Source organism: Thalassospira sp. HF15 (genome assembly GCF_011806525.1).
Taxonomy (GTDB): domain Bacteria; phylum Pseudomonadota; class Alphaproteobacteria; order Rhodospirillales; family Thalassospiraceae; genus Thalassospira.
Genome location: NZ_JAAVKI010000006.1, coordinates 230687 through 287919 on the forward strand (window position 1 = coordinate 230687; position 57233 = coordinate 287919).

The following is a 57233-nucleotide window of genomic DNA, read 5'->3' on the forward strand; positions in this document are numbered from 1 at the left end:
TCGGCTTTGTTCCGGCCAGCATCAATTCCAGTTCGCGGTCATTATGCGGGCCAATGCCCGGCGGCAGGTTGATTTCATCATCCATGTCCCAAGTTTGCCATGAAAGCCGGATGAAGCACAGGGGTAGGTTTCAGCGGGCGAAGGGGCTAACTTGCCCGCAGAAACGTTGGTGTCGGCTGCTGATTAAAGAACAACCTCAAGGTTCTTCATCACCTTGCCTTTGCCGCCGGCCATGAGGCCGGTGATGCGGTCGTCTTTGAGGTTTAGGGTGACCTTGATCTGGCTGGGCGACGGTTCTGCCATGAATGCGCCCTGGGCGATCAGGAAGCTGTCCTTTTTGATTTCAAGCACGTCATGGAGCACGCAGGCCAACGGGCCGGCGGCCATGCCGGTGGCGGCTTCTTCTTCGATGCCATAGCGCGGGGCGAACATGCGGGTGGTGGCGTCGATGCCGGTGTCGCCTGCGCCACCGGTTTCGGTTGTGAAGAGGTAATAGCCGATCAGATCAAGCTTCTCGCTGATCGCGTTGATGGCGTCCTGATCGGGTGTGATGTTTCTAAGGATCTCGGCGTTTTTCACCGCAATGACGATAAAGTTATTGCCGGTATTGACCAGAACCGGGCGGGCACGGTCATCAAGGTCATCCTCGGTGATCGACAGTGAATTCAGGACATCCTCAAGCGTGACACCGTGATCAACCCAATCGGTCGCCGGGGTGTAGGTCGGGGCCAGTTGCTCCATATAGGCCATGCCGTTTTCAAGAATGATCTTGCGCGGGCCATCGACGGTTTCCTTCGACGTCACGCCATCGCCAAAGCGGCCCAGTTCGGCGAGATAGGAAAAGGTTGCGATGGTCGCGTGGCCGCAATGGGCGATGCGTTTGGTGGGCGTAAAGAAATCAAGCTTGATGCCACAGGTCTCGGATTTCGAGACAAAGGCGGTTTCCGACAGGCCAACTTTCTGGGCGATCAAAAGCTTTTGCGCATCGCTGTAATGGTCAGCATCCAGCACCACACCGGCCGGGTTGCCGCCCGTTTCGTTTTTCACAAACGCATTGACGATCTGGACCGGAATGGTGTGAGTTTTTTCTTGAGATGTACTCATATCTATATTCCTGCTAAAATCTGTGTTTCAGCGAATATATTGCGTATATCAGGGATTCTGGACTCATATATAAATGAATAAAGCTCATGAAATGTCGCGGGCGGATTTGATGGCGCGGGTGATCCCTCTGGCCCCGGTGCTGGCCGCCATTGCGCGTGAAAACAGTTTCAGCAAGGCGGCCGAAAAGCTTGGCGTGCATCAGTCGGCGGTCAGTCACCGCATCACCCAGCTTGAAGAGGCGCTTGGCTTTGCGCTTTTTGCCCGCACCACGCGCCAGATCACGACAACCGAATATGGCAAAGTGCTGTGTGCGGCGGCCCTTGAAACAGTCGATGTCTGGGACGCCGCGTTTGATCGGTTGGAAAAATTCCGGACAGAGGGCACGGTGCGCCTGTCGGTGGCATCTGCCCTTGCGATGAAATGGGTGTTGCCCAATTTGGCGGCTGCCCAGCAGGCGGGGCTTGAGATCGCCCTTGATGTCAATGACCGGCCGGTGGATTTCACGCGGGGCACCGTTGATGCCGCCATCCGGTTTGGCGTGGGACCCTATCCCGGTTTGCATTCCAGCTTGCTTAAAAAGGCCGAGATCACGCCGGTCGCAAGCCCCGGTTATGTCGCGGGGGATCGGACATTTGAAGAAATGATCGGGTCATCTGACATCACTTTGCTCAAGGATGCGGTGGGCGCGCGTGATGGCACGGATTTCAGTTGGGATTATTACGCCGGGCAGGCGGGGGTGACGCTTGATCCACAAATCAATGCACTGGCCTTTGATCGCGCTGATCTGGTGTTGCAGGCGGCAATCAACGGCATGGGCATCGGGCTTGGCCGCACCCTTCTGATCGAAGGCGATATTGCCCAAGGGTTTTTAAAGCCGGTTGGCCCCGCCATCGCGATGAAATCAGCCTATTGGCTGGTCTGCAGCCCAGAGTTTGCGGGGACGGAGCGATATGAGTTACTTCTGCGTTGGCTTAGCGATCAGATGAAATAGGCTTGCCGTTTTGGGTCCGGCTGCCTAAATTCCCGCCATGACAAATACAACAGATGAAACGATCTACCGCGTATTGGGTTCGGATGAATGGGCAGAGGCGCTCAGTGCCGGACAATATGACGGTGCGCCCCATGATATTGCCGATGGCTTTATCCATTTCTCGACCCAGGATACCTTGGCGGCAACGCTTGCGCTGCATTATGCCGGGCGCGATCACTTGAAACTTTTGCGCGTTCCGATCGCCCCGATTGCGGCCAAGCTGAAATGGGAACCGGCGCGCGGCGGGACCCTGTTCCCGCATCTTTATGATGTTCTGTCGGTGGAGCACGTGACCAAGGTTGATGAAATTCGCCTTGATGAAAACGGTGTTCACATCCTGCCCAAAGATCTGCGCTAAGCCCCGCGCGGTTTCCACAGATACAATCGCCCGCCGCCTTTCTTGGTGCCGGTATCGATCACGCCGGGGAGTTTTCCGGCGCGCACGGCATTCAGAAACGCGTGGCCGAGTTTGACCTTGTCGCCGATATAAAGCCGATCCCAGTCCGGGCCATAGATTTCATGGAAATGAAACGGGCCGGGGGTTCGGGCGGCAAGCGTTTCTTTCAGTTTATCAAGATCAAGCTGTGTCATCTGGTGATCTGATCACGATGGCAGCTTCGGTGCATTGTTCTGGCGCAAATTGGTTGGAAACATCCGGGGCGATCAGGCGTTTCTTGGGTATGCATATTATTCATATCCATCGCCGAAAGTGTCGTTCATGACCGATCCCAAAAATGCATCGGTAGAGGCTATTGTTGCGCGCATCGGTGATCGCGCGGCCGAAGACAAGCGCGTTTCGGTCGGCGATATTGTCGCTGAGCTTGGTCAACGCAGTCAGGGACCGTTCCTGTTGGTGCCCGCCCTGATCGGGATGTCGCCGGTTGGTGCTATTCCGTTTGCGCCGACCTTCCTGGCCGCACTCGTTGCCGTGTTTTCCCTGCAGATCATCATCGGACGCACGCATTTATGGTTGCCCGATTTCCTGGCCGAGCGAGAGATTTCTGGCGACAAGGTTTGCAAGGGGCTTGATAAGATTGATCCGGTGGCCAAGCGAATGGATCGCTGGTTTGGCGGGCGGTTTGAAAGCCTGATCAGTGGGGTGGCGGTGCGAATTGCGGCCCTGATGTGCCTTCTGCTGTCACTGGCCATGCCGATGTTCGAACTTGTGCCCTTTGCCGCCATCGCCCCGATGAGCGCAATTGCCGCCTTTGGTCTGGCAGTTCTGGTCAGCGACGGGCTTTTGATGCTGGCCGCCCTTGGCATCACCGCCGGGACTTTGATTTTCCTGCTTGAGATTATCTAGGGTCAGGACCCAAGGGCCAGACCCGAAGGCCCCAAAGCCAAACAGCCCGCCGGGGAAGTGGCGGGCTGTTCTTTGCGTGGCACAACAGGGGGGGGATTGGTGCAGCAGACCTACACCAGTTCTGCCAACGCAGAGGCGCTGAAATCTTCAAGCTGATCGAACGCGCCGTTTTTGACCTTGTTGGCCCACTGGGCATCGCTCAGCAGGGCGCGGCCAACCGCGATCAGGTCAAACTCACCCTTGTCCATGCGCGCCACCAGCTCATCAAGGCCGGCCTTTTCCGAGGCTTCGCCGGAAAACGCGCCGATAAAGTCCGATGACAGACCAACAGAGCCAACCGAAATGGTGGCAGCCCCGGTCAGCTTTTTCGCCCAACCGGCAAAATTAAGGCCCTTTTCGCCGTCAATTTCGGGGAATTCCGGTTCCCAGAAACGACGCTGCGATGCGTGAATAATGTCCACCCCGGCCTCGACCAGCGGGGCCAGCCAATCGGTCATTTCATCAGGCGTGGTGGCAAGGCGGGCGGTGAAGTCCTGCTGTTTCCATTGGCTGACGCGCAGGATGATCGGGAAGTCCGGGCCGACGGCCGCGCGCATGGCGCTCACCACTTCGCGGGCAAAGGTCGAACGTTCCTTGATCGTCTTGCCGCCAAAGCGATCGGTGCGCAGATTGGTGCCCGACCAGAAGAATTGATCGATCAGATAGCCGTGCGCACCATGAATTTCAAAGGTATCAAACCCGGCATTCTTGGCATCAAGGGCGGCCTTGGCAAAGGCGGAAATGGTGTCGGCAATATCAGATTCCGTCATGGTGTTGCCACGCGGATCATCCGGACCGACAAGGCCAGACGGGCTTTCAACCGGCGCATCCGGTTCCCAGCTATCGGGTGTGCGGGTCGATCCGGTATGCCAGATCTGCGGGCCCATTTTGCCACCGGCGGCATGCACGGCATCGGCAACGGCCTTCCAGCCGGCGATTGCTTCATCGCCGTGGAAGAACGGAATGTGCGGCAGATTGCGCGACGCCGGGCGATCAACAACCGTGCCCTCGGACAGGATCAGGCCAACGCCGCCTTCGGCGCGCTTGCTGTAATATGCGGCATTGGCCGCCCCCGGAATGCCGTCCGGTGCCTTGTTGCGCGTCATCGGGGCCATGACAATGCGGTTGGCAAGCTTAAGCGTTTTCAGCTCAAACGGCTGAAACAGAATGTCGGTGTTGGTCATTACGGAAGTCTCCGGTTCATGAAAGTCTATGATGGTGACTAGATATATGTTATATACTTGGTGTCAATCAGGCACCTTGAGGTAACCAGGTATACTCAAGGAAACTGCACACCTTTGGTTGAGGCCATGAAACCGCGCATTGGAAGGGATCTGTCATGGAAATGAAGGAATGCTCGATCAAGGAATTCCGGCAGGATTGTCCGTGCCGGGGGCTGTTTGATCAGATTGCGGATAAATGGTCGATGATGATCCTTGCGGTGCTGGCCGATGGCCCGCTGCGCTTTAACGCAATCAAGCGCGGCCTTGAAGGCATCACGCAAAAGGCCCTGACCCAGACTTTGCGCAAGCTTGAACGCAACGGCATTGTCGCGCGCAATGTGATCGCAACATCGCCGGTGGCGGTGGAATACGAAATCACCCCGCTGGGCCGCACATTGATTGGTCCTTTCAAGGCGCTTTACTACTGGACCAAGGAAAACATGCCCGAAGTCGAAGCTGCCCGCGCAGCGTTTGACAAACGCATGGAAGAAACGGTCTGAGCGTCATCTGATTTCCCGGTGAAATCGGGATTGATCCTTGCTCAAAAGCTGCCAGCCGCGTAAGAAAAGGACATGTCCTTTCAAGCACGGAGAGTCTCGCGTGGGGTGGTATAAGTCACTGGTTTTGCCGATTGTCCGCTGGATTGATGCCGAGACCGCCCATGGTCTGGCGATCTGGGCGCTGAAAAACAATCTGGTGCCGCGCGATGATGACGCGACGGATGGAACCCCGATGCTCGAGACCGAGGTGTTCGGGCGCAAATTTGCCAATCCGGTCGGGCTTGCTGCGGGCTTTGATAAAAATGCCGAAGTCCCCAACCGGATGCTGTCACATGGCTTTGGCTTTGTTGAAATCGGATCGGTGACACCGCTTCCGCAACCGGGCAACCCGAAACCCCGCCTTTTCCGACTTTATTCCGACCGTGCGGTGATCAACCGCATGGGCTTTAATAATGACGGTGCCGAAGTTGTGGCCAGCCGCCTTCGCAAACGTGCACGGCGCGGTGTTCTGGGCGCCAACCTTGGCAAAAACAAATATTCCGAAGATGCGGCAAGCGATTACGCCAAGGGGGTCGAGGCGCTTGGTCCCTATGCGGATTATCTTGTGGTCAATGTCTCCTCACCCAATACGCCGGGCCTGCGCGCGCTTCAGGGCCGGGCACCACTTGAAAAGCTTTTGAAGGCCGTGATCAAGGCGCGGAATTCCTTTGCCAAGGGGGTCCCGGTGTTGCTCAAGGTCGCACCCGATTTGACCGAGGAAGACAAATCCGACATCGCGGCTGTGGTGACCAAGGTCAAGCTGGATGGCATGATCGTTTCAAACACCACGATTGATCGCCCGGTGGGGCTCAATAGCTACGATCAGGATGAAAAGGGTGGGCTTTCGGGGCCGCCGCTGATGGCGCCCTCGACCAAGGTTCTGGCTGATTTTTACCGTTTGACCGAGGGCAAGGTGCCGCTGATTGGGGTCGGTGGTATTGCATCGGGCAAAGATGCCTATGAGAAAATCCTCAATGGCGCGTCGCTGGTGCAGCTTTATTCTTCGCTGGTGTATCACGGCATGGAACTGGTCACCGAGATCAAGGAAGACCTCTCGCGGCGGCTGCGCAAGGATGGCTTTGCCAATGTGAGTGATGCGGTTGGTGCGGCCTTCCCGGAAATTTCGGGCAAGGGCATTCCGGTCGATGAGGCGCGGGCCGCGCGCGAAGCGCAGGCTGCCAAGGCGGCTGTGGCGGACAAATCCAGCGACAAAGACAAAAACGATAAATAAGACAAGGACCCGGACGGCATGAGCAAGACCGCCTCCTACGAAATGATCAATGGCCTGTCCGAGGTGATTGGCAAATATGATGCCGTGATCCTTGATCTTTGGGGCGTGGTGCATGACGGGGTCACACCCTATCCAAGCTCGATTGCGGCGATGACCGCCCTTAAGGAAGCCGGTATTCCGGTCGCCCTTTTGTCCAACGCACCGCGTCGTTCCTCGGTCGTGGTCAGCCGGATGGAGGATATGGGCATTTCGCGCGATCTTTATGGTCCGGCCGTCGCATCGGGCGAAGTTGCCTATGCTCAGCTCGTGGCGCGCTCTGATCCCTGGTATGCCAAACTGGGCCGCAAGGTCCTGATGGTGGGGCCGGTGCGCGATATGTCGATGTTTGAACAGCAGGATGTCGAGATTGTCACCGAGGTCGATGACGCCGACTGGGTGCTGATCACCGGCCCGAACGAGGATCATGATCCGGTTTCGAAATACGAAGACTTGCTCCATGCGCTTAAGGCGCGTGATTTGCCGGTGCTGTGCCCGAACCCCGACCGCGAAGTCATCCGCGGCGGCAAGCGTATCATCTGTGCCGGGGCAATTGCCGGGCGTTATGAAGAACTCGGCGGCAATGTCCGCTGGGAAGGCAAGCCATTGGCAAGCGCCTATGACTTCTGCCTGCAGGCGTTTGACAAAGGCCCGGATGCCAAATTGCTGGTGGTCGGCGACAGCATTTCGACCGATATTGCCGGGTCAAACAATGCCGGTCTTGATGTCGTGCTTGTCACCGGCGGCATTCATGCTGATGAACTGGGCGCGCCGCGCGGCACCTTGCCGGAACGCGAAAAGCTTGATGCCCTGCTGGCCGCCACAGGCCGTCACATCACCTATGCGATGGGGGATTTCTGCTGGTAGCAGTTAGGTTGCTCTTGGCATAATCAAGCTTGTTTTTGGCTGCCAATTTATCTTGGAACTCGAATGGTTACGTTGGCTAACGTGTACGAGAAGTTCGGTGAAGTTTCTGAGGCCGCCCAGCTTCTGGAAACTGAACTCGGAACAATGCTGCTTACGCATGAATGTTTGGATGCCGACCTAATTCGAAACCCTGATTCAGCCAAAGCCAGTGACATTGTTCAAAAGGTGAACAAACACACGCTTGGTCGTTTGATTTCCGCTTTAAATGCAAAGCAGAAAGATTCTGCGGTTTCTGCGGAAATGCTTGAGACTGCTTTGCGTGCACGAAATTTTTTAAGCCATTCCTTCTATCGGCATCACAACTTTCGGCGAAACTCTTCTGAGGGTCGTGAGCTGATGCTGAATGATTTAGAGCGGCTCCATAATGAAATCCTTGCCGCATATTTGGCTCTATTATCTGCCTCTGGTATAGATATAGATGGGCAAATTTCATCAGGCGGAAACTCGCAGCTTCCGACGCGATGGGTGAAAATTTAGCATGTCATATAGGTGTGGGGCAGTCGTCCTATGTATTCGGAAGGGAAACGGGCATGCTAACCGATGACATCCGCGACTATGCCAATCGTTCGGTTCTGTGCTGGCTGGCGACAAGCTCGGATGCCGGGCCGTCCGTCAGCCCCAAGGAAATCTTTGCCTGCTTTGGGGATAATCGCATCATCATTGCCAATATCGCTTCCCCGCAATCGGTGCAAAGTATCGCGCGTGATCCGCGCGTTTGCGTCAGTTTCGTCGATGTGTTTTCACAGCGCGGCTGGCAGCTTTACGGCGACGCGACACTGATGCGCAAAGGTGATTCTGGTTTTGAAGATCGCCAAGTCATCTTGCAGGAGATGGCAGGCGATGCCTTTCGGGTTGCGACCCTGTTTGATGTCACGGTCACCAAGGCCAATGAAATCCTGGCACCCAGTTACCGGTTCAAAAAGGACGTGAATGAGGCCGACATGCGCGAAAGTGCAATGCGGACCTATGGCGTCAAACCGCGTGACTAGCTTTCTGCGGCGACCTTGCTTTCGCGGAAGATGACGAACAGTCCGCTGGCGGTAATGATCGCGGCCCCGACAAAGGTCAGAACATCCGGCGTTTCACCCCAGAACAGCCAGCCGAGCGCTGTGGCCCAGATGAGGGCTGTGTAGTCAAACGGGGCAACTGTCGGCGCCTCGGCAAAGCGGAAGGCCTGGGTAATCATGGTGATGCCGGCTGTACCAAAAAGCGCAATTGCCAGAAACAGCCAGATGTCTTCTGCGCGTACCGGGCTCCAGACAAACATCACCGGAATGCTGGTCAGGATCGCGCTGGTCAGGCTGAGATAAAGCAGCAGCGTCCACATGCTTTCACGGGCATCAACAAAGCGCGCACTTAACATCAACAGCGCATAGGTAAAGGCTGTTGCCACCGGCAGAAGCGAGATCAGCTCAAACGTTGCCGCCCCCGGCCGGACAATCACCAATACGCCAACAAAGCCGACACTGACCGCAAGCCAGCGCCGCCAGCCGACCCGGGCAATGAAAATCGCCGACAGGGCGGTAATAAACAGCGGTGCGACAAAGGCGAGTGCGGTGGCCTCGGCCAGGCCAAGGTGATGGATGCTGGTAAAGAACATCACGGTGGCGGCAATCCAGATGACGCCGCGCATGAAATGCACCCCCACCCGGGTGGAGCGCAAGCTGCGATACCCGCCCATCTTGATTGCCAGCAGAAAGGCAAAGGGGAGCGCGATAATGTTGCGCAGGAAGATGATCTGGATCGGGGAATAATGATCCATCAGGCTTTTGGCCAGACCGTCATTGATGCAAAGAGCCGCCACCCCGCCACACATCGTCATTATGCCGGCAAGGTTGTTCTGGCGTGAAGGTGTTTGCGTGGTCAATGGGGCTTCCTGATAACGGTGGCGCGAATTTCCAGCTTTACGGTAATTGCCTCTAACAGGCCAGCAGATAAACAAAACGCCACCCGATATCGGGCGGCGTTTTGCGTTTTGATCGACATTGAGGAGACGATCATACGGATGGTTTGAAGCCGATCAGATCGCCATCTTGCGATTGGCTTCGATATAGATTTCGCGCAGGCGCTTGGCGACCGGGCCGGGCACACCATCGCCAATCGGCTTGTCATCAATCTCGACGACCGGGCAGACAAAGGCCGAGGCCGAGGTCGAAAATGCTTCTGCCGCGTTCTGGGCTTCTTCAACCGTGAACTGGCGCTCTTCGACCTTGAGCTGCAGCTCCTCGGCGCATTTCAGGACCGATGCACGAGTGATGCCGTGCAGGATGTCGGTCGACAGTTCGCGGGTGACGATCGTGCCGTCCTTGGTGACGATATAGGCGTTGTTGCTTGATCCTTCGGTGATGAAACCATCCAGCACCATCCATGCATCATCCTTGCCCTGTGCGGCGACGTCGGTTTTGAGAAGCGACGCATAGAGCAACTGCACGGTTTTGATGTCAGACCGGCGCCAGCGGATATCCGGGAAGGTCATGATCTTCTGGCCGCGTTCGGCCAGCGGCGAATTGATCAGCGATTTGCTTTGCGTGAACATCACGATGGTCGGCGGGGTGGTTTTGGAAATCGCAAAATCACGGTCGCCTGCCGAACCGCGCGAAACCTGCAGGTAGATCAGGCCTTCGGTGATGTCGTTAAGCTTCACCAGTTCGCGGTGGGCTTCAAGAAGCTGGTCGATATCGGGTTTGAAATCGAATTTCAGTTCCTTGAGCGAGCGTTCGAGGCGCTTCATATGACCCATAAAGTCAATCAGCTTGCCATCAAGGACCGAGGTAACCTCATACACGCCATCGGCGAACAGGAAGGATCGGTCAAAAATCGAAATCTTGGCTTCGGTTTCCGGCAAAAACTCGCCGTTCACATAAACAGTGCGCATCATAACTTTCCTGTTTAGCAAGCGGACCTTTTGCGATCCGTCTTGGATGGATGGAGCGACGTTTCCCAAAGACCTGCTCGCGCAAGCGCAGCCATCGCGATCATTGGTTCTTCCGCTATTTAGACTCTCAGATATCACAGGCGCACGCAATCTGTCGCGCAAAAGCTCTATATCGTGCGTGTAAAAGGTGAATTGTTGTCTTTGTCGGGGGTTGATAAGGATCTTGTTGAAATATTAAACGTATAATAGTTAGTTTTGTTGAAATTTAATTCAATTATCTTCCGTTGGCAAAACAGGTTGTTTGCTGCGAATGGGCGGTCTATTTTTATGTGCGATTTCTATTGTTAGTTCATGCTTTGGGGAGTGCTTGATATGGGGGGAGATGTTTACGATGATTTGATGGCAAAGATTAAAAGGCAAATCAATGGATTCGAAGGTCGAAGGAAGAAGTGCGGCAGAATGGCAAAGTACTTCGGTGTTTTTCAGATTCTTGGCGGGATCGTAGGCTCTACATTGGTTGCAATTAATATTGATTATAAGGAAGATGTTCTCTCTATTCTGGCGATAGTGGCAATTTCAATGGGGACTATCGCTCTGAATTTTATGCAGTTTTTTAAATTCCATGAGCGATTGCATATAGCTATTTCGACGGTGGCAAGACTTAAAGCCTTGGAAGAGGAACTGTCATACAGATGTTTAGAGGCTTTGGCCTCTGGAGGCGTGTCAACCGAGGAATATCGCGAGTATTTTGAGAAGTATCAGGGGATATTAAATGATGCGAATGCCAGTTGGTCTGGCCAGTTTATGGAGACGGTTAACAAGATAAAGAAAGAAAAAGGCAATTGATAATCTCTAAAGTATTCAATTTGAGGCATCTTCCACAGATGTTTGGTGTTTCTTCTGAAGAAGTATACTTCAACGAAAGTATTTTTTTTCAAATAGGTTTGCCAGAGTTAGCCCCTCCGAGGATACGAGGGTCAATGATGGTTGTGATTAACAAAGAGTTTCTCACACGAAACTCAGAAGGCTTTCTTTGGGGGAGTGCTTTTGATACAGGAGCTTGCCAAGCTGGATATTTAGGAAGTGACTTAGTTAAATACGCGGAGAAACTTCGTTTTTCATTCGGAGAAATGCTTAGCATTGTATCTCGTATAAATGAAAAGTGTGGAGGAGGTGACGGTAAAAGCTTCAGCCAATTGAATTACTCTGAGGTGTCGGAGGTCCTAGAAGAGGTTTTTCCAGAGAATTTTATTAAAAAGCTGATTCAGGTTAGGGGCAACAGCCCTTTATTTTTTGAGCTTTGCTTTAACTCCAAGGCTAAAGTGCGTCAGTCCGACATAATCGCATTATATTGCCCCAATAACTATGTACGAGAAATCCGAAAGTATCTATCCAGGGGAAATGAAAAGATAAAATTTGTCGGATATAATCCTCGGTTTGGTTTGGAGTCACTGGCGCTTGATGAAGATATACTCAGTCGGAATATTTGAACACCCGACGCCAGATACTGTCCCAACTCATGTTATGCCGATCATCGTGATCCGTGAAAATGAACAGTGGGAAAGAGTAAATTACATTATCGAGCGACCCTACCAGATAAAGATCCTAGAACGAGTTGGCGTGCCGAGTGCGAGCATAGACGGACTTTTCCCTTATCCATCTTACATACTTCATGACCCTGTCGAAATCACTTGCGACACGCAGGCACTATATCTGATCGGTGGTAGAGTTCTGTATGCAAGAAGCTTTGCAGAAATTGGCAAAGTCCTAGCTCAATCATTTTTTGCAAACTTCACATTTTTACATCTGCGGAACACCTTCATAACGTTGGCTCGCTGTCTTTAATTTCGGTCTGTTGCTTTTAGGAAAATCTTGGAACAGATGTGAATAGCTATGAGCAAGTAAGGTTAACACACCCAGTAACGGGTATCTTTATCCTCCTAAAATTTTTCATTTTTTGCGTTTGACCCTAACATAAGTTGAGGTTCTATCGTCCTGCTCCATGAGATGAAAAAGATGATGAAAAAACATTGCCAAAGAAATGGAGCCTTGTGATGAATAGCCACCAGCCCGTCACTGTAAATAACCCGGTCGAACATGACCGTGACACGCTGCAAAGCCGGATCAATGCCAGCTGGGCCGCCCCGCTTAAACGCCCAAGGCAGGAAGTTGATCTGGATGCCTATTTCGCCCGGATCGGCTATGACGGCCCGCGTGAAGCAACGCTGGAAGTATTGCAGGCCCTGCATGCAATGCATCCGGCAACGATCCCGTTCGAAGCCATTGATGTCTTCAATGACAAACCGATCAGTATTGATCCCGAAAAGGTCGATCAGAAGCTGATCCATGACGGGCGGGGCGGGTATTGTTTTGAACAGAACGGCTTGTTTTGCAGGGTATTGCGCAGCCTTGGATTTGAGGTCGAAGGTCTGGCCGGGCGGGTTTTATGGGGCTATGGGCCAAACGATTTGCCCCGTCCGCGCTGCCATATGGCCAACCGGGTGATGATTGATGGTGAAGCGTGGCTTGCCGATGTTGGTCTTGGTGGCTGTGTGCCGACAGCACCCCTGATGCTTGATATCGAAACACCGCAAGCCACCCCGCATGATACGTACCGCGTGATCAAGGGCGAACATAGCTATGTGACCGAAATGGAGCGTGATGGCGTCTGGAAGGCGGTGCACGAGGTGGATATCGCCCCCGTGGCTGACATCGATTACGAGGTCATGAACTGGTACGCATCCGATCATCCCGAAAGCGGGTTTTGCAAAACCCTGATGGTTGCGCGTTCGGCCCCGTTTGCCCGCTTCATGCTGCTGAATAACCGCCTGACCATCCGGCTGGTCACCGGCGAGGAAGAGCACCATACGCTGAGCGTCGGCGACATTCCGCAAACCCTGAGAGATATCTTTGGCATCGAGCCGGACCCGGCCTGGCGCGGGGCCTTTGCAAGTTTGGTCACGCACAGTTACGGATAAACGATTGTGCGGTGTTTATGCCGCCTGTGAATGATCAAGGGCGGGGAGCTTTGGCTTCCCGCCAATTGTTTTCAACCGAACTGCGAGTATTCCCGGCAGTTTGGGACAGGTCGTAGACCAAAAGCATCCGGATCGCACACGGGCTTATTTGCCAGCTTTTGCGTTGGCCTCGTTTGTCAGGCTTTCCATATAGCTCAGCAGATCGGCGATGCTTTGCGGGGTAAAGGAAAATTCCGGCATGGTCATGTTGTCATGCGATACCGTGATGCCCTCTGCCAGCGCTTCCTCAAGGTTTTCAAGCGGCCAGCGTTGCCCGAAACTGGCAAGGGCAGGGGCGGTTGTCACGTTCGGATCGGGGAGCGGATCGCCTTCGAATTTGGTATGACAGCGCAAACAGGTCTGCTCGGCAATGGATTGCCCGCGGGTGACGTCACCGTATTCCTCGCCCTTGTGCGCCATGTAATCACCAATGCCCCACATGCCCAAGGCAACAACGCCGGTCAGAAGGATGACAAGGCTGGTTTTCTGCATGGTGCGCTCCCAAAGGCGGTAGTGGTTGTCCGATGAGGGCCTGTATAGCAAGGCAAGGTAACGAATTTCCTAAGGCTATGGTCGTACCTTTGCTGCTGTTTTGGTTATCCATGCATGGCATGGGGCTATTGGCCGGGGGAAACGTCGACCGATATGCTGTCAGACATGATCCAAAACTAAAAAGGGTGGCTTTTGCGCCACCCCCTTCGTTGTCTGCACTAGTTTAGTGGAATATCCAGTCCCACGCGAAAGGTGCTCGCCTGGGTTGAGCTGACTGATTGGTTAAAGGATGACTTGAATTTGCTGTCATCGGGAAGGAAACCAAATGTCACCGGGGTATTGGCCACCACTTCAATGCTATGAGATTCATAATTAGCCAAGCCTATACCATCATAGGCATATTTGGCATAGATACTGCCGCCATCTTCAAACGTGATGTCACCACCTAACTCGGCTTTGGCACGTAGTTTTTCGGTATTTACCTGGCTTCCGTTATTGTGGTCAATCGGCGGAGCTCTGAAATCCCAGATGCCCTTCAAGGCAACGAAGGGACGGTACGTCAGGCCATCGTCAACCCGAAAAACGCGAACAATCTCGGGGCCGAAGGTAAGGTTTCCGAAGTCAATCGTTTGGGCTTCGATCCGTTCGCCCCCAAAGTTTTTGTAAGATTTTTGTTCTTCACGGAAATAGTTGAGACCGATCTGGGGATAAAACTCCCAGTCGTCGGTGCGGATGTCGCCGGTCAGATTGGTTTCCAGCTGCCAGCGTTCGCCGTCATATTTGTCCCAACCCCTGCCGAGCGGGTTGATCTTGTTTTTTGATTTTCCCCAGGCAACGCGCCCGTCCCAGATAAGGTTTTCATCCAGTCGGGAAACCATATATGGGCCAATCATCCAGCCTTTTCCTTTGCCTTGGCTGTCCTGGCCGGTAGCGGTCGTTTTATACAGGTCATATTGGCCCAGAATGCCAATCTTGGTGTCCTTGTCCAAGCGATAGTCGACGCCGGTCATGAACAGGCCGAAATCGCTATCCCCATCCGTGCCGCCGCGGCTGTCGCTGATGCCTTCCCATCTGCCTTTGACCCACGCGTTGACCGGGCTTTCAAAATTGGAAAACTCGCCGGGTGGCAGGCCATCGATGTTTTGCTGTCCGGCTGCCAGTTCTCCGGTCCAGTTCATGACGCTGTTGAGGTTGGCGGCAAAGCTGCCCTTACCTTCGTTCATCTCAAATGCGACAGGCAATGTCAGGCCGGTTGCTTCGCCGAGCGCATTTCCAAACGCAGCATTGCCATCAAACAACCCACCAAGGCTACCGCCACCGCGCCCAAAACCGCGCCCTGTCATCAAGCCGGAAAGGCCGACACTTTGCGATGTCATGTTTCTGATATGGGTTGAAACGACGTTTTTGATTGCGGACTGGGATTCTGCGAGGCTGCCAGCGGGCGGAAGAATGTTGTCAAACAGCTTCAGGCTCGCTGTTCCTTTGAGTGTGCCGCCTGAATCTCGTAAGGTGAACGTGATGAAAATATCACGTCCGGCAATCTGGGGAAGATTGAACGTTGTGGACTGTCCAGAAATGGTGCTGCCACTGACAATAAGGCCTTCGAGGGCGGCGAATGATGCTGGGGTCGTTCCTTGCTGTATGGTGAAGGTGATCGAAGATTGACCTTGTGGCGATCCTGAAATGGTTGCCCATGTTAGGTCAGTGGTGCCGGACCCGCCCTGTGACGCTTCAAGGGAGATGTTGGCGTCGGCAAAAGTCGCCCCGCCACTCAGCGAAATTTGCAGCGTATCGCCTGCGGCCAGAGCGGTGGTTGGGCTGCCGCTTCTAAAGAACGTCAAATCGTCGCCGTCAGCTGTTTCGCGGGCTTGGTTGGTAATCGTCTTTGTCGTTGTCGCCGCACTGCCACCGGCGTTTGTTACGCCGTAAGCATGGGCGCTATTGGGCGCGACAAGCAAAAATAGTGCAGCAATGCAGAGCCGCGCGAAGTTGGTTTTCATCTGCATTGTCGATTTTGTTTTTTTGTACCGTGTTGTGTCACGTTTTATATTTATTTTCAGTGCGTTGTTGGTAAAACCAGTTATAAGAAGCAATACCCGCCACAATATGTGGCCAGACTTAAAACAGCTTTCCATAGCTCAATCCTTCACCCAACCAATGCGTTTTACGCACTTTTGTCTTCTGGCTGCTCTCACAGCAAACAGGGTCATCGTGTTCATGCCATAAGGTTTGCCTTATGAGCTGCATCGGGGATGAGAAGAACTCTGAAAGTCTGCTCGGCTTGCGCCTGATCACATCATCGGATTGCAAAACGCCAAGTTTTTTACCCGGGTCAATGCTTCAACGGTTATCCGCCAGACAGGTTTTTGTCCGATGCATGAATTTCCATCACGCAAAGACACCTCAAGATCGGCTAAATTTTCAAGTGAACAAGAAGCGCTTCAATCCCCGCGCAAAGAATTAAGCTGCATTTCCGATAAAGAAACATGCAATTTGGTGCGGGCATACGTTTTGTGCGCTTTGGGGATATTCGGGACGCTTTCTGGATATCGCACCCGGTTTCTAGTGTCGGATCGACCATTTGAATGAGTCTGGACCCTAGAACGATAGACGTCGAACGTGCGTTAGAGGCAGGCGAGTGCGCGGCTTGAGATGGAAACCGAATTCTTCGCCGGATCCTTGAGGTTTGCAAACTGATAATTGTCTGCCTGATGGATCGGGCCGACATCAATCCCGGCTTCGATCAAGGCGTTTCGGGCGCTTTCAACATCTTCGACGTCAAAGACCAGCTTGATCAATGACTGTCCTGCTTTCTGGCCCTTGCCTGCGGGATGGAGCATCAGGATCAGCCCACCATCCGGGCGACGGAGTTCAACAATGCGATCACCGTCAATGACAAAGGCCTGATAGCCGAAATGCTTGCTGTAAAATGCCACCATGGCGTCAATGTCATGGCAATAAAGCACTATTCGGCTGCATAGGCCTGTGGTTGCAGCCGCCATTGCCTAGCTGCCATCCGCCGTGCGAAATACCGTCAAGCCATTGACGACAATCCGGCCATCGGGCAGCAACTGCCCGTCATATTCGGTGGTGCCTTGCGGGCCGGGGCGCCCGGCGGCAAGGCCGTTGACCGCAAAGGGCACAAGGGCGCCCAAAAGGGTCGGGCTATCGGGTGTGCCCAGAAGATCAACCAGCTTGTCCTGACCCAAAAGTCGGAAATCAAAGTCACCAGTGAAGCCATAACGCGCGGCGGCCTGTGCGATGAATTCGCCAGACCCAAGGGCCTCGAGGCCGCGCGATTCAACATAGAATTCATCAACCTTGACCGGGGCGCCGTTCTGGGCGGCTTTTTTCCACAGGGCATCGCCGATCTGGCGTCGCGCAAAGCGCGGGGCGGTGCCCGTCAGGATATCGTGGAAACCCTTTTCAATGATCGGCTGGGCTTCGGACCATGGCAGACCGGCACTGCTGGTTTTGACCCGGACTGTACGCGGCTGCAAAAGGCTTGGCAGCCACAGGCCGTCATGGGCGTAGTCAAGATGGGTCGCGCCATCCTTCCCGGGATAGATCGTGAAATTGGCCGATTTGATCGAGACGCGCTTTTCGCGGTTCGGGCCCGTCCATTCGGCGGCCTGCCAGCCAATGCGTGCCATTTCCGGCAGCCATTGCATGATCAGGCCGTTCATCATCCAGTGTTTGCGCGACACCGGTTCTTCGCCAACAAGGAAATCGGCAAATCCGTCAAAGGTCACCGGCACATTGCGTGCGGTATCCCAGCGCAGATATCCCCCGGCATTGCGGAGCGTCAGTTCGCGTTGATCGCTGGTGGCTTCGGCCAGCATTTGCGCCCGTTCGGGCAGCTTGACATCCAGATCGACCTGACCGGTGGCATCCGTGTCACGCACAGTCACAAGCACATCTTCCATCACCAGTTGGCGCGGGGTGGAATAGCCGTGCAAATCCAGGGAAACATCATCATAGACCAGTTCGACCGCGTCGCCATCAACGGTACGCGCGTCAACCTCGGTTGCGGCAATACCCGATTGCATCAGGATGGCGTCAACGGCCGTGCGGGCGTCTTCGACCGAAATGGCTTCGGCGCGCGTGGTCAGGCCTGCAATGGAAACTGCAAGAATACCAAAGCCGGTAAGAGCCTTTCGGAAATGCATGACGCGGTCCTTTTGCTTGCCGTTGTGCGCGTAAAATCACGCGGTCGGTTACGCTGACAACAGTTTACCGCAATTTTGGTTATGTTAGGGCAAAGTAAATCAGATGTGATCAAGGTCACCCGCCGCAAAACGTCTGCGCATCCCTTCACAACTGACAGGATGCTGTCAGGAGGGCGGTGTTAGGCATGTCTGAGATCAAACAGATAGCAGGGGGTTATTTACTGCAGCCGAACGTTTCGCGCGTTTCCGGCGTTGCAATGCCACACAGGAAAGTCTCAACAGCGCGCGACACACGTTCACTGATCTGCTGATCGGTCATGGGCGGGCGCGGATTGTGTTTCATGATGCGCGATTGCCAGTCACCGATGATCATCGATTCGAACATTTCTGCCGAATGGTCCGGGTTTTCGATCTTGATGCGACCGAGTTTTTCCTGTCGTGACAGATAGTCCGCAAGGTGTTTGCGGGTGCTGTCAGGACCAACTTCAAAGAACTTCTCAATCAGGGGGAGAAAGTGCTGGCCTTCCGAATACAGAATTTGAGTGAAGCGTGCGACTTCCTCGGTTACAATCTTTTTGGCCAGTTTCGTGCCGAAGTCCGTAAGGGCATCACGGGGAGGGAGGTCGGTTTCCAGCGAGATATGCAGTTCGGCGGAGAATTCCTTGCAGCGCTCGGTCATGACCGCAGCCAGCAAGCCATCCTTTCCGCCGAATGCTTCGTAAAGGGTGGTACGCGATCCGCCTGATTGTGAAATAACGTCGTTCAGGGTCACTCCGGAGAAGCCACGTTCAAGCAATAACGCCCATGCGGCATCCATCATTGCACGACGTCGTGCAGTTCCGCGAGCGTGTTGTTTTTCAAGCTTTTCTGGCGTTTCACTCATCTTTATTGGCTTCGCTCTCTTTGGGCCTTGATCGTGCAGTGCACAAAGTGTACTGTACCGTACAGTATCTATAAAAGCAATGGCAAAGCGCCCACCACACTGCTTTGCACGGACTTAGAAGGAATAAGCATTTTGTCCATGCGATCTTGTTTGAAATTCGCCGGTATGGCAGCGCTTGTCGTTCTCGTTGCAGCTTGCAGCGAAGAAAATAACGGCGGCGGTCAGCAGGCCAATGCCCAGCAGCAGCCCCAGGCAACCCCGGTCGGAACGGTCACGCTCAGTGCGCAGACCGTTGGCCTTGTTGAAGAGATGCCCGGTCGCACTGTTGCCTATCGTCAGGCCGATATCCGCCCACAGGTCGATGGCATTATCAAGGAACGCAACTTCACCGAGGGCGCGTTTGTTGAAGCAGGTCAGCAGCTTTACATGATTGACCAGGAAGTTTATCTGGCGCGCGTTGATGCTGCCCAGGCTGAATTGACCCGGCAGCGCGCCACCCTTGATCAGACGACCAAGACGCGCACACGCTATGATCCGCTGATCAAATCCCAGGCCGTAAGCCAGCAAACCTATGACGATGCCGTTGCCGCCGAGGCACAAGCCAAGGCGTCGGTTGCTGCGGCCCGCGCCGAGCTTGAACAGGCACGTATTGATCTGGCCTACACCACGGTCACGGCACCGATTGCCGGTCAGATCGGATCATCCGATTATTCCGAAGGTGCGCTTGTGACGGCCAATCAGAGTGCCAAACTGACCACGATCACCCAGCTTGATCCGATCTATGTCGACGTGACGCAGGCCGGTGGCCGCTTGCTGAAGATCAAGGAAGCCATCCGCAATGGTCGCATCCAGGGTGTTGAGGACGGGAAGATCGAGGTTGCCCTGATCATTGATGCAACCGGTGCTGAATATCCGCACAAGGGGACCTTGCAGTTCTCGGACGTGACGGTGAATGAAACCACCGGCACGGTCCGCCTGCGCGCGGTCTTCCCGAACCCGGACGGGACCCTTCTGCCGGGCATGTTTGTCCGTGGTCAGGTCCGTCAGGGACGTCTTGAGGGCGCCTTCCTTGTGCCTCAGAAAGCGGTCATGCGCCGCCCGGATGGCTCGGCTTATGCCTATGTCGTCGAGGATGGCAAGGTTGCCTCAAAGGATCTGACAATCGAGCAGTCTCAGGGACAGGATTGGCTGGTTACGGCCGGTATCGAAGATGGTGCGCAGGTAATTGTTGATGGCCTGCAGCGCATCGGACCGGGTGCGCCTGTTGCGCCACAGCCTGTTGAATCCGCCAAAGCCGCCGAATAAGGACTTATTCAATGGCAAAATTCTTTATTGATCGCCCGGTTTTCGCCTGGGTTATTGCCCTGGTGATTATGCTGGCGGGGGGCTTGTCGCTTTGGCAGTTGCCCATCGAACAATATCCGTCGATCGCGCCGCCTTCTGTTGAAATCGGGGCAACCTATCCCGGTGCCTCGGCGCAAACTGTTGAAAACACGGTCACCCAGGTGATCGAACAACAGATGAACGGTCTTGATTATCTGCGTTATATGTCTTCGACCTCGTCGGGGAACGGGCAGGCGTCGATTACGCTGACCTTTGAACCCGAAGCCGATCCGGACATTGCCCAGGTTCAGGTGCAGAACAAGCTGCAAGCGGCCATGTCATCGCTTCCGACCGAAGTGCAGCAGCAGGGTGTTACCGTCAGCAAGTCATCGGGCTCGTTCCTGATGGTTGTCGGCTTTGTTTCTGCCGACGGGTCAATGGATGCCGAAGACCTTTCTGACTTCGTTGTGTCGTCGGTCGAAGATCCGATTGCGCGTGTGAACGGTGTTGGTTCGGTCCAGGTGTTTGGCGCCCAGCATGCCATGCGCATCTGGCTCGATCCGAACAAGATGCTGTCCTACAACCTGACGGTGATGGATGTTAATGCGGCCATCGAGGCGCAAAACACCGAAGTCACCGCCGGTCAGATTGGCGGCGCGCCGTCCGTTGAAGGTCAGCAGATCAACGCAACCATCACCGCCCAAAGCAAACTGCAGACGGTTGACGAGTTTTCCAACATTCTTTTGAAGGTCGAAACCGACGGCGCACAGGTGCGCCTTGGCGATGTCGCCCGGATCGAGATTGGCGGCGAAAGTTATGACATTGTCGGGCGCTATAACGCTCAGTCTGCAACCGGTATCGGGATCAACCTTGCGACCGGTGCTAATGCGCTTGATACGGCCGAGGCGGTTAAATCCCGTCTGGCAGAACTGAAGCCATTCTTCCCGCAAGGGGTAGAGATTGTCTACCCCTATGATACGACACCGTTCGTCGAAGTATCGATTGAGGAAGTGGTTTGGACGCTTGGTGAAGCCATTATTCTTGTCTTCCTAGTGATGTTCCTGTTCCTGCAGAACTGGCGGGCAACGCTTATTCCGACGATTGCGGTTCCCGTTGTTTTGCTGGGGACCTTCGGGATTCTTGCGGCCTTCGGGTATTCGATCAACACGCTCACCATGTTTGCCATGGTTCTGGCCATCGGTCTTCTGGTCGATGACGCGATTGTTGTGGTCGAAAACGTTGAACGTGTGATGCACGAAGACGGACTTCCGCCGCGCGAAGCAACGCGAAAATCCATGGGACAAATCACAGGTGCGTTGATTGGTATTGCACTTGTGCTTTCTGCGGTGTTTGTGCCGATGGCCTTCTTTGCCGGGTCGACCGGTGCGATTTATCGCCAGTTCTCGGTCACGATCGTCTCCGCCATGGCGCTTTCGGTTGTTGTCGCGATCGTTCTGACACCGGCGCTGTGTGCGACCATGCTCAAACCCGGCCACACCGATCCGACCAAGAAAAAAGGCCCGTTTGGCTGGTTTAACCGCGGCTTTGAGCGGACCAACAACTTCTATCAAGGCAGCGTTGGCCATGTTGTGAACCGCAAATGGCGCTATCTGTTTGTCTACGGCATCTTGGTTGCTGCACTTGCGGCTCTGATTGTTCGTCTGCCGGGTTCGTTCCTGCCCGAAGAAGATCAGGGCATCATGTTTGCCATGGTGCAGTTGCCTGCCGGGGCGTCACAGGAACGTACCGTTGAGGTTCTCAAGAAGTTGGAAAAACACTTCATGGAGAACGAGGCGGAAAACATCGACGGCATGTTCACCGTTGCCGGCTTCTCGTTTGCCGGTAATGGCCAGAATGCGGGTATTGCGTTCGTGAACCTCAAGGATTGGTCGCAACGTACGCGCCCGGATCAGTCGGTCGATGCGGTGATTGGGCGTGCCTATGGCGCGTTTGCCGGTATCCGAGAAGCCATGGTGTTTGCCTTTGCGCCGCCGGCCATTATCGAACTGGGTACGGCGAACGGCTTTGACCTTCAGCTTGTTGATCGGGGTGGTAATGGGCACGATGCTTTGGTTGCTGCCCGTAACCAGCTTTTGGGCATGGCATCACAGGACCCGCGTCTTGTCGGTGTACGTCCGAATGGTCTCAATGATACGCCGCAATTCAACGTCAATATTGATCAGGAAAAGGCCAGTGCCCTTGGTGTAAGCCTTGCCGATATCAACCGGACGCTGGCGGCGGCCTGGGGGTCAAGCTATGTCAACGACTTCATTGAAAATGGCCGTGTGAAGCGGGTTTACATGCAGGCCGATGCCAAATACCGCATGATGCCCGAAGACATGAATTACTGGTATGTCCGTAACAAGTCGGGCGAAATGGTGCCGATTTCGGCTGTCGCCTCGACCAACTGGACTTACGGTTCTCCGCGTCTGGAACGTTTCAACGGTTTGTCCTCGCTTAACATTCAGGGTTCGGCCGCACCGGGTGTGGCATCGGGCGATGCGATGGCGGCGATGGAGCAAATGGTTGCCAAGCTTCCGGGTGATATCGGTCTGGAATGGCAAGGGCTGTCTTACGAAGAACGCGAAGCGGGCGAACAGGGACCGGCATTGTATGCACTGTCCATGATTGTCGTCTTCCTGTGTCTCGCAGCTTTGTATGAAAGCTGGGCCATTCCGATTTCGGTGATGATGGTCGTGCCGCTTGGCGTCCTTGGAGCCGTGATCGCAGCCATTCTGCGTGGTCTGCCCGATGACGTCTATTTCCAGGTCGCCATCCTGACCACAATTGGTTTGTCGGCCAAGAACGCCATCCTGATTGTCGAGTTCGCCCGCGAACTTTATGACCAGGGCATGGGGCTGCTTGAAGCAACGGTCGAAGCTGCGCGTCAGCGTCTGCGTCCGATCATCATGACGTCGATGGCCTTTACCCTTGGTGTCGTGCCGCTGGCAATTTCGACCGGTGCCGGGGCCGGGGCCCGTGTGGCGGTTGGTACTGGTGTGATGGGCGGGATGATTGCCGCAACGGTGCTGGCGATCTTCTTCGTGCCGCTGTTCTTTGTTCTGATTGTTGGCGCATTCGCCAAGAACCGGAAGAAAAAGGGCGAAGTCCAGGCCACCCACGAACATCCGGCTGAATAAAATTTAAGGCCAGCCCTAATCAAAAGGCTGGCCTTAAACAGCATCGCGCCGTGACGGTGCAGAATTTAAATTTCTGCATGATCCCCCGACCCCGCCGTTGCGCGTGCGAAAGAAAGGGCCGATGCGTTTGCATCGGCCCTTTTGTTTTGACCTTAACCCAAAGTGACGTCAAGCGCCTTTTGGATAGGGGAAACTATGCCAAACCCTCATCAAGCCCATAAATATCGCACTTCTGGCCGGATAAAGATCAGGCTTTGCTCATGCGATCAAGGGTCTGGCGATGGGCATGCATCTGATGGAAAATGGCATAACGGCGATCATGATCGGCCTTGGCCGATGGATCTGGCGCATGGGCGGTTTCCTTGCCAGCCATCTTGCGGGCTGCGGCGGCAAGGCCACCTTCGGCGTCAAGCGCACCGGCAGCGAGCATGGCAGAACCCAGAAGAACCGGCTCTTCGCAATCGGACATCACAACCGTACAGCCGGTGACATCGGCATAGAGTTTGACCAGCACCCGACTTGCGGTATGGCCGCCGCTCAGATGAATGTGGGTGATGTCATAACCGGTATCATTCATGGCATCGATGATGTGGCGGGTGCCATAGGCAATCGCGCAGGCTGTCGCCCAATAAAGCTTGAGGAAGCTTTCCTCGCTCTGATCCAGTGTCAGGCCCGAAATAACGCCAAGCGCCTCGGAATCAGCCAGCGGGGAGCGGTTGCCATGGAAATCCGGCAAGACATGCAGGCGCGGCGCAAGGTCGGTTTTTTCCGCCATCATCGGCATCAGTTTTTCACCCGCCAACTTATGGGCATCCCGGCCCATGGCATGGGAAAACGGATGCATGGCAACGATATGATCCAGCAATGCACCGGTCGCTGACTGCCCACCTTCATTCAGCCAAAGGTTCGGGGCAATCGCGCCGAAATAGGGGCCCCACACGCCTTTGATAAAGCGCGGTTCCGTTGACAGTGCCATATGGCAGGTCGATGTGCCCGCGATCATGGCAAAATGCTGATCAAGATTACCGTCCAGATATTCACCAAGGGTGCCCAGCGCACCGGCATGGGCATCAATCAAACCGGCCCCGACCACACAATCCGTCGTCAGGCCAAGGTCAGCTGCCCCCTGTTCGGACAGCGATCCGATCAGGTCGCCAACCGCAAGGGCGGCCTCGTGCATGTTGATCTTGTCGTTCAGGTCTTCCATGTCGATCGCTTTCAGGAAATCGCGATCCCATGGTTCATCCTGATGGGCAAGATAGGTCCATTTGCAGGTGACCGTGCAGCAGGACCGGTCATTGCTGCCGGTGGCGCGGAAGGACAGAAAATCGGCCAGATCATAGGCCGCGCCCATTTTCTGCCAGGTGGCATTGTGATGGCGTTTCAGCCACATCAATTTGGGGATTTCCATTTCGGGCGACATGGTGCCGCCGATATAATCCAGAACCTTGGCACCCGTGGCGGTGCATTCCTCGGCCTCGCGGACTGCACGGTGGTCCATCCAGACAATCACATCCCAATTATCCGCCCCGTTGGGGGTGACACCCAGTGGTCGGTTATCCTGATCGCGGATCACCAGTGAGCATGTCGCATCAAATCCGATGGCCGCAATTTTGTCGGCCGCGACCCCGGATTGCGCCAGCGCATCACGCACCGACTGACAGACCGACTGCCAGATATTTTCAGAATCCTGTTCGACGAAATCGGGCTTTGGCCGGTTCATCGCAATCGCGTGCGCAGCGCTGCCAAGCAATTTGCCATTGGCGTCAAACACGCCGGCACGCGCGCTTCCGGTGCCGACATCGACACCGACGAAGCAAGGGGAACTGGGACTCATGATGGGGTACTCCTCCGCGTATTCCCCGACTTTTCCGGAATTCTCCGATGCCGGGTGATCTTTTGTTTGGTCTGTGTGACTTCAATTTGGCCTGAGTTGATCAAAAGTTCACTAATTGGTCAAATGTTCATTTTTGTTGACGCTGAACTTCCTCGTTGGTTACGCTGTCGGAATAACACAAATGAAACAAGCCAGGTTCAACATGGCCCGAGGAAACGAAGTCCAAGGCGCGACCAATGCTGTCGGCGCCAAGATCGTAACGTCAGCATCAGACATTCAAGCTCTGTTTGACGCCTGTCGTGTTGTCCTGTTTGACTGTGACGGCGTTCTGGTCAATAGCGAGCCGATCTCGCTCGCGACACTTGTCGATGTGCTTGATCACTTCAACGCACCGTTAAGCCTGCGCGAGGTATCTGACCGATTTACCGGTCGATCAAGTTCTGCTCCGATTGAATATATCAAAACCCAAACGGGCCGCGATGTCAGTGCTGAATTCAAACCGTATTATTATAAAATGCTGTTTGATCGCTATGACCGCGACCTGACCAAGATTAACGGGATCGATGCCGTCCTGGAAGCCTTGCGTCAACGTGATATTGCCTTTTGCATTTCATCAAGCAGCTCGGTCGAACGCCTTGAAAAGACCATGCAGGTCACGGGCCTTGGCCCGTGGTTCGAAGGCCGGGTTTACAGTGCTGATTTTGTTCAAAACGGCAAACCGGCCCCGGATCTTTTTCTTTATGCCGCAAATGGCATGGGATACGCCCCGACCGAGGCCATCGTGATCGAGGATTCCGTGGCCGGGGTGACAGCGGCGCGGGCCGCGGGCATGAAATGTATCGGCTTTGTCGGGGGCGGGCATTATGCCGACGATCGGCAAACCGCAAGCAGGCGTCTTTATGATGCGGGTGCAGATATCGTCATCAAGGATATGGCGATCCTTGCCGAGGCCGTCATCTGAATGGGGCCTGACCCCAAAGCGTTTTGCGTTTAATCTGCCCCATTCTGCCGAAGATGACCTTCTGTCCGGCGAGGAAAGGTCCGCAGGACGTAGCGGGGCTACGTTCAAGGGGCTTGACGCTGCGGGGCGGAAGGTTATCCCAGCCCGAAGGGTTTGATTTTGGCGGCGTTTGACTGCGTTACACCGTTTGACCGATGCGTCGCATCGCTCTGCACGCTGTGCCTTGCCAAACGGCACGCCAAAAACAAACATAATGGAGCAGATTAAACGCAAAACGCTTTAGCGCTGGGTCAGAAGTTTCTGATAACGGGTCTGGCTTTGGCTGAGATGATCACGCATGGCTTTGCGCGCACTTTCTTCATCGCGCGCGGCAATGGCATCATAAATACGGCGATGTTCGCCGGTAATCATCTGCATATAGGCCTTTTGGTCTTCGGCCTCTGGTGGGCGGCGGCGCAACTGCGCGCGCGGGATGGTTTTATCGCCCAGATGTTCAAGGAATTCGGCAAAGCGGCGATTGTTGGTTGCGGCTGCGATCGCGCTGTGGAATTCGAAATCGGCCTGTTCGGTCGGTTCACCCTTTTCAAGGGCTTGTTCCATCTTGGCCATCGCCTCAAAAATCTTGGTTTGCTGCGCCACCGAGCTTCGCGTGCAGGCAAGACCGGCGGCTTCGATCTCGACTGCCATACGCAGTTCAAGGATTTCCAGAACATCAGACACTTGCGCATAATCAACTGCGAAAATCGATGTTTCGCTGGTGCGTGCTTGCGGGGGCAGAACAAACACCCCGGCCCCCTGACGCGGTTCAAGCAACCCGTCTGCCTTTAACGCCGCAATGGCTTCGCGTATGACAGTGCGGCTGACCCCGAACTGTTCGGTCAGGACCGGCTCGGTCGGCAGCTTGGTGCCGGGTTCGCGTTGCCCGCTTTCAATCTCTTGGCGCAGGCTGGCGATGACTTTTTCGGTCAGCGAGACTTTGCGCGGTGCTGCCGATACACGGGGCTTGTTCATTTTGCGTATCCGATAAATCCGGTGTAAAACGACGAGGGTCCTGACCCTAGATATAAAAATGGCGATTGGCGTTAAGGTTTGGTTGGCGCCATGGGAATTATCATCTTCACATAATCGAACGATAGTGGTTCTGTAAAGTCATCATATGATTTTGGTTGGATGTGAGGCGCGCAGGCATGGCCAAAAAAGGCGAACCTGAATACCGTTGGAACAGTGGTCCTTTCCAGATCGGGATTGTCCCGCAGGGCGGGTCGATATCGCGGATCGACTGGATCCGCCCGGATGGCAAGGGCATCATCAATCTTTTGCGTCCCGTAACGCCCGAGGCGATTGCATCTGCCAATCCATCAAGCCTTGGCTGTTTTCCGATGGTGCCATTTGCCAATCGGCTGGCCTTTGCCGAGTTCGAATTTGACGGGCGCATCGTCAAGGTCCCGGCCAACCGCCCGCCCAGCCCGCATGCCATTCATGGGTTCGGGCGGTCGGCAGAATGGACGATTGAACGCCCGACGGTCGACACCCTGCGCTTCAATCACAAACATGATGATCCGCAAAGCGGCTTTGTCTATGTCGCCTGGCAGGAATTCAAGGTCACCGAACAGGACGTCACCCTTGAAATCGGCGTGCGCCATCTTGGCCGTACGCCCATGCCCTATGGTATTGGCCTGCATCCATGGTTCCCCGGCGGTGATGATGTGTCGGTTGCCTTTATCGCAGCCGACAGTTTTGCCACCGATGATGAGATGTTGCCAACAGCACGCACGGTGATTGATCTTGGGCGTGATTTTTCGGATGGCAAGATGATCCGCCATAACCGCGCGCTGGATGCCCATTATGCCGGTTGGCATCTTGAGGCCGATATGGTCTGGCAGGACGCAGGCTACAGTCTGAAAATGGTTGCAAGCGATACGTTGCCAAACGTTCAGTTCTATATCCCCGAAGACGGCAAGACGTTTTGTGTCGAACCGGTTTCCCACGTGCCCAACGTTCATAACCGTCCGGAATTCAAGGAACTTGGCGATCTTAAGGTGCTGGACAAGAACCAGACACTGACCGGGACAATGACACTGATTCCAAGCTTGCTGGAACAGCCTGACAGCGGACTGGTCGAAGATGCCGAGCTCGAACTGCCGGGTAATCGCGACTATTCGCTGGTTGACTGATCGGGTTTGGTTGGCGCTGGTGCAAGGGCTTTACCGACAGGTCGTTTATCGATAAAAACTTACAAGTAAGTTTTACAAGATAACAAGTCCGGGGGACGGATGTCGGAATTGCTTTTAAGGGTTCAGAAGCGCGAAAAGCTTGCGGATCAGCTCTATGGTCAGATTCTCGAACAAATCATTTCTGGCAATCTCGCCGAAGGAACCAAACTGCCCTCGGAAAACGAGATCTGCGCATCGTTTGGTGTGTCACGCCCGGTCGTTCGCGAGGCGCTTCGTAAACTGCAATCAGATGGTTTGGTTTATGCCCGGCAGGGGGTTGGGTCGTTCGTTAAAAAGCGCCCGCCACAGGGCCTGATCGAATTTGGCGGTGTCAGTGATGTCGCCGGACTTTTGCGCTGTTTTGAGGCACGCTCCGCGATTGAGGGCACAACAGCGCGCATGGCGGCCGAACGGGCCAGCCCGCGCCACCATCGCGAAATTGAAAATGCGCTCAAGATGCTCGAAGACGGGGTTGCCGCAGGCGATATCGCCGACAAAGCCGATCTCGCTTTTCACATGGCGATTGCGCGTGCCGGCGGGAATGAAATTTTCGTCACCATTCTCAATTCCCTGGATGAAGTAATGTCGAAATCCATGCGTGTGGCCCTAAATATCACACGCGGTGGATCGGCGGAACGCGCCCAAAAGGTCCTGTCCGAACATCGCCAGATCTATGACGCAATCATTGGCCGCGATGGCAACAGCGCCGAACTTATGATGCGCTATCACCTGCATCAGGCCCGTCAGCGTGTCACCGACCACGCCCGCGACAAATAAGCCCCCTGCGTTCCTGACGGGCATCGCCCTGTTGACAAGCAGGGGGCGGTTACGGCACACCAGAACACAACAATAATTAATCATATGAATTTCGGAGTGTGTATGATGACGGGCGGTTCGATGTATCAGCCGGAACTTCTTTCTGACGAGACCTTTACATTGGCGGAATGCCCCAACTGGGATGCGGCCAATAACCGGCTTTACTGGACCGATATCCTGAATGGCAAACTGCATGCGCATGACATCGAAACAGGTGTGCGTACGACATGGACATTTGACAGCGAGCTTGGCTGCTTTGGCCTGACAGATCAGGGGCGCATTATCGTGGCCCTGCGCAAGGACATCATTTTCCTTGATCCTGAAACCGACGAGCGCACGCCACTGTGCCGGATCGAAGACGGTATTAACAGCCGCACCAACGATGGCAAGATCGGCCCGGATGACGCGTTCTGGGTTGGCACCATGGATGACAATCCCGAAAAAATGCCGATTGCCTCACTTTATCGCATCACGGCTGATGGCAAGGTCGAGGAAAAGGCAACCGGGTTCAAGATTTCCAACGGCATTGCCTGGTCGGGCGACGGGACGAAAATGTATCATTCGGACTCCCGCGGGCCGTGGGTCAATCGTTGGGATTTCGATGTGGCAACGGGCAATATTTCCAACTGCACGCGCTATCTTGATCTGGATGATACGCTTGGCCGCCCGGATGGCGGGGCGGTGGATGCGGAAGGGTGCTATTGGTCGGCTGGGGTATCGGCTGGCAACCTCAATCGCTTTGCGCCGGATGGAACGCTTTTGAAATCAATCGCAATGCCCATGCCCAATCCGACCATGCCGTGCTTTGGCGGGCCGGATATGAAAACGCTGTATGTTACCAGCCATCAGGAAGGGTACAGCCCTGAAAAGCGCGCTGAATTCCCCCATGCCGGGAAGCTCGTAAAGCTGCGCGTTGAAGTGCCCGGTGTGCCGGTCAACAAGTTCCGCGAAAACGGCTAAAACCCGGCCGCACCTTAAAACAAAAGCCATGCGATGGGATGTCGCATGGCTTTTTTTATTGGCGATTTGTCGCCCGAATTCAGACTTGTCAGATCGGGTCAGACCTTTTTGATCTCGGCGGTCACGGTGCCAAGCCCCTCAAAGATGGCTTCGATTTTGCCAAACGAGGTGATGGTCGGGGTGGCACAGGCACCCGTCGTGATCACGTCACCGGCCTTCAGGCTTTTGCCGCGCTTGGCAAGGAAGCCGACCAGATATTCAAGCCCGCCAAATATCTCCGGCCAGGCATCGGGATCGTCATTGCTGGCAAGAACTTCACCGTTGCTTTTGGTGGTGACTTTGCCACCGATAAAGCCAAGATCACGCCAACCCTCGATTTCCTGGCCTAGGATGAAGTGGCTGGTCGAATTAAGGTCGGCCAGTGTTTGAACCGGGTCCTGCTTTTCGTGATAGCGTCGATCAGCAATCTCGATTGCCAGATGCATGCTTTTGATATGATCAAGGATATCGCTTGATGTCGCATCCGGGGCAGGGGTGCTTGCCATGACGACAGCAATTTCGGCCTCGATATTCGGGAAATGGATGTCCTTGGTGGTCAGTGTCGCACCATCGCCAAGTATGCGTCCCTCCAGCAACGGTCCAACCAGCGGGCCATCCGCGCCGATTTTTTCCTGTGCCGCACGGGTGGCAACCGCAAGCTTCCAGCCAGCTTGTGCAATCCCGACCTGCTTTAACGTTGCGTCCTGAACGGCATAGGCCTCGTCAAAACTCTTGGGGGCAATGTCATCAGGCAGGGGATCGATCAGGGTGTGCTGGGTAAAGGCGTCGGCAAGGATGCGGCTGGCGGCAGTAATATCAGTCATTCCCGGTCTTCTTGTTTGTGGTGTGTGATTTGGTGTCTGAGCCTAGCGGGCTTTGGGCGCAAAGTCATCATACCAATCACCTCGATTCGTTAAAATCAGCCCAAACTTGTCAGTTCGCACCAAAGTCGAAAAAGGCGTGTGGGGGCTGTGATCCCCGGTTTTCCGGCATTCTCAGTGCGTTAAGTGCGTCTGAGTATTATGTTTGACAAAGTGATATGATGAATTTATAGAATCGTCATAGTTATTTTGACGCTTTCAGACTTTAAGGACGCTTGATGCACTATCTAGAGATGAAAAAGGCGATTGGTGCCGGCTTGCTTTCTTTTCCGGTCACGCCTTTTGATGCCGAGGGCAAGCTTGATCTTGCGGCCTATCGCACGCATGTCGGCTGGTTGTCGCAATATCCGGCAACCGCCCTGTTTGCAGCAGGCGGCACCGGCGAATTCTTTTCCCTGACCCCGGCAGAGGTTGTCGAAACCGTACGCGCGGCCAAGGAAGTTGCGGGGGATACCCCGATTATTGCCGGCTGCGGCTATGGCACGGCCATGGCGGTTGAACTTGCCAAGGCCTGCGAGGCTGCCGGTGCGGATGGCCTGTTGCTTTTGCCGCAATATCTGGTCGGGGCAGAGCAGGAAGGCCTGTTTGCCCGCGTCAAGGCGGTGTGTGATGCAGTCGATATCGGCGTGATTGTCTATAACCGCGATAATTCGATCATCACGGCGGAAACGCTGGGCAAGCTGTGCGATGTCTGCCCGAACCTTGTCGGGTTCAAGGATGGTCATGGCAATATCGAAATGGTGACAAAGGTTTGCACCATGATCGGTGATCGCCTGTCCTATATCGGCGGCATGCCCACGGCTGAAGTTTTCGCCAAGGCCTATAAGGCGGCCGGTGTGACAACCTATTCATCGGCGGTCTTCAACTTCCTGCCGCAACAGGCGCTTGATTTCTATGATGCCCTGACGCGCGATGATGATGACGCGATGAGCCGTGCGCTTCTCGAATTTTTCTATCCCTATCTTGATATCCGCAACCGCGGAAAGGGATATGCCGTTTCCATCGTCAAGGCGGGCATGCGCGTGATCGGCCGCGATACCGGCCCGGTGCGCAGTCCGCTGACCGATTTGACAGACCAGGAACATGACATGCTGGCCGAGGTGATCCGCAAGGCCTATGGCGAGGGCGCGCTGCGCGCTGCCTGAGCTATGCCTTCATGGCCGCATGAACCTGCCTTTCCCCCGGCAGGTCACACTTGCCGGGGGATATGATTGCGACGCCAAAAAATAACAATTGGCGCGCAGAAAAAGAAGCAGCTATTAGACTAGTTGTTAACAAATCTTACAGTTGTGTTTACAAGTTGGCGATTGTAGGATTATATGAGAAATAATGATCCCAAAAGGGGCATCAAGGCTTTAACGCAAGTGACATATCGTCTCGGGAGGAACCCAAATGAACTCGTTTATCAAGACCACGACACTGACGATTGCGGCTGCAGCCGTCTCGGTTGCGCTGGCATCCGGTGCACAGGCCCGCGAATGGCGCGGTTGGAACATCCATCCGCCGGAATACCCGGTTTCGACCGGCATGGAAGAATTCGCCAAGCTGATCAATGAAAAGTCCGGCGGCGATCTGGAAGCCAAGGTTTATCACGGTGGCGTACTGGGTGATCAGCCCGATGCGATCCAGCAGGTCCGCCTTGGTGGTCTGGACTGGGCCGTTTTCAACCTCGGCCCGCTGGGTGAAGTCGCACCCGAAGCCAACGTCGTGTCGCTGCCTTTCATCTTTAAAAACGTCGATGCCATGCATGACGTCATGGACGGCCCGGCCGGTCAGCAGATTGCTGATGGCCTGATCGAAGCCGGCCTGCAGCCGCTTGGCTGGTATGATTCCGGTGCGCGTTCTTTCTATAACTCCAAGCACCCGATCAACACCCCGGCTGACCTTGACGGTTTGAAATTCCGCGTCATGAGCAACGATCTTTATGTTCAGATGGTTGATGCGCTTGGCGGCAACGCGACCCCGATGGCCTATAGCTCGGTCTATCAGTCGCTGAAAACCGGTGTGATTGACGGTGCGGAAAACAACTATCCGTCTTATGACAGCTCCGGCCACTTTGAGGCGGCGAAATACTATTCCGTCACCCAGCACCTGATCCTGCCGGAATGCCTGTGCATGAACAAGGCGCTGTATGACAGCCTGTCGGACGACGAAAAGAAAACCGTCCAGGAAGCAGCTGATGCGTCGGTTAAGGTACAGCGTGCCGCATGGGCCGAGCGTGCTGAGAAGTCCAAGGAAAAAGTCATTGCTTCGGGCATCGAAGTCAACGAAATCGCTGACAAGCAGGCCTTCCAGGATGCAATGCAGCCGGTCTACGACAACTTTCTGAAAGCCAACCCGGATCTGGCTGATCTCGTTAAAGCCATCCAGGACGCACAGATGTAAGCCACATATTACAAGGCGGGCGGCGATTTAATCGTCGCCCTTCTTTGTTTGTAGGGTTACGTTCTTCGCGGTTGTATTGCCGATTAATCAATTTCTGGCGGCGCATAGATGTTTTCCAGTTTTACCAAATTGCTTGACCGTTTGGGCGGCGGCATTGCCGGCGTTCTCAATCTGATTGGCGGTCTGGCGCTTGTCGCGCTTATTCCGAGTTTTGCGTGGCTTGTTTTTGGCCGCTATGTCCTTAATGAAACGCCGACATGGGTCGAACAGGTTTCACTTATTCTGATTGTGCTGATTACCTTTCCGGTCGCAGCAGCGGGCATGCGCGACAACAGCCATCTTTCCGTTTCATTCTTCCGCGATGCCCTGCCGCCCAAGATCGCCGCCGTTGTTGCTGCGATCAGCTATGCCGCCATGGCCTGGTTCGGATACTGGATGCTGATTGGCGGGATCGATCTTGTTGCCTTTAACTGGGTCAAGACCATGCCGATCATTCATATTTCCGATGGCTTGCGGTCTGTGCCGATGGCGGTTTGCGGCGCCGGGATCATGTTTTACAGCGTGGTTCATATCCTCAAGATCGTGGCGAACTGGAAAACCATTTCCCAAGCCACCCATTACCATGAAGACATTCTGAACGAGGACGCGAAATAACATGGGCATGACCATTCTTCTGGGCGTGTTTGCCATTGGTATCCTGATTGGTATGCCCGTTGCCATCGCACTTGGCATCGCTGCCCTTGGGGCGTTTTTTGTTGAAGGGCTCCCGACCCTGATTGCGTTTCAGCGCATCGGATCGGGGATTTCGGCCTTTTCGCTTTTGGCCATTCCGTTCTTTATTTTTGCCGGGGAGCTGATGCTTCATGGCGGGATCGCAACGCGGCTGGTGCAATTTGCGACCGCCCTTGTCGGCAGTCGTCGCGGCGGCCTTGGCATTGTGAACGTGTTTTCATCGATGCTGTTTGGCGGTATTTCCGGTTCTGCGGTGGCCGATACATCGGCCCTTGGATCGATCCTGATCCCGGTGATGAAAAAGGAAGGCTACCGCGCGGACTATGCCGTCAACGTGACAGTGACATCATCAATTGCCGGGATCATGATCCCGCCCAGCCATAACATGATCCTGTATGCGGTCGCGGCCGGCGGCGGCATTTCGATTTCCAAGCTGTTCATGGCCGGGGTTGTTCCGGGCATCATCATGTGTGTGTTGCTTGGCCTTGCCACCTGGCTTGTTGCGATCAAGCATGGCTATCCGGCTGAACCATTCCCGGGCTGGGCGGTGGTCTGGCGCACTGCGGTCCGCGCACTTCCGGGCTTCTTTACCGCCGTCATCATTGTCGGGGGTGTCCTGAGCGGTGTGTTCACCGTTACGGAATCAGGTGCGATTGGTGTCGCCTATGCGCTGATCATTACCGGACTTGTGTATCGTGAACTTAATTGGGCGGGCTTTGTTGCCGCGGTCAAACAATCGGCCAAAACGACGGCCCTTGTGATGCTGCTGGTCGGCTGTGCGTCGGCTTATGGCTATATGCTGGCGTTTTATCAGGTGCCGGATGCACTGGCCGAGGCGATTACCGGGATCACCGATAATCCAATCATGGTGTTGTTGTTGATCAATGTCATGTTGCTGGTTGCGGGCATGATCATGGATATGGCGGCCCTGATCCTGATTTGTACGCCGATCTTCCTGCCGCTTGCCATGCAGTTCGGTATGGACCCGATCCAGTTTGGTATGGTCCTGATGATGAATTTGGGACTTGGCCTGTGTACGCCGCCCGTGGGATCTTGCCTGTTTGTCGGGTGCGCCATTGGCGGGGTGAAAATCGAAAAAGCCGTGCAGTCGATCTGGCCGTTTTATCTGGCGATCCTGACCGCGCTTTTGCTGACAACTTATATCCCTGCGGTTTCGTTGACGCTTCCGAACCTTGTGTTCGGCGGGTAATGGATCGCAGACCAAGATTAGGACCAAAGAGGATAATTATGAAACGTTTGCTGATCACCGGTGCCGGTGGAAACCTTGGCAAGATCTGCCGCGAAGGGCTTAAGGGCTATGCCGATGTCATTCGCCTGTCTGACATTTCACCGATGGACCCGGCAGGCCCGAACGAGGAAGTCGTGCAATGCGATCTGTCTGACCGGGCAGCGGTGATTGAGCTGACCAAGGATGTTGACGGCATCATTCATCTCGGCGGCATTTCGATTGAGGCGGCCTTTGATGATCTGCTGCAGGCCAATCTGGCAGGCACCTATAACCTGTATGAAGGTGCCCGTCAGAACGGGGTCGGACGGATCATGTTTGCCAGCTCCAACCACGCGATTGGTTTCCACAAGCGCACCACCAGACTTGACGATACGTCCGAACAGCGCCCAGACAGCCTGTATGGCGTGACCAAATGTTACGGCGAAGCGATGGCAAGCTACTATTTCGACAAGTTCGATGTTGAAACCGTTTCGCTGCGCATCGGCTCGTGCTTTGAAAAGCCAAAGGATCGCCGCATGCTGTCCACCTGGATGAGCCCGCGTGATTTCATCTCCCTGATGAAGGCGATTTTTGATGCCCCGATGACGGGGCACCTTGTTATGTACGGGGTTTCGGACAACAAGTCCAAATGGTGGAGCAACGATCACGCCGACTTCCTCGGCTGGAAACCGAAAGACAGTTCCGAACAATTCCGTGCCGAGATCGAGGCTGCTTTCCCGCCCGAAGATCGCCATGACCCGGCTGTGATCTATCAGGGCGGTGGCTTTGCCGCCAAGGGGCATTTCGAAGACTGATTACCGTTCCAAGTATCAGAAACATATACTTACAAGGGCCTGCTGTTGCAGGCCCTTTTGCTTTTTGCATTGAAGAATGATCGGGGTCGTTTATCCGCATAAACGATCTTGAGATCGATCTTCATCGACCGGTACACCTGATAATGTTGATGGATTTTATTCCGGTAATGCGATGGCATTCGTGATTTCAGAATGTCTAAATTGCGGATGTTTGTCACAATCATCATATTAAATGACTTTTCAAAAAGCCTCTTTCCGGCTAGCTATAAAAGTTCATGAAAGTGATCGCGTCGGGCGGTTTGCCGCGATAAGAATGGTCATACAATTACAAGGCGGTAAACAGCCGCACCGTGATCAGGGAGAAACCATGTCGAACGTCAAAACTGTTTTGCCAAACCTGCGATGCACATTGGGCGAAGGTCCGCATTGGGATGCCGAAGATGGTGTCTTGTACTGGGTCGATATCGTCGGCAAGACGGCTTATGCGCTGCGTCCTGATCAGGGCGGCTCGCGCAGTTGGATGTTTGATCAGCCGGTGGCGGCCATTGTGCCGCGCCAAAAGGGCGGGCTTTTGGTTGCCCTTGCTGACGGGCTGGCCTTCCTTGATCCGGAAAGTGGCAAAACCACCCCGTTTGTCGCACCTGATGCTGATCATCCCGGCAACAGATCGAACGAAAGCCGTGTCGACCCGATGGGGCGTTTCTGGCATGGCACCATGCAAAACAATATCGGGCCAAACGGCGAAGATCTGCCGGTCACCGTTTCAACCGGGACGCTGAATTGTGTCGGTGCGGATGGCGAGGCCACCCGGTTTGGCGAGAACATCGGGATTTCCAATACGTTGTTGTGGTCGGCAGATGGCACAAAAATGTTCTTTGGCGATACCATCAAGAATACGCTTGATGTCTATGACTTCGACATGGAAACCGGCGTGCCATCCAACCCGAAGGTATTCTTTGGCCCGCAGGATCGCGGCAATATGGATGGTTCGGCGATGGATGCCGATGGCTATATCTGGAATGCGCGCTGGGGTGGGGGATGTTTGATGCGCTTTGCACCGGATGGCAGCGTTGATCGGGTGATTGAATTGCCCGTGACCCAGCCGACCAGCTGCGTGTTTGGTGGGCCGGATCTTAAAACCCTTTATATCACCTCGGCCGCGGTCGGGTTGGAAGACAATGGCAATGACCTTGAAGGCGCACTTCTGTCAATTCAGACAGACGTTGCCGGCCAGCCGTGCCACCGTTTTGCCGGCTAAAGCGACTTTAGCTTGTCAATAATCGGGCAGGACGGCTGATTTGCCCATTTTTGGCCTTGGTTTTCAGTATGTTTGGCGTCACCATTATCGGGTTACCAAAAAAATACGAGCAAACCGGGGTTAAAATGAAACCTGCAACCGCCACAACCATGTGGGCAAGGGCAATGATTGTCCTGGGCATGGTCGGGATATTGTCGGGCTGTGCCGCCCTGCAGCCGCCTGGCGAAAGTGTCACCGGATCGGTCAGTTATCGCGAACGCATCGCCCTTTCGCCCGACAATACGTTTTTGGTCGTGCGACTGCTTGATGTGTCGCGCGCCGATGCACCGTCCGTTGAAATTGCCGCCTTGCGTCAACCGGTCGCCAATCCGCCGATGGTTTTTATCCTGCCCTACGATCCGGCTGACATTGACCCGCGCCACAGCTATGCGGTGGAAGCGAAAATCGTCACGGCCAAGGGCGATCTTCTGTTTCGCAATGATCAAAGCTACCCGGTTCTGACTCGCGATGCGCCAAGCGATGTCGACATCATTGTTCGCAAAATTGCCCGCACGCAGGGAGACAGTGCCAACAAGAAGAACACTTCGGGGATTGCCAATGATATTGCCGCCATCGATGCCAAGCTGACCGGCATGCGTGTCATCCCCGGCCAATATTCCGCATCCGATCATACCGTAACCTACAAGGCCTATGTCACGTCGGACGGGCAACCGGTTCTGGTCGATGAGCATCGCGATCTTGGCGATTACGGATCAAGCGACGTCAAATTCTATTACCGAAATGGAAAGCTGCTGCGCTTTGCCGAGGAAGCAAAACGCATCAATTACGGTGGCGCGGATGATGACACGCCATTGCAATACACGCTGATCCTTGATTTTGAAAAAGGTCGTTTTTCATCGGGCAGCAAAATTGTCAACGGTACCGCCAGCCAACCTGATGAACATGAAATCAGCGGCGCACAGTCGCAAAGCAAGGTGGCGCTCAGCCGGATCGATGCAATGTTAAGCCAGCTTGGCAGCAGCCCGGAACCACGGCGAGGACCGGAATTGTTTGTCTGTGATGATCAAAGCCGCTTTGCCGTGACCTTTGATCAGCATACCAAGCGCGCCATTGTCGAATTTCGCGGTCGCGAACCGATCAGTCTGGCGCAAATGCCGACCGGATCGGGATATGGCTATGGCAATGAAATGTATGAATTGCGTGGCAAGGGCGCAGACGCGGTCTGGTCGACCCCGTCGGGGGATTTCCATTGCGCGGTTTCGCCCATGCCAGCCGAGGCAGCCGGTCTTGCCCTTGCGCCCGGGGAATTCCCGGTGGTCTCGGTTGCAGAACTCAAGGCCGAGGGCGGCGGGGTCTGGACGCAATACTTCGATGACTTGATGCCGGCCATCACGGCCTGCCTTGCCAAGAACCCCGGTGATCTGGTTTCTGTGCTGAAAGCCTGGCCGATGAACCATGGCATGATCGGGGTAAGGACCATCAACGGCAACGGTGGGCGCTATGATTGTCTTGTGCCATCCGATGGCATGGGAACGGCCCATACCGAACTGGTTGAAACCACCACCAACATTCTGCCCGGTGAGGACATTGTACGCTTTACCCCCGCCAGTGGAGCCTATCCGGCAGGGGACTGTTTTTCCCATGAACGCCTTGAGCAAAAGGGCGTATTTATTGGCTGGTTATCTGAAAAAAACTGCTGATCTTTTGAGCAAAACATGCAGAAACAAAATCCCGGCCAGGGTAACCTGGCCGGGATTTTTCTTGGTTGTTTTAATGTCCTAGTGGATCATGGCCCCGGTGGCACTCAGCATGCCGGTTGATCCGCTAAGCACATCGCCATTGCCAAGATGGATCGCCTGGAACCGGTGGCGATCAAAATGACCGGGCATCAAAAGCCCGCTTGCAGGTTCGCTGTGAAAGCCAAAGCGTGCGTAGTAATCCGGATCGCCGACCAGAAGAACCGACCGGTGACCTGCCGCCTGTGCTGCATTGAGTGCGGCATAAACCAAACCCGCCCCGACACCGGACCCGTTATAGATCTTGTCGACCGCAAGCGGTCCAAGCAGCAACGCATCGCCAGCATTGCCCGCGTTGACGTTCCACAACCGGACGGTGCCGATCATGTGTTTGCCTTCAAAGGCGACAAACGCAAGACCATCCGCTGGAAGCCGATTGCGGCGCAGGATTTCAGACGATTTCTGAAAGCGCGCCTGTCCCATGACGCGATCAAGCAGCTGTTCGCGCTCAAAGTGGTCAAACTGCCTTTCGCGATCAATCGTGATCATTGGCCTGTCTTTCCCGAACGGGGTCAGATGACATAGGCGGCAAGCGGCGAGAAGCCGTTGAACGCCACGGATGCATAAGTGGTGGTGTAGGCACCGGTTGCCTCGATCAGAACCTCGTCGCCGATGGTCAAAGAGATCGGCAGGTCATACGGGGTCTTTTCATAAAGTACATCGGCTGAATCACAGGTCGGACCGGCCAGAACGCACGGGGCAACGTCGCCGCCATCATGGATGGTCGTGATCGGATAGCGGATGGCTTCGTCCATGGTTTCGGCAAGGCCACCGAATTTACCGATATCAAGGTAAACCCAGCGCACCGGATCATCGGCATGCTTGCGCGAAATCAGGACAACCTCGGCTTTGATCACGCCTGCATCACCGACCATGCCACGGCCGGGTTCGATGATGGTTTCGGGCATGTGGTTGCCAAAGTGGTTGTGAAGCGCGTCAACAATCGCCGCACCGTATGCTTCGGTTGCCGGAATGTCGCGCAGGTAACGGGTCGGGAAGCCCCCACCCATATTGACCATGCGAAGATGAATGCCTTTTTCCGCCAGGGTGCGGAAGATCGAGGATGCCTCGGAAAGGGCGGTATCCCATGCGTCAAGGTTGCACTGCTGCGACCCAACGTGGAACGACACGCCATAGGCATCCAGACCCATGTGATGGGCATGCTCAAGAACTTCAAGCGCCATGGACGGCGCGCAGCCGAATTTGCGCGACAGCGGCCATTCTGCGCCAACGCCGTCGGTCAGGATGCGGCAGAAAACCTGCGCACCCGGTGCGACACGGGCGATTTTTTCGACTTCTTCGACGCAATCAACCGCATAAAGGCGCACACCAAGTTCAAAGGCGCGTGCAATGTCGCGTTCTTTTTTAATCGTGTTGCCAAATGAAATACGGTCCGGGCTTGCGCCGGCTGCCATCGCCATTTCGATTTCCGGGACGGATGCGGTGTCAAAGTTGCTGCCAAGATCGGCCAGCAGGCTCAGAACTTCCGGTGCCGGGTTTGCCTTGACGGCATAGAAAATGCGCGAGCTCGGCAGTGCACGGGTAAAGGTCTCGTAGTTGCGCTGAACAACGTCGAGGTCAACAACAAGGCACGGGCCTTCCGGGCGGTTCTGTGCCAGAAAATCAATAATACGCTGAGTTGCCATTGGGGCGTTCTCCCATTCCACGATATGGCAGCGTGCATGTACCTGATGCGCGCGCGCGGTGGAGGCGCGATGACGCGGACTACCTGCATGCTGTTTAGCCCCGGGGCCAACCGGAACTTGCGAAGTCTGCCTCGCTATGGAATGGGATTTCCCGTTCCGCACGTGGGCAATGATGGTGTGCCTCTTTAGTGTCGGTGGATTTGGACGCCACCTGAGACCAAAAAAGCCCTACACCGTCGTTGCTTTAAGTGTATCCCCCAGAGAACCGAAAGGGTTCCAGATTGGGACCACCACAGGCACGTGCGACTTTGGGCAAGCCGGGATTTACGCCCATTGCTTTTCGCGCGCAAGTAAAATTTTCATGCGTTTTGTCGTGAAACAATCGCAGGATCGTCGAAGAAGTCATGCCGCGACGCAAAAAATGGCGCGAATGGCCGCGTTCAGGATTTGCAACTGGTTCAGTTGGCAGGTTTTGGTATGGGGCAATGCAATTTGCGCATAAGTTGAACAGGGTTTTGAAGGCGATTGACGCTTTTGGACGGGCGGTGTAGCCCTTGGTCCATACATTCATTCAAGCGCGTTTTCGCCGCGTCCCGTGGCGCGTTGCATTCTTGCGCCACCCAGTCAGGAAATTCTTATGTCCAATATCAAAATCACCGCCGGTCCCTTCACTTTTGACGGTGTTCTGGAAATCGAAAAGGCGCCGCATACCTGCAAGGCGTTCCTCGACCGCATGCCGTTTGAAAGCAAGGCGGTCCATGTCCGCTGGAGCGGCGAGGGTGTCTGGATGCCGCTCGGCGATTATCAGTTCGGTGTGGATTATGAAAACCACACCAGCTTCCCGGCCCCCGGCCAGATCATTCTCTATCCCGGCGGCATCAGCGAAACCGAAATTCTGTTGGCTTACGGTGGCGTTCATTTCGCCTCCAAGGTCGGCCAGCTTGCCGGCAACCATTTCATCACCGTCACCAGCAACCTCGAAGACCTCGAAAAGCTTGGCAAGATGACGCTGTGGGAAGGCGCACAGCCGATCAAGTTCGAGCTAAGTTGATTTAAGGGGCAACTTTAGCGACAGCACCGGTGCGCGACTTGAATGTTAATTTGTCTCCTTGATCAGAAATCCACTTCGTAGAGCTCGAGTATCGGAATATATGGCATTTTGCGGCCTTCGTGAGAGCGCCGGTGACAACAAAAAGAACATAGGTTTCTTTGTGAGCCTGCAGTGCATCATATTCATTTGGAGTAAGCTCAAAATGAACACGGTTTGCCGAAATTCCTTTGACTTCAATTTGGAACAGCTGGTTGTTTGAGTAGGAGTTAATGTCCCAGCCATAGTTTTCCGAGGAGACATCTTCAGTTTCTTCGAAATAGTCCATCGCTAGCATCATAGCGAAGTCTTCTACTTCTTTTCTTCTTTCTGGATTTGAATTGCGAGGAGGCCTGCTGGTTGTCTTTTCGTCATTCCGCTTATAACTCTTAATTAGAAAACGAACTCTTTCGATCACTTCAGGATGCTTTTCAGCGTACCAAATGGGCGATTGTCCGAAGCCGCCTTTAATTCTTTGAGCAGCAGGAATTGTGACTGTTCTCAATGGAACTGGAAGTACCGTGGCCTTATCGAAGCTTGCTTCAATTGAGGATTCAACCGTGAGATTTCCTCGCTTATGCTCGTATTCAATATGTCTAAATACGGTCGCATTTTCGTACCATCCCACAACTTTTAAAACCATCGCGAATGGATCGAGAGCTGTAAAGACAACTGTGACGCCCTGAATGGCCTCAGACTTGGGTGAAGCTCCAAGCTTCGTGATATTTATACCGGAGCTTCTTGGGACGTACCCATATACTTTGCCTTCTAGGGGGGCAAAGTTCCATTGTTCATGACCGTTGCTGAATGGGACATTGTTGTTCCTAAAGAAGGAGAAATTTTCTGCCCTGAGAGGGTCGGACTTTTGGGCTCCTCGGTAGTATTTCATCCACCCGATACGAATAAAAACAATTGGATTGTGCACATTGCCCCCTGGTGCAAAGCATTCCCAAAATAAGAAAAGTATATTTAAGAGTGTGCAATTCTCCAAATAATCTTTGTTTAATTGAATCTTCTGTCATCAGTTGATTGTGTGTATTGGGAAAAGCTGAGAGTGGTGTGATGGGGCACACTTTCAAGCGTGCCCGGTTTGGCCTAAAAGGCGAACCACCATCCAATAGTGCAGCCGGGTTTTGCCGTGTTTGAGACCATCAATCTCTGGATTCAGGATCATCAGGATCTGGTCTATATCCTGATCTTCACCTATTGCGTCAGCAAATCCAGCATCCTGCCGGTCTTTGCCGGGATGCTGGTTGCGGCCGAAAGCCTGATGATTGTGCCTGCCGTCACGTCGATGATCGCGGGCGGGCTTGTTGGTGATGTGCTGCGCTTTGGGCTGGCGCGCCGATATGGCGATGCGATTGTCCGCAAACTGCCGCAGTCGCTTTCGGACTGGATGGGCAAGACCCTGCGCTTGTTCGAGCATTACGGGGTCGCCTATATCCTTCTGTGCCGTTATCCGCATGGGGTGCGATCCTTTGGCGTGTTCCCGGTCGGCATGAGTTCGATGTCGTTCATCCGTTTTCTGCCGCTTAGCATCGCATCGGTGCTGATCTGGGTCGGGCTATATTATGGGCTTGGACATAGTCTGGGGGCCGGGATGTCCGAACTGGTCGAACAAAACTTGGCCATGCTCAGCCCCATATTGCTGATTGTGTTTTTGGTACTGGGCTGGTTTGCCATGCGCCGGATTGACCGGCTGGAGCAACAGGCCGAACGCGCCATCAAGTAGATAAAAGAAAACGGCAGCATCGAAATCGAATGCTGCCGTTTTTGTATTTGCGATAGGCGGGCTGCTTATTCAGCAGCAATCGTCTTGCCGTCTTTTTCCAGCATCTCGCCCTGTTTGCGTTTGGCGAGGATCTCGCGCGCCTTGGCGTAGCTTTCATCGTGCCAGAAGATCAGGCAGCCATTGCAGCCCCGGCCACAGCAGCCCTTGGTGCCAACACGCGGGGTGCGGAAGGAGCGTTCCTTCTGGCGGTCATCAAGGGCGGTCTGAAGCGCATCACGCTTGGCGTCATAGCGTTCTTCGTTGCCCTTGCCCATCTCGATCTTGTGGCCTTCCTGATCAAGTTTCAGGCGCTGCCATTCATCTTCCGAAAGCGCCTTTTCCTTGCGCACGATGGTCATCGGCAGGACTTCGCGTCGCAGGAATTCCGGGTCTTCCTGTTCAAACAAGCTGAACGGCAAGCGAATAAACGGCTGGGTGTTGGCATGCACTGCTTCGCCGACTTTGCCGGTTTTGGCGTCGATGAATTCATACATGCGGATGAAGATCGTCTGGCGCGAACGCGGCGGGACGATTTCGATCACGTCACCCGGCAACATGCGGTTTTTGACCGACATGATAAAGGCGTCGTCTTCGACCTCGACGATCTGACCGGCATATTCCCAGTCGGATACGTTGGTGTTGCTGTCATAGCCGTGTGCGTAATTGGTCAGGCGCCCGTCGTGGAACGCAAGGGTATACCCCCGGTTCGGAATGGTCGCCAGTTCCTTCATATATTCTTCGGCCGACCAGTTTTCCGGGTCCTTGTACCAGTCATCAATCGCCATGCGGTACGCACGGGCAACGAGGCCAGCATAATAGGGGCTTTTGCCACGGCCTTCGACCTTGAGGCTGTCGACACCGATTTTCAGGTAATCCTCAAGCTTCGGCATGATGCACAGATCACGCGAATTCAGGATGTAGGAGCCGCGCTCGTCTTCCTGAATTTCCATCAGTTCGCCCGGACGCATGTCTTCTTCAAGGAAGAAGTCAAACATCTCGAGATTTTCCTCGGTCAGTTTGAGTTCCTTGACCGTGCCGTCCTTAAGCTTCATGTGGACTTTGTATTTCCAGCGGCACGAATTCGCACATGCCCCCTGGTTCGCCCCACGTTCGGCCATGAAGTTCGAGAGCAGGCAACGACCCGAATAGGTCATGCACATCGAACCATGCACAAAGGCTTCGATCTTGATATCCGGGCATTTGGCGCGGATTTCGGTGAGTTCCTCATAGGAAACTTCACGGCCCAGCACGACAAGCTTTGCCCCGATGCTTTGCCAGAATTTGACGGACTGCCAGGAGCACACATTGGCCTGCGTCGAGACATGCAGATCAAGTTCCGGCGCATGTTCGCGGACAAACATGAAGACACCCGGATCGGCAACAATCAGGCCATCCGGGTTCACCTTGCGCACGGTATCGACATATTCGGGAAGTTTGTCGATGTCCTTGTTATGCGAAAACAGGTTGAGTGTCAGATAGACCCGAACCCCGTGTTCGTGGGCGAAATCGATGCCCTCGACCACGTCTTGCAGCGACATCTGGCTTTTCACACGCAGCGACAGATCCGGCGTGCCCATGTAAACAGCGTCTGCGCCATAGAGCACAGCGACCTTCAGCTTTTCGAGCGAGCCTGCAGGCATCAGCAATTCGGAACGGCGCGGTTGAACACTCATCACGTACGGGTCTTCTTTGTTTCGGGTGCGGGAATTCAATTAGGCGCGGCTTCTATCACAGCCTGCTGCCTGTGCCGATTAAAATCGCACATTTGCGCTGGTTTGCATAGGTTGGCTGCTGATCACCTGCCATGCCTGCCGTGCAGATCATAAAAAAAACACCCCCGCCTATGGGGCAGGGGTGTTTGGAAACGTTTCAAGGTAACGGGTCTATTTGACCTTTTTGATCTCGCCGCGCTCGATCTTGTCCCAATACTGGCTGATCTCACCGCGGACAACCGGCATCAGGAAATAGAGCCCGATGATGTTGGGGATCGCCATGGCAAAGATCATGGAGTCCGAGAAATCAATCACGGGACCGAGGCTCATGGATGCACCAACAATGACGCACAGGCAGAAGAACAGTTTGAAAATGATCTCCTTGCCCTTGCCTTCACCGACCAGATAGGTCCAGCTTTTCAGCCCGTAATAGGACCATGACAGCATGGTCGAAAAGGCAAACAGCACAACAGCCAGTGCCAAAATCAGCGGGAACCATGTAAAGGCCGACGCAAATGCCGCCGAGGTCAGCTCAACCCCGGTCAGGCCGGAATTAAGTTCACCACTGATGGTAATGACAAGGGCGGTCATGGTGCAGATCACCACCGTATCAATGAACGGCTCCAGAAGGGCGACATAGCCCTCGGTGACCGGTTCCTTGGTCCGCACGGCCGAGTGGGCAATGGCGGCTGAGCCAATCCCCGCTTCGTTGGAGAACGCTGCACGTTTGAAGCCCTGAATAAGGGCGCCAACAACGCCACCGGCAACGCCAGCCCCGGTAAAGGCGCCAACGAAAATCTGGGCGAAGGCATCGCCGACCATGGAAATGTTGCTGATGATAATGATCACGCCGGCGGTGACATAAATGATTGCCATCAGCGGCACGATTTTTTCGGTCACCTTGGCGATGGATTTAATGCCGCCAATGATAACAACACCAACGATGATCGCCATGACAAGGCCAAACAACCAGCCAGATCCGGCCAGGAAGCTGTTCTCGCCGCCGGTGACATTAACCACCTGCTGGAAGGCCTGATTGGCCTGGAACATGTTGCCGCCACCAACAGCCCCACCGATGCAGCAGATCGAAAACAGGATGGCCAGAAACTTGCCAAGGCCCGGTTTGCCTTTTTCGGCCAACCCCTTGGACAGGTAATACATCGGGCCACCTGAAACGCGCCCATCGGGCAGTTCGTTTCTGTATTTCACACCCAGCGTACATTCGGTGAATTTTGATGCCATGCCCAAAAGACCGGCAAGGATCATCCAGAATGTCGCACCGGGTCCGCCGATGGAAACCGCAACGGCCACCCCGGCAATGTTACCTAGGCCCACGGTGCCCGAAAGGGCGGTGGCAAGTGCCTGGAAGTGTGAGACTTCACCGGCATCTTCGGGATGGGAATAGTCGCCTTTGACCAGCGAAATCGCATGGCCGAATTTGCGAAACTGAACAAAGCCGAAATAGAGCGTAAAGATCGTCGCAGCGACAACCAGCCAGCCGACAATCAGCGGAAAGGCCGTACCCGCGATAGGTACTGAATAGAACATGGTGCCAGCAATTACGTTTGAAATCGGGGCAATTGCCTCGTTGATTTTTTGGTCAAAGCCGACTTCCTGCGCGTGCGCAACTTGAGGCAGGATGGCCGACATCATTGCAACGGCGCTGGCCGCTGCTGTCTTTTTCCAGAACATGATGCTTCTCCGGTTAATCTTTTTGGAATTGCGTTACGGAACGACTGTGACCGGAACAGGCGATGCCTGTACCAGGGTGAGCGGCAAACTGCCCAGCAGTCTTGCGCCAAGTGCCGACCCGCCTTTCCTGCCGACAATGATCTGACATGCGCCCTTGTCCTCGGCGATTTGGCAGATCAGTTCGCCGGAATGGCCGTAACGGACCTCCGAAGTAACCGGTATTTTTTGTTTGTTCAGGGTATCGAGTGCGGGCTTGAGCGTCTGTTCTGCCCGCGACAATTCTTCCGTACGCCGCTGATGGCGTTCTTCAAGTTCCTGTGTCGACAGGAAGCTGTATGGGGACCATTCAAGAACGTAAACCAAATGGATTGCACAGCCCTCGGCTGTTGCGCGTTTGGCCGCAAATTCCACGGCACGCTGCGCGGCATCAGTTCCGTCATAGCCCACGAGAATTGGCTGATCGGTCATGTGCTTGCTTCTCCTGATCAGAGACTGAAATGTCGAATTGAGAATCTCCCACTTCTCGCAATACAGGTATCGGCCTGTACCATGTCGCCCTTAGTCACTGACGCCAACACACGACGGTTCCCCCGAATTGCATTTCACCGACGCCAAGTGAAACGACATGGGGGAATGATACATAAAACTGAAATAATTTCGCCAGAAAGTTGATACTTGAAAGTAAGATGTTCTGTTTTGGCGTGAAATTCGCTGTTCAAACAAAATAAAGCGCGCCGAACTTTTCGGTGCGCGCGGGAATGTTTTGCAAGAACGCTTAAAAAAAGTGGGTCCGACCTGCTTGGTCAGGCGTCGCTTTTGGCGTCTGGATCAAGCGGGCGGGGACGGCCACCCTCGTCCAGGGCGACAAATGTAAAGATACCCTCGGTCACCTTATCTGATGTTTCTTCAAACCGGGTCTGGCGCCAGGCCTGCACCTTGATGCGAAGTGACGTGCGCCCGACATGAATGATGTCGGTAAAAAACGATACCTCATCGCCAACATGAACCGGGCGCAGGAACGACATGCTGTCGACAAAGACGGTTGCCGTTCTGCCCTTCGCGCGGCGTGCCGCCGCCGTCCCGGCCGCAAGGTCCATCTGCGACATCAGCCAGCCGCCAAAAATATCCCCTGTCGGGTTGGTATCGGATGGCATGGCGACTGCACGAACCGACGGTTGACGCAGGGGAGGAGTGTCGGCTGTATCGTTTTTTGCGGTCATGGAAGGCGTTCCGATGTGTATCTAAAGGATGAGGTTACTTTAGTTCGTCCAATTAAAGCCAGCATAAAATACTGCCAAATCAGGGACATGCGGGAAGTCCGATGTTCTGAAAAGCGATGCGGATCAGGGTATGTCCAATGGCGGTTTTCCTCGGCGGATGCAGGCGTTTTCGGGGCTGTGCAAGAATTCGAATTTTTAATCTTGACCAAATGATCAGGATTGGACATGCTGTTTCTGTCAGAGAGAGGCATCTGTACGTGTCATCAACCGGGGATAACCCCGAAACCATAAGCACACGACAGATCAAATACTGGGAAACAGTTCAGCTGCGGCTGAACGGATACGCCAAGAATGTCAGTACAAAAGACCCTGAGTTGGTCGGGCCCGCCCGTCCACGCAACGCCATAATTGTATCCTGATCGCGCGAATGCTGCGATCACGACTGGCCCGCGGTCGATTGTATTTTCATTCTTGTTTTGTCTCTCGATGACGTCAGGAGAGGACGCCTTTTTGGCAGGGAGACAAACACATGACCACCTTGCAGGCCAAGCAAGTTTCAAAATCCGGTGCCGTTCATGGCGGTGCTGGTCACAATGATGCAGATGACGGTTTTTCCGATCTGCATCCGGCCTATTCCACGCTGCAGGCCATGGCGGAAAGCAACCGCTGCCTGTATTGCTATGACGCGCCATGCGTGACCGCATGCCCGACATCGATTGATATTCCAGGCTTCATTCGCAAAATCAGCACCGGCAACCCGGATGGTGCGGCAAAGACAATTTTGTCAGCCAACATCATGGGCGGCACCTGTGCGCGTGCCTGCCCGACCGAAGTGCTATGCGAAGAAGCCTGCGTTCGTAACGTCGCCGAAGATACTGCCGTTGAAATCGGCAGCCTGCAGCGTTTCGCCGTTGACCATCTGATGGCGCGCGATCTGCCCCATCCGTTCAAACGTGCCCCCAAAACCGGCAAGACCATTGCCGTTGTCGGGGCCGGTCCGGCTGGCCTTTCATGTGCGCACCGTGCAGCGATGCTGGGTCATGACGTTGTCGTATTCGAAGCCAAGCCGAAACCGGGCGGGCTCAATGAATATGGTCTGGCGGCCTATAAAATGACCGAAGATTTCGCCCAGCGCGAAGTCGAGTTCCTGATGGGCATTGGCGGGATCGAAATCGAATATAACAAGGCGCTTGGCAAGGACATCAACCTTGCGGATCTGAAGGCCAAATACGATGCCGTCTTTGTCGGTGTCGGCCTTGGGGCGACCAATGATCTTGGCCTGAAGGGTGAGGATTTCCCGGGCGTGGATGATGCCATCAGCTTCATCGAAAAACTCCGCCAGACGGAACCGAAATCCGACATGCCGGTTGGCGACAAGGTCATCGTCATTGGCGGTGGCAACACCGCAATCGATGCCGCGGTTCAGGCCAAGCGCCTTGGTGCCGAGGAAGTCACCCTGGTGTATCGTCGCGGTCCTGAAAACATGTCTGCGACCGAGTTTGAACAGGACTTGGCCAAAACCAATGGTGTCGTTGTGCGCTATTGGGCCAAGCCGGTCGCGATCAAGGCCAATGGCAAGCTGATGGGGATGGAGTTCGAAAAGACCGAACTTGATGCCAGCGGCAAGCTTGTCGGCACAGGCGAAACCTTTGACGTGCAGGCAGATCAGATTTTGAAGGCCATCGGACAGAAAATCAAAACCGATGACCTTGCCGGGATGGAGATCACCGGCGGCAAGATCGTGGTCGATGAGACTTATCAGACAACCGCCCCGGGCGTGTTCGCCGGTGGGGACTGCATCAAGAGTGGCGAAGACCTGACTGTTCAGTCGGTCGAAGACGGCAAACAGGCCGCCATCGCCATTGATGCATTCCTGAAAACCGCGTGAACCGCTAGCCAAAGGGAGAGAGAAAAATGGCTGATCTAAGCTGCAAAATCGCCGGTATTGATTCACTTAATCCGTTCTGGCTGGCATCCGCACCGCCAACAGACAAGAAATACAACGTCGTTCGCGCCTTTGAGGCCGGATGGGGCGGGGTTGTCTGGAAAACATTGGGCATTGATCCGCCCGTGGTGAACGTCTCGTCACGCTATGGCGCGCACCATGACCAGAACCGTCGTCTGTTGGGGATCAACAATATCGAGCTGATCTCGGACCGACCGCTTGAAACCAACCTTCAGGAAATCCGCGAGTGCCGTGTCGAATACCCCGACCATGTGATCATCGGGTCGATGATGGCCCCGATCGAGGAGCGCGCCTGGAAGGACCTTGCCCAGCAGATCGCCGAAAGCGGTGTGCATGGTCTGGAACTTAACCTTGGGTGCCCGCATGGCATGTGCGAACGCGGTATGGGGTCCGCCATTGGTCAGGTGCCGGAAATGGTCGAACAGGTTACCCGTTGGGTGAAGGACGCGGTGGATATTCCGGTCTTTACCAAACTGACCCCGAACATCACCAATATCCTGTGGTCGGCCGAGGCCGCGCTTAAGGGCGGGGCGGATGCCGTATCGCTGATTAACACTGTTAACTCGATCATTTCGGTCGATATCGACAACATGGTTCCGGAACCTGTTGTGGATGGCAAGGGCACTCATGGCGGCTATTGCGGATCGGCAGTCAAGCCGATTGCACTGAACATGGTGGCCGAAATCGCCCGCACGCCTGAAACCCGCGACCTTGAGATTTCCGGTATTGGTGGCATCACCACCTGGAAAGACGCGGTCGAATTCATGTCGCTGGGGTCGAACGCCGTTCAGGTTTGTACTGCGGCGATGATCTATGGTTTCCGTGTAGTCGATGACCTGATTGACGGTATGAGCCAGTGGATGGACGACAAGGGTTACACCAGCGTCGAACAGTTCACCCGTGCAGCCGTTCCGCAGGTTTCCGACTGGAACGAGCTGAACATGAACTTCGATACCAAGGCGGTGATCAACCCGGATAACTGCATCGAATGCGGTCGTTGCCATATTGCGTGTGAAGATACCTCGCACCAGGCAATCACCATGACCGACAAGCCAGAAGGCGGTCGCCTGTTTGAGGTGGTTGATGAGGAATGCGTTGGGTGTAACCTTTGCTATCACATCTGCCCGGTCCCCGATTGCATCACCATGGAACCGGTCAAGACCGACAAGCCGCCGATGACCTGGCCGGAACATCCGCTTAATCCCATGCGTATGGCCGCCGAGTAATCCATCCGCGCCACCCGCGCCACCAAAACCAAAAGGACCGACTAATGACTGCTCAACCCAGTGTACGTAACCTGTCAATTGATGGTGACCGCCTTTGGGATAGCCTGATGGAAATGGCCAAGATCGGCAAAACCGCAAAGGATGGCGTTTGCCGTCTGGCGCTGACCGATCTTGACCGTGAAAGCCGCGATCTGTTCATTAAATGGTGCGAGGCAGAGGGCTGCTCGATCCGGATCGACAAGATGGGTAATATCTTTGCCCGTCGCGAAGGCCGCAACCCGGATCTGCCCCCGGTCGTGATGGGAAGCCATCTTGATAGCCAGCCGACCGGCGGCAAATATGATGGCGTGTACGGCGTTCTGACCGGACTTGAGGTCATCCGTACGCTGAATGAAGCCAAATACGAAACCGAGGCCCCGCTGGAAGTCGTTTGCTGGACGAACGAGGAAGGCTCGCGCTTTGCCCCGGCAATGGTGTCATCAGGCGTCTTTGCCAAGGTGTTTGATCTCGAATACGGCCATTCGCGCGCCGATGTTGATGGCAAAACCATGGGGCAGGAACTCGAACGGATTGGCTATATGGGACCGGACGAACCGACCATTGATGCCCATCCGATGGGGGCGTATTTCGAAGCCCATATCGAACAGGGCCCGATCCTTGAAGACGAAGGCAAGGATGTCGGGATTGTCACCGATGCCCAGGGCCAACGTTGGTATGAAATCAAGTTCACCGGTGTTGAAGCCCATGCGGGCCCGACCCCGATGAAAACCCGTAAGGATGCGTTGCTTGGTGCATCGCGTGTGGTCGAACTGGTCAACAAGATCGGTCTGGATCGTTCCCCGCTTGCGTGTGCGACCGTCGGCATGATGCAGATCCACCCGAACTCGCGCAACGTCATCCCGGGTGAGGTGTTCTTCACGGTTGATTTCCGCCATCCTGACGATGCGGTTCTGGCCGATATGGACAAGGCGCTCCGTGAAGGCGTTGAAAAGATTGCCAAGGATATCGGTCTTGAAACCGAGTTCGAGCAGATCTTCTATTACGCTCCGGTGCCGTTCGATAAATCCTGCGTTGATGCAGTACGCAAGGGCGCAGAGCTTGGCGGTTTCTCGGCACGTGAAATCGTCTCGGGTGCCGGTCATGATGCCTGCTATCTTGCCCAGGTTTGCCCGACTGCGATGATCTTCATCCCGTGTGTTGACGGTATTTCCCATAACGAGATCGAGGAAGTCCACAAGCCATGGTCTGATGCCGGTGGACAGGTTCTGCTCAATGCGGTTCTGGCCAAGGCTGATGAAACGGTGATGCAGAAATCAGGTTGAATTCGCTGATCAAGAAGAAGACTTCTCGTGGCTGACTATGAAGCCAACCAGAGCGGGGCAGGTTAATCCTGCCCCGCCTTTTTTATGTCCGACACTTGCCGGTGCTTGTGTTTCGGATGCTTTCTGCAGGACAAATTTAAACTTCAGGTTGTTTTTTTGTGGGTAGAATGTATTAATTTTATGTAAGGTTAGTATCGGTCACTCCTTGGGGGCGGGATAATGACGAGCAAGCGCATAGTTGCATTTTGTTTGGTTCTGTTGCTTGGGGGTTGCCCCGGTACCGTTTCAAAATTGAATATACCGGGTACGACGTCCGGAGCGATCACATTATCAGGTGGTCAGGTGGTTTCGCGCGAAAGGCTACTCAATGATCGCAATGATCAAGTCGCTTGGCTGAATAATCGTTTGGCGGCTACAGACCAGCAAGCTTTTGGCATAAACGGCGGGATTGATTTTAGAACCTTCTCTGCGACCTTGGCGCAGCTTCAGGCAAGTAACAAGGTTATACGGGACCGGGTCAGTCGACCAGGAACAACGGACGCAGGCAATGGTGCCGGTCAAAATGTCGAGGCTGATCTTAGTCTTCTTGACGCTAGCGGTGCCTTGAAGAACGACGCAGCCTCATCGCGGGCACCAGATCCGACCGCTGCAAAAACCTTCGAAGGATCGTCGCCTATAGATGACTTTCGCGACAGGCTATCTTACCGGGAAGAGGTGCGATCTGAAATTATCGAAACAGGTCTGGATGACGCACATGACTTGAATGGGCGTGCGTTATATCGTCTTCAATTTAGCCCAACTGTCTTGCCGGAACCTGACACAGGTTCATGGGCGCTCATTCGTATGCGTATTTTGACTGATGGGCAAGTCTTAAGTAAGGAAAAGTATGATGAATGGGTTAGAAGAATAAATAATCAATTTGCATCAAGGTTGCAAAATAAAGTTGACGATGCAATAGAAGAACGTTTGAGTCCTGACGAGTTTCGATTGTTAAAGGCGCAAATTGAAGGCATTCCGACAAAATGCTCTCCTGAAAAAAATGAAGCCTTTGTAAGTATTTTAGAGGATAAGGCTGATTTTTCTGGTTTTTACGAAACGGAAGTGGGAGATTTAGACCGGTACATGCCTAATGATTATGTTGTTTCTAGAAGCAAATATAGTTCACTAAAATCAAATTTTGAAAGTATTTTTGACAAATGCAGGCCTGGGAATAATTATCGATCAAGACCAATTGCGTTTGAGATGGCAAGGCTTCAGGTTAATTACTATAAGCGGTTGTTTGGGACTTATCTGGGGAAAATTGACGATAAAAATATCAATGAGCTATGTGATGAAAGGCTGAGATGTTCATATTCATTCAAAGGCTCAGAGGACGGTCGTAAAGAACTCAGCAAGAAGCTTAAGGGAATAGAACAAGAATACAGTAGTGATATGGGAGGAGCAATACTTGTTTATGCCGTGACTCCAAAAGAGACAGTACAGCGCATTTCAGACGTTGCAGGGCGTCGGGAATCTGGCCAAACGGCACTTGCGTTGAATGCCCTTCTCGGATCAGTTGGTGTGGATGCGGGTCTAACACAGATCAACGATAGCCAGCTTTTGCTGCAGGCCTTGCGGCGTCAACCGCTTGTGGTTGGTTTCTCTGATCAGGTTCAAACTGCGAAGAGAGAGAATGTTGATTTAGCTGCTAAGGAGTCTGCAGTTCAAAAGCTAGTTGATGAATTGGGTGATGCAGCTGAAGAAATTCAGAATAAGTCTGTAGAATTACTGGATATTCGCTCAGATGACGAGTCAGGTGGTTCGGCTGGTCAGTCTAAGTCAGGTACGATTGGGGATAGCGATACTGCGACAGAACAAGATACGAAACATCAGAAAGCTAGAGAAAGTTTTAATAAGGCAAGTAAAGAGTTTTCAGATGTTCAGAGTGCTCTAATAGAAGCGCAGAAAGAACTGGAGAGGGAAAGGAAAAATTTTCTTGGGGTGCGTAAAACTTACCACGAGTTCGGTTGGATTATCGGGCCGCAAATGAAAATCGACCCAGGGACAGCTCGGCCAATTGGCGAACGCGGTATTAAGTACAGTTTCAGGCACGTCAATCGCCAAAATTCGCTTGCAGCGGTGGTGGGGGTTCCCGGTTGGTGGACCAAACTAAAGTTGGTGGCTGTTACTTGCTGGCGCAAAGCGCAAAAGGATGGCATTGACGATTGCGATGATGTCTCGACGCTGATGGATCGCAGTATATTAGCGGATAAAAATGCTATTAAGGAGCTTAAAGGCAATGCCTTTGCTCCGCTTGTAACCAAGGAAATTGAAATTGCGCTTCCGGGGGCTGTTGACGCGATCACAGATGCGTTGTTGCCTGTTTCCATAAAGTTAAGACCGGAGCCTAAAATTGAAGGTGTGATTGCAGATCTTCGGGTTGGTGAGGACGGGTATGTTCTGATCCCGGGTACCAACCTGTGGAGAAATGCAGTTGTGACGATTGGCAGTCAGGCGGCTGACAAGGTGACTGTCTTACCTGATATGGAGGGAATTGTTGCATTCTTTGATGGTGTTCGAGATCAAAACGGCATTGTCGAAGGAGAAGGAGGCCGTAAGGTTGAAGTAAGAGTTTGGACGAGCGCTGGAAATGTTTCGGCAGGAAATGTGCTGATATCTGGATATGGAGCAGGTCAATCAACCCGTGTCGTGGCTCTTCAAAATTTTGGTTGGGTTAAAGGAAAGCTTGATCTTGAGGTTTCGCCGCGCTTGATCAGGCAAAGCAACCTTGCTCCTGAATTGGCTGTTCGCAGACTAACGGACGACGGGTTGGGTAGTTGGACAAAAATAACTGGCCTTCAAGTGAATGCGTCAGAAGGGCTTGTCAGGGGGGTGCTTCAGCAGTGTGACGAGTGTAAAAGTGGTGGCTTGATCGAGGTTGCTTTTGTCGTTAAGGAACGGGTCGGCGTGCCGCCTAGTCATCACATCGCGAAAGGCTCATTGGTCTTCTACAAAACAGAGGACGAGGCAAAAATTCGGGCCATGGAAGATGGCGAGATAAGTAGCGTCATTGTATCAGGTGTAGAAGATGTCGACTTGTTGCTTCCGCTTTCTTTTGAGAAAGCATTTCCAGGGTTTAATCCTGAGGGGCCTGTAGAGGTCTCGCTGAGTGCAGACAAAACTGTAAGGGGCTCCGCCAATATAAAGGAGTGTTCTAGTGTGGGGGGGGCAGGTAAGTATTCTGCCCATCAAAAGTGTACACTTAGTTTGACATCTGAGCTTGTCCAAAGGTTGCAAGCGGGGCTAGGGGGAGCTAGCTCGTCCCAGCTTGAGTTCATGTTTACAGGTGCGCCTGTGAACGTTTCTGTTGATGGGATATCAATCGCTCCTGCGGATCGATCGAAACTCGGAAAACTGAAAAAGCCACAAAGCTAGCTTTCGCCTTCGGACAGGTCGACCAGATGGTTGTGCGTCCAGCTTTCCAGCGTGCCGTCGTCAGTCAGTTTCTCGATCAGGAGATTAAGATGTTTGACATGGCCCATGCAGGGGCTTTTGCGTGAAAACATGAAATGCACTTCATTGCTGTCAATCGGTGGCTCGACGGCTGTAACCAAGTTTACAAGATTGTCGCGATAAAGGTTGGATAGCCCGTCAAACCGGCCAAGCATGACGTAATCCACCCGGCCTTTCATCAGCACATCAAAGATGCGATTTCCCGTCGGCGAGAAAATCATGTCCAGATGTTCTTGCGCATATCGATCAATATAATCGCCATAGCTGCCCCCTTGCGGGCGTGCGCCGCGATAGCCGATCAGATCATGCAGATCAATGACCGGAAACTGGTTGTCGCTGCGTTGAAATACCATGATGTCGTCAGTGCTAAATGGCGCGCTATAGAAATGCGTCTGATCACGTTCGGCCGTGAAATAGGCGCCGGCGATCACATCAAGTTCGCCATTGCTCAGCATCTGAATGGAGCGTGTCCATGGAATGTCGATATTGAGATCAAGCCGCAGATTATTGCGCTCGGCATATTCTTGCAGAATATCTATGGCAAGACCGGTTTGCTCACCGTTTTGATGGATATAGGTTATCGGTTCCCAGCCATTTGCGCCGCCAACAGACAGCACCTGGCAATTGGCAGTGGCGGGTGCGATTTCAGTCTGCGTTGCAGCGGTTTGTTGGGCCGTTGCCGGGGAAACCATCAGGGCAACAACGCCTGAGAGAAACAAGGCAGGCACACACAGACAGACGGGACGAAATGTTTGACTGATCCACATCATGACCGTTCGGAATACCGTGATTATGAGTAACCTCTAAGGTTTGTTTCATCGTCATGCTATTCAACTATACAGAAGTG

Annotated in this window: 53 protein-coding genes (1 of these 53 cut by a window edge); 30 read left to right on the plus strand and 23 right to left on the minus strand. The window is 54.2% G+C overall.

The genetic code is table 11. The features are described from left to right. Both HED22_RS15085 and HED22_RS15090 read right to left on the minus strand, forming a co-directional pair. A protein-coding gene (locus tag HED22_RS15085) for a hemin receptor (RefSeq protein WP_167723704.1) crosses the window boundary here: on the minus strand, positions 1-85 show its 5' end (the start). Its footprint begins 323 nt before the window's first position; the window shows 85 of its 408 coding nt (coding positions 1-85); its start codon is at positions 83-85; the stop codon falls past the left edge of the window. Positions 86-183: 98 nt separating this feature from the next. Continuing rightward, the gene (locus HED22_RS15090; protein WP_167723706.1) at positions 184-1104 is read right to left on the minus strand and encodes a PhzF family phenazine biosynthesis protein; all 921 of its coding nucleotides are present in this window, start codon (positions 1102-1104) and stop codon (positions 184-186) included. 73 nt (positions 1105-1177) lie between these two features. Between HED22_RS15090 and HED22_RS15095 the strand changes: the two genes are divergently transcribed. Continuing rightward, positions 1178-2095, plus strand: coding sequence for a LysR family transcriptional regulator (locus tag HED22_RS15095; protein ID WP_217701894.1), 918 nt, complete (start codon positions 1178-1180; stop codon positions 2093-2095). 37 nt (positions 2096-2132) lie between these two features. Beyond that, positions 2133-2492 carry a DUF952 domain-containing protein gene (locus tag HED22_RS15100; RefSeq protein WP_167723708.1) on the plus strand — a complete coding sequence of 120 codons (360 nt, stop codon included), beginning with the start codon at positions 2133-2135 and terminating at the stop codon, positions 2490-2492. Here the strand turns inward: HED22_RS15100 and HED22_RS15105 are convergent. Then, complete coding sequence (locus HED22_RS15105) at positions 2489-2725, minus strand: DUF1413 domain-containing protein (protein ID WP_167723710.1); 237 nt, start codon at positions 2723-2725, stop codon at positions 2489-2491. The two genes, HED22_RS15100 and HED22_RS15105, sit on opposite strands and share 4 nt — an antisense overlap. Positions 2726-2852: 127 nt before the next feature. On the opposite strand from HED22_RS15105, the gene HED22_RS15110 reads away from it, so the two are divergent. Next, positions 2853-3437: an exopolysaccharide biosynthesis protein gene (locus HED22_RS15110; RefSeq protein WP_167723712.1), complete on the plus strand. Its 585-nt coding sequence runs from the start codon at positions 2853-2855 to the stop codon at positions 3435-3437. 110 nt (positions 3438-3547) lie between these two features. Here HED22_RS15110 and HED22_RS15115 read toward each other — a convergent pair whose 3' ends face one another. After that, the gene (locus HED22_RS15115; protein ID WP_167723714.1) at positions 3548-4660 is read right to left on the minus strand and encodes an NADH:flavin oxidoreductase; all 1113 of its coding nucleotides are present in this window, start codon (positions 4658-4660) and stop codon (positions 3548-3550) included. 155 nt (positions 4661-4815) lie between these two features. On the opposite strand from HED22_RS15115, the gene HED22_RS15120 reads away from it, so the two are divergent. The 5 genes from HED22_RS15120 to HED22_RS15140 all read left to right on the plus strand — a co-directional run bounded on the left by HED22_RS15120 (position 4816) and on the right by HED22_RS15140 (position 8421). Continuing rightward, the gene (locus HED22_RS15120; RefSeq protein ID WP_167723716.1) at positions 4816-5199 is read left to right on the plus strand and encodes a helix-turn-helix domain-containing protein; all 384 of its coding nucleotides are present in this window, start codon (positions 4816-4818) and stop codon (positions 5197-5199) included. 100 nt (positions 5200-5299) lie between these two features. Continuing rightward, positions 5300-6469, plus strand: coding sequence for a quinone-dependent dihydroorotate dehydrogenase (locus HED22_RS15125; RefSeq protein WP_167723717.1), 1170 nt, complete (start codon positions 5300-5302; stop codon positions 6467-6469). An 18-nt stretch (positions 6470-6487) separates the two neighbouring features. Continuing rightward, a complete protein-coding gene (locus tag HED22_RS15130) occupies positions 6488-7372 on the plus strand; it encodes a TIGR01459 family HAD-type hydrolase (RefSeq protein WP_167723719.1) in 885 nt (294 codons plus the stop codon). A gap of 63 nt (positions 7373-7435) precedes the next feature. After that, a complete protein-coding gene (locus tag HED22_RS15135) occupies positions 7436-7909 on the plus strand; it encodes a hypothetical protein (RefSeq protein ID WP_167723721.1) in 474 nt (157 codons plus the stop codon). Positions 7910-7962: 53 nt separating this feature from the next. Next, the gene (locus HED22_RS15140; RefSeq protein WP_167723723.1) at positions 7963-8421 is read left to right on the plus strand and encodes a pyridoxamine 5'-phosphate oxidase family protein; all 459 of its coding nucleotides are present in this window, start codon (positions 7963-7965) and stop codon (positions 8419-8421) included. Here HED22_RS15140 and HED22_RS15145 read toward each other — a convergent pair. Both HED22_RS15145 and HED22_RS15150 read right to left on the minus strand, forming a co-directional pair. Then, on the minus strand, positions 8418-9299 hold the full coding sequence (locus HED22_RS15145; RefSeq protein WP_217701895.1) for a DMT family transporter: 882 nt from the start codon (positions 9297-9299) through the stop codon (positions 8418-8420). The genes HED22_RS15140 and HED22_RS15145 overlap by 4 nt on opposite strands. A 153-nt stretch (positions 9300-9452) precedes the next feature. Further along, positions 9453-10307, minus strand: a complete 855-nt coding sequence (locus HED22_RS15150; protein ID WP_217701896.1) for a D-amino-acid transaminase — start codon at positions 10305-10307, stop codon at positions 9453-9455. 372 nt (positions 10308-10679) lie between these two features. Between HED22_RS15150 and HED22_RS15155 the strand changes: the two genes are divergently transcribed. From HED22_RS15155 to HED22_RS15165, 3 genes are all read left to right on the plus strand, one after another. Next, positions 10680-11153 (plus strand): SLATT domain-containing protein, encoded by a 474-nt coding sequence (locus HED22_RS15155; protein ID WP_167723727.1) that lies wholly within the window; start codon positions 10680-10682, stop codon positions 11151-11153. Positions 11154-11191: 38 nt separating this feature from the next. After that, the gene (locus HED22_RS15160) at positions 11192-11797 is read left to right on the plus strand and encodes a hypothetical protein (protein WP_167723729.1); all 606 of its coding nucleotides are present in this window, start codon (positions 11192-11194) and stop codon (positions 11795-11797) included. A gap of 564 nt (positions 11798-12361) precedes the next feature. Then, complete coding sequence (locus tag HED22_RS15165) at positions 12362-13285, plus strand: arylamine N-acetyltransferase (RefSeq protein ID WP_167723731.1); 924 nt, start codon at positions 12362-12364, stop codon at positions 13283-13285. A 144-nt stretch (positions 13286-13429) separates the two neighbouring features. Here HED22_RS15165 and HED22_RS15170 read toward each other — a convergent pair whose 3' ends face one another. The 5 genes from HED22_RS15170 to HED22_RS15190 all read right to left on the minus strand — a co-directional run bounded on the left by HED22_RS15170 (position 13430) and on the right by HED22_RS15190 (position 18868). Continuing rightward, positions 13430-13816, minus strand: coding sequence for a c-type cytochrome (locus HED22_RS15170; protein ID WP_167723733.1), 387 nt, complete (start codon positions 13814-13816; stop codon positions 13430-13432). 218 nt (positions 13817-14034) lie between these two features. Continuing rightward, complete coding sequence (locus HED22_RS15175) at positions 14035-15951, minus strand: autotransporter outer membrane beta-barrel domain-containing protein (protein WP_167723736.1); 1917 nt, start codon at positions 15949-15951, stop codon at positions 14035-14037. Between the two features lie 489 nt (positions 15952-16440). Further along, the gene (locus HED22_RS15180; protein WP_167723738.1) at positions 16441-16818 is read right to left on the minus strand and encodes a VOC family protein; all 378 of its coding nucleotides are present in this window, start codon (positions 16816-16818) and stop codon (positions 16441-16443) included. Positions 16819-16821: 3 nt separating this feature from the next. Continuing rightward, complete coding sequence (locus tag HED22_RS15185; RefSeq protein WP_167723740.1) at positions 16822-17985, minus strand: hypothetical protein; 1164 nt, start codon at positions 17983-17985, stop codon at positions 16822-16824. 214 nt (positions 17986-18199) lie between these two features. Beyond that, complete coding sequence (locus HED22_RS15190; protein WP_167723742.1) at positions 18200-18868, minus strand: TetR/AcrR family transcriptional regulator; 669 nt, start codon at positions 18866-18868, stop codon at positions 18200-18202. A gap of 165 nt (positions 18869-19033) precedes the next feature. Here HED22_RS15190 and HED22_RS15195 point away from each other — a divergent pair, with 165 nt between their 5' ends. After that, a complete protein-coding gene (locus HED22_RS15195; RefSeq protein ID WP_254870080.1) occupies positions 19034-20173 on the plus strand; it encodes an efflux RND transporter periplasmic adaptor subunit in 1140 nt (379 codons plus the stop codon). An 11-nt stretch (positions 20174-20184) separates the two neighbouring features. After that, positions 20185-23331 (plus strand): efflux RND transporter permease subunit, encoded by a 3147-nt coding sequence (locus tag HED22_RS15200; protein WP_167723744.1) that lies wholly within the window; start codon positions 20185-20187, stop codon positions 23329-23331. A 247-nt stretch (positions 23332-23578) separates the two neighbouring features. On the opposite strand, the gene HED22_RS15205 is transcribed toward HED22_RS15200, so the two are convergent. Then, the gene (locus tag HED22_RS15205) at positions 23579-25168 is read right to left on the minus strand and encodes an FGGY-family carbohydrate kinase (RefSeq protein WP_167723746.1); all 1590 of its coding nucleotides are present in this window, start codon (positions 25166-25168) and stop codon (positions 23579-23581) included. Between the two features lie 181 nt (positions 25169-25349). Here HED22_RS15205 and HED22_RS15210 point away from each other — a divergent pair, with 181 nt between their 5' ends. Then, a complete protein-coding gene (locus HED22_RS15210; RefSeq protein WP_254870081.1) occupies positions 25350-26129 on the plus strand; it encodes an HAD family phosphatase in 780 nt (259 codons plus the stop codon). Between the two features lie 279 nt (positions 26130-26408). Here HED22_RS15210 and HED22_RS15215 read toward each other — a convergent pair whose 3' ends face one another. Further along, positions 26409-27140 (minus strand): FadR/GntR family transcriptional regulator, encoded by a 732-nt coding sequence (locus HED22_RS15215; protein ID WP_167723748.1) that lies wholly within the window; start codon positions 27138-27140, stop codon positions 26409-26411. A 176-nt stretch (positions 27141-27316) separates the two neighbouring features. Between HED22_RS15215 and HED22_RS15220 the strand changes: the two genes are divergently transcribed. From HED22_RS15220 to HED22_RS15230, 3 genes are all read left to right on the plus strand, one after another. After that, positions 27317-28303 (plus strand): aldose 1-epimerase, encoded by a 987-nt coding sequence (locus tag HED22_RS15220; protein ID WP_167723750.1) that lies wholly within the window; start codon positions 27317-27319, stop codon positions 28301-28303. Between the two features lie 99 nt (positions 28304-28402). Then, on the plus strand, positions 28403-29119 hold the full coding sequence (locus HED22_RS15225; protein ID WP_167723752.1) for a FadR/GntR family transcriptional regulator: 717 nt from the start codon (positions 28403-28405) through the stop codon (positions 29117-29119). A gap of 102 nt (positions 29120-29221) precedes the next feature. Then, positions 29222-30118 carry an SMP-30/gluconolactonase/LRE family protein gene (locus tag HED22_RS15230; RefSeq protein WP_254870082.1) on the plus strand — a complete coding sequence of 299 codons (897 nt, stop codon included), beginning with the start codon at positions 29222-29224 and terminating at the stop codon, positions 30116-30118. A gap of 98 nt (positions 30119-30216) precedes the next feature. Here the strand turns inward: HED22_RS15230 and HED22_RS15235 are convergent, their stop codons facing one another. Beyond that, positions 30217-30981, minus strand: a complete 765-nt coding sequence (locus HED22_RS15235; protein WP_167723755.1) for a 2-keto-4-pentenoate hydratase — start codon at positions 30979-30981, stop codon at positions 30217-30219. A 275-nt stretch (positions 30982-31256) separates the two neighbouring features. Here HED22_RS15235 and kdgD point away from each other — a divergent pair, with 275 nt between their 5' ends. The 7 genes from kdgD to HED22_RS15270 all read left to right on the plus strand — a co-directional run bounded on the left by kdgD (position 31257) and on the right by HED22_RS15270 (position 39156). Further along, positions 31257-32183, plus strand: a complete 927-nt coding sequence (kdgD, locus tag HED22_RS15240; protein WP_167723756.1) for a 5-dehydro-4-deoxyglucarate dehydratase — start codon at positions 31257-31259, stop codon at positions 32181-32183. A gap of 247 nt (positions 32184-32430) precedes the next feature. After that, entirely contained in the window at positions 32431-33423 is a 993-nt protein-coding gene (locus HED22_RS15245) for a TRAP transporter substrate-binding protein (RefSeq protein ID WP_167723758.1), read from the plus strand. A 108-nt stretch (positions 33424-33531) separates the two neighbouring features. Next, entirely contained in the window at positions 33532-34077 is a 546-nt protein-coding gene (locus HED22_RS15250) for a TRAP transporter small permease (RefSeq protein WP_167723760.1), read from the plus strand. 1 nt (position 34078) lies between these two features. Continuing rightward, positions 34079-35365 (plus strand): TRAP transporter large permease, encoded by a 1287-nt coding sequence (locus HED22_RS15255; RefSeq protein ID WP_167723762.1) that lies wholly within the window; start codon positions 34079-34081, stop codon positions 35363-35365. A 38-nt stretch (positions 35366-35403) separates the two neighbouring features. Then, positions 35404-36198: an NAD(P)-dependent oxidoreductase gene (locus tag HED22_RS15260; protein ID WP_167723764.1), complete on the plus strand. Its 795-nt coding sequence runs from the start codon at positions 35404-35406 to the stop codon at positions 36196-36198. A gap of 367 nt (positions 36199-36565) precedes the next feature. Then, positions 36566-37456, plus strand: coding sequence for an SMP-30/gluconolactonase/LRE family protein (locus HED22_RS15265; RefSeq protein ID WP_167723766.1), 891 nt, complete (start codon positions 36566-36568; stop codon positions 37454-37456). A gap of 125 nt (positions 37457-37581) precedes the next feature. Beyond that, positions 37582-39156: a YbaY family lipoprotein gene (locus HED22_RS15270; RefSeq protein WP_167723768.1), complete on the plus strand. Its 1575-nt coding sequence runs from the start codon at positions 37582-37584 to the stop codon at positions 39154-39156. 78 nt (positions 39157-39234) lie between these two features. Here the strand turns inward: HED22_RS15270 and HED22_RS15275 are convergent, their stop codons facing one another. The 3 genes from HED22_RS15275 to HED22_RS15285 all read right to left on the minus strand — a co-directional run bounded on the left by HED22_RS15275 (position 39235) and on the right by HED22_RS15285 (position 41469). After that, positions 39235-39741, minus strand: a complete 507-nt coding sequence (locus HED22_RS15275) for a GNAT family N-acetyltransferase (protein ID WP_167723771.1) — start codon at positions 39739-39741, stop codon at positions 39235-39237. Positions 39742-39764: 23 nt separating this feature from the next. After that, positions 39765-40898: a type III PLP-dependent enzyme gene (locus HED22_RS15280; protein WP_167723773.1), complete on the minus strand. Its 1134-nt coding sequence runs from the start codon at positions 40896-40898 to the stop codon at positions 39765-39767. A 244-nt stretch (positions 40899-41142) separates the two neighbouring features. Further along, complete coding sequence (locus HED22_RS15285) at positions 41143-41469, minus strand: hypothetical protein (RefSeq protein ID WP_167723775.1); 327 nt, start codon at positions 41467-41469, stop codon at positions 41143-41145. Positions 41470-41535: 66 nt separating this feature from the next. Here HED22_RS15285 and HED22_RS15290 point away from each other — a divergent pair, with 66 nt between their 5' ends. Then, a complete protein-coding gene (locus HED22_RS15290) occupies positions 41536-41949 on the plus strand; it encodes a DUF3830 family protein (RefSeq protein WP_167723777.1) in 414 nt (137 codons plus the stop codon). 1 nt (position 41950) lies between these two features. On the opposite strand, the gene HED22_RS19820 is transcribed toward HED22_RS15290, so the two are convergent. Then, a complete protein-coding gene (locus HED22_RS19820; RefSeq protein WP_167723779.1) occupies positions 41951-42910 on the minus strand; it encodes a DUF3883 domain-containing protein in 960 nt (319 codons plus the stop codon). Between the two features lie 213 nt (positions 42911-43123). On the opposite strand from HED22_RS19820, the gene HED22_RS15300 reads away from it, so the two are divergent. Continuing rightward, complete coding sequence (locus tag HED22_RS15300) at positions 43124-43717, plus strand: DedA family protein (protein WP_167723780.1); 594 nt, start codon at positions 43124-43126, stop codon at positions 43715-43717. Between the two features lie 65 nt (positions 43718-43782). Here HED22_RS15300 and HED22_RS15305 read toward each other — a convergent pair whose 3' ends face one another. The 4 genes from HED22_RS15305 to HED22_RS15320 all read right to left on the minus strand — a co-directional run bounded on the left by HED22_RS15305 (position 43783) and on the right by HED22_RS15320 (position 48380). Then, positions 43783-45429, minus strand: coding sequence for a U32 family peptidase (locus HED22_RS15305; protein WP_167723782.1), 1647 nt, complete (start codon positions 45427-45429; stop codon positions 43783-43785). Positions 45430-45639: 210 nt separating this feature from the next. Continuing rightward, the gene (locus HED22_RS15310) at positions 45640-47160 is read right to left on the minus strand and encodes a sodium:alanine symporter family protein (protein ID WP_217701897.1); all 1521 of its coding nucleotides are present in this window, start codon (positions 47158-47160) and stop codon (positions 45640-45642) included. Between the two features lie 33 nt (positions 47161-47193). Continuing rightward, the gene (locus HED22_RS15315) at positions 47194-47628 is read right to left on the minus strand and encodes a universal stress protein (RefSeq protein ID WP_063087946.1); all 435 of its coding nucleotides are present in this window, start codon (positions 47626-47628) and stop codon (positions 47194-47196) included. Between the two features lie 335 nt (positions 47629-47963). Continuing rightward, complete coding sequence (locus tag HED22_RS15320; RefSeq protein WP_167723784.1) at positions 47964-48380, minus strand: acyl-CoA thioesterase; 417 nt, start codon at positions 48378-48380, stop codon at positions 47964-47966. Positions 48381-48909: 529 nt separating this feature from the next. Here HED22_RS15320 and HED22_RS15325 point away from each other — a divergent pair. From HED22_RS15325 to HED22_RS15340, 4 genes are all read left to right on the plus strand, one after another. Further along, positions 48910-50268 carry an NAD(P)-dependent oxidoreductase gene (locus tag HED22_RS15325; protein WP_167723786.1) on the plus strand — a complete coding sequence of 453 codons (1359 nt, stop codon included), beginning with the start codon at positions 48910-48912 and terminating at the stop codon, positions 50266-50268. 26 nt (positions 50269-50294) lie between these two features. Then, positions 50295-51572 (plus strand): NAD-dependent dihydropyrimidine dehydrogenase subunit PreA, encoded by a 1278-nt coding sequence (gene preA, locus HED22_RS15330; protein ID WP_167723788.1) that lies wholly within the window; start codon positions 50295-50297, stop codon positions 51570-51572. 44 nt (positions 51573-51616) lie between these two features. Further along, positions 51617-52894, plus strand: coding sequence for a Zn-dependent hydrolase (locus HED22_RS15335; RefSeq protein ID WP_167723790.1), 1278 nt, complete (start codon positions 51617-51619; stop codon positions 52892-52894). A gap of 219 nt (positions 52895-53113) precedes the next feature. Beyond that, a complete protein-coding gene (locus tag HED22_RS15340) occupies positions 53114-56308 on the plus strand; it encodes a hypothetical protein (protein WP_167723792.1) in 3195 nt (1064 codons plus the stop codon). Here the strand turns inward: HED22_RS15340 and HED22_RS15345 are convergent. Then, a complete protein-coding gene (locus HED22_RS15345) occupies positions 56305-57156 on the minus strand; it encodes an ABC transporter substrate-binding protein (protein WP_254870088.1) in 852 nt (283 codons plus the stop codon). The two genes, HED22_RS15340 and HED22_RS15345, sit on opposite strands and share 4 nt — an antisense overlap. Positions 57157-57233 lie beyond the last annotated feature (77 nt).

Excerpts from the sequence above, each read along its gene's own strand:
- HED22_RS15090 (WP_167723706.1), bottom strand. The coding sequence starts at position 1,104 with ATGAGTACATCTCAAGAAAAAACTCACACCATTCCGGTCCAGATCGTC.
- HED22_RS15095 (WP_217701894.1), top strand. The coding sequence starts at position 1,178 with ATGAATAAAGCTCATGAAATGTCGCGGGCGGATTTGATGGCGCGGGTG.
- HED22_RS15100 (WP_167723708.1), top strand. The coding sequence starts at position 2,133 with ATGACAAATACAACAGATGAAACGATCTACCGCGTATTGGGTTCGGAT.
- HED22_RS15105 (WP_167723710.1), bottom strand. The coding sequence starts at position 2,725 with ATGACACAGCTTGATCTTGATAAACTGAAAGAAACGCTTGCCGCCCGA.
- HED22_RS15110 (WP_167723712.1), top strand. The coding sequence starts at position 2,853 with ATGACCGATCCCAAAAATGCATCGGTAGAGGCTATTGTTGCGCGCATC.
- HED22_RS15115 (WP_167723714.1), bottom strand. The coding sequence starts at position 4,660 with ATGACCAACACCGACATTCTGTTTCAGCCGTTTGAGCTGAAAACGCTT.
- HED22_RS15120 (WP_167723716.1), top strand. The coding sequence starts at position 4,816 with ATGGAAATGAAGGAATGCTCGATCAAGGAATTCCGGCAGGATTGTCCG.
- HED22_RS15130 (WP_167723719.1), top strand. The coding sequence starts at position 6,488 with ATGAGCAAGACCGCCTCCTACGAAATGATCAATGGCCTGTCCGAGGTG.
- HED22_RS15135 (WP_167723721.1), top strand. The coding sequence starts at position 7,436 with ATGGTTACGTTGGCTAACGTGTACGAGAAGTTCGGTGAAGTTTCTGAG.
- HED22_RS15140 (WP_167723723.1), top strand. The coding sequence starts at position 7,963 with ATGCTAACCGATGACATCCGCGACTATGCCAATCGTTCGGTTCTGTGC.
- HED22_RS15150 (WP_217701896.1), bottom strand. The coding sequence starts at position 10,307 with ATGCGCACTGTTTATGTGAACGGCGAGTTTTTGCCGGAAACCGAAGCC.
- HED22_RS15155 (WP_167723727.1), top strand. The coding sequence starts at position 10,680 with ATGGGGGGAGATGTTTACGATGATTTGATGGCAAAGATTAAAAGGCAA.
- HED22_RS15160 (WP_167723729.1), top strand. The coding sequence starts at position 11,192 with ATGTTTGGTGTTTCTTCTGAAGAAGTATACTTCAACGAAAGTATTTTT.
- HED22_RS15165 (WP_167723731.1), top strand. The coding sequence starts at position 12,362 with ATGAATAGCCACCAGCCCGTCACTGTAAATAACCCGGTCGAACATGAC.
- HED22_RS15170 (WP_167723733.1), bottom strand. The coding sequence starts at position 13,816 with ATGCAGAAAACCAGCCTTGTCATCCTTCTGACCGGCGTTGTTGCCTTG.
- HED22_RS15175 (WP_167723736.1), bottom strand. The coding sequence starts at position 15,951 with ATGGAAAGCTGTTTTAAGTCTGGCCACATATTGTGGCGGGTATTGCTT.
- HED22_RS15180 (WP_167723738.1), bottom strand. The coding sequence starts at position 16,818 with ATGGCGGCTGCAACCACAGGCCTATGCAGCCGAATAGTGCTTTATTGC.
- HED22_RS15185 (WP_167723740.1), bottom strand. The coding sequence starts at position 17,985 with ATGCATTTCCGAAAGGCTCTTACCGGCTTTGGTATTCTTGCAGTTTCC.
- HED22_RS15190 (WP_167723742.1), bottom strand. The coding sequence starts at position 18,868 with ATGAGTGAAACGCCAGAAAAGCTTGAAAAACAACACGCTCGCGGAACT.
- HED22_RS15195 (WP_254870080.1), top strand. The coding sequence starts at position 19,034 with ATGGCAGCGCTTGTCGTTCTCGTTGCAGCTTGCAGCGAAGAAAATAAC.
- HED22_RS15200 (WP_167723744.1), top strand. The coding sequence starts at position 20,185 with ATGGCAAAATTCTTTATTGATCGCCCGGTTTTCGCCTGGGTTATTGCC.
- HED22_RS15205 (WP_167723746.1), bottom strand. The coding sequence starts at position 25,168 with ATGAGTCCCAGTTCCCCTTGCTTCGTCGGTGTCGATGTCGGCACCGGA.
- HED22_RS15210 (WP_254870081.1), top strand. The coding sequence starts at position 25,350 with ATGAAACAAGCCAGGTTCAACATGGCCCGAGGAAACGAAGTCCAAGGC.
- HED22_RS15215 (WP_167723748.1), bottom strand. The coding sequence starts at position 27,140 with ATGAACAAGCCCCGTGTATCGGCAGCACCGCGCAAAGTCTCGCTGACC.
- HED22_RS15220 (WP_167723750.1), top strand. The coding sequence starts at position 27,317 with ATGGCCAAAAAAGGCGAACCTGAATACCGTTGGAACAGTGGTCCTTTC.
- HED22_RS15225 (WP_167723752.1), top strand. The coding sequence starts at position 28,403 with ATGTCGGAATTGCTTTTAAGGGTTCAGAAGCGCGAAAAGCTTGCGGAT.
- HED22_RS15230 (WP_254870082.1), top strand. The coding sequence starts at position 29,222 with ATGATGACGGGCGGTTCGATGTATCAGCCGGAACTTCTTTCTGACGAG.
- HED22_RS15235 (WP_167723755.1), bottom strand. The coding sequence starts at position 30,981 with ATGACTGATATTACTGCCGCCAGCCGCATCCTTGCCGACGCCTTTACC.
- kdgD (WP_167723756.1), top strand. The coding sequence starts at position 31,257 with ATGCACTATCTAGAGATGAAAAAGGCGATTGGTGCCGGCTTGCTTTCT.
- HED22_RS15245 (WP_167723758.1), top strand. The coding sequence starts at position 32,431 with ATGAACTCGTTTATCAAGACCACGACACTGACGATTGCGGCTGCAGCC.
- HED22_RS15250 (WP_167723760.1), top strand. The coding sequence starts at position 33,532 with ATGTTTTCCAGTTTTACCAAATTGCTTGACCGTTTGGGCGGCGGCATT.
- HED22_RS15255 (WP_167723762.1), top strand. The coding sequence starts at position 34,079 with ATGGGCATGACCATTCTTCTGGGCGTGTTTGCCATTGGTATCCTGATT.
- HED22_RS15260 (WP_167723764.1), top strand. The coding sequence starts at position 35,404 with ATGAAACGTTTGCTGATCACCGGTGCCGGTGGAAACCTTGGCAAGATC.
- HED22_RS15265 (WP_167723766.1), top strand. The coding sequence starts at position 36,566 with ATGTCGAACGTCAAAACTGTTTTGCCAAACCTGCGATGCACATTGGGC.
- HED22_RS15270 (WP_167723768.1), top strand. The coding sequence starts at position 37,582 with ATGAAACCTGCAACCGCCACAACCATGTGGGCAAGGGCAATGATTGTC.
- HED22_RS15275 (WP_167723771.1), bottom strand. The coding sequence starts at position 39,741 with ATGATCACGATTGATCGCGAAAGGCAGTTTGACCACTTTGAGCGCGAA.
- HED22_RS15280 (WP_167723773.1), bottom strand. The coding sequence starts at position 40,898 with ATGGCAACTCAGCGTATTATTGATTTTCTGGCACAGAACCGCCCGGAA.
- HED22_RS15285 (WP_167723775.1), bottom strand. The coding sequence starts at position 41,469 with ATGAATGTATGGACCAAGGGCTACACCGCCCGTCCAAAAGCGTCAATC.
- HED22_RS15290 (WP_167723777.1), top strand. The coding sequence starts at position 41,536 with ATGTCCAATATCAAAATCACCGCCGGTCCCTTCACTTTTGACGGTGTT.
- HED22_RS15305 (WP_167723782.1), bottom strand. The coding sequence starts at position 45,429 with ATGAGTGTTCAACCGCGCCGTTCCGAATTGCTGATGCCTGCAGGCTCG.
- HED22_RS15310 (WP_217701897.1), bottom strand. The coding sequence starts at position 47,160 with ATGTTCTGGAAAAAGACAGCAGCGGCCAGCGCCGTTGCAATGATGTCG.
- HED22_RS15315 (WP_063087946.1), bottom strand. The coding sequence starts at position 47,628 with ATGACCGATCAGCCAATTCTCGTGGGCTATGACGGAACTGATGCCGCG.
- HED22_RS15320 (WP_167723784.1), bottom strand. The coding sequence starts at position 48,380 with ATGACCGCAAAAAACGATACAGCCGACACTCCTCCCCTGCGTCAACCG.
- HED22_RS15325 (WP_167723786.1), top strand. The coding sequence starts at position 48,910 with ATGACCACCTTGCAGGCCAAGCAAGTTTCAAAATCCGGTGCCGTTCAT.
- preA (WP_167723788.1), top strand. The coding sequence starts at position 50,295 with ATGGCTGATCTAAGCTGCAAAATCGCCGGTATTGATTCACTTAATCCG.
- HED22_RS15335 (WP_167723790.1), top strand. The coding sequence starts at position 51,617 with ATGACTGCTCAACCCAGTGTACGTAACCTGTCAATTGATGGTGACCGC.
- HED22_RS15340 (WP_167723792.1), top strand. The coding sequence starts at position 53,114 with ATGACGAGCAAGCGCATAGTTGCATTTTGTTTGGTTCTGTTGCTTGGG.
- HED22_RS15345 (WP_254870088.1), bottom strand. The coding sequence starts at position 57,156 with ATGATGTGGATCAGTCAAACATTTCGTCCCGTCTGTCTGTGTGTGCCT.